This is a genomic window from Mesorhizobium sp. Ca11, assembly GCF_020165275.1.
Taxonomy (GTDB): Bacteria; Pseudomonadota; Alphaproteobacteria; order Rhizobiales; family Rhizobiaceae; genus Mesorhizobium.
Window position 1 is genome coordinate 1 of the sequence record NZ_JAIUHU010000022.1, and the last position, 54,996, is coordinate 54,996.

The following is a 54,996-nucleotide window of genomic DNA, read 5'->3' on the forward strand; positions in this document are numbered from 1 at the left end:
TGCCTACTGCCTACTGCCTACTGCCTACTGCCTACTGCCTACTGCCTACTGCCTACTGCCTACTGCCTACTGCCTACCTCACCACCTTCACCACCGTCCTGTCCGACAGCAACGGAAGCAGCCTCGCCATGGTCCGCGCCGTCACCGCCACGCAGCCTTGCGTCGGCGTGAAGCCCGGCCGGGCCAGATGGAAGAAGATCGCGCTGCCGCGCCCGCGCCGGCGCGGCGCGATGTTCCAGTCGAGCACCAGGCAGACATCGTAGAGCCGGTCGTCGCGCTTCATCCGCTCATGGCTGGCGCCATAGGGGATCTTGACCGGGCGATTGTAGTTGCGGTCGTCCGGCACCTCGCACCAGCCGAGATCCGGACCAATCGGCGCCATCGGCAGCCTCGTCCTGCGCCCGCCCGCGAAATGATCGCCCCGGAAATAGCCTGACAGGATGCGCATCGACGCCAACGGCGTCGCGCCGTCCCCTTCATGCTTGTTGGCGGAGATGCCGCCGCGCCCCAAAGCGCAGGGAAACACCGTTTTGCCGGCTTGCAGGAAGCCTTGCGCGGGGTTGCCGGGGCGCGCGCGCACCACCAAAACGCTCAAGCCCTTCGGCAAAAATGCGCCCGACGCATTGCGCGCACGTTTTTTCTTGTATGATTGGGTCACGGAACAAATCACTGTGATCGGCTGTTGCGCCGGTGAGCTTCCGCATAAATGGGGGGAGGTCAACTGAATATTCTTTTTAAAACAACGGATTGATCCATGACATCACGTACCATTCTGATCGTTGATGACGACGACGACTTGCGCGCCACCCTGGTTGAGCAACTGGCGCTCTACGAAGAATTCGACGTCCAGCAAGAAGCGACCGCCGCAAAAGGCGTTGCCGCGGCGCGCAGCGGCGTCGTCGACCTGCTCATCATGGATGTCGGCCTGCCCGACATGGATGGCCGCGAGGCGGTGAAGATCCTGCGCAAGGGCGGCTACAAGGCGCCGATCATCATGCTGACCGGCCACGACACCGATTCCGACACGATCCTGGGTCTCGAGGCCGGCGCCAACGACTATGTGACCAAGCCCTTCCGCTTTGCCGTGCTGCTCGCGCGCATCCGCGCCCAGCTTCGCCAGCATGAGCAGAGCGAGGATGCCACCTTCTCCGTCGGCCCCTATACGTTCAAGCCCAGTCAGAAGCTGCTGATCGATCCGCGCGGCGCCAAGGTGCGGCTGACCGAGAAGGAAGCCTCGATCATCAAATACCTGTACCGCGCCGACCAGAAGGTGGTGACGCGCGACGTTCTTTTGGAAGAGGTCTGGGGCTACAATTCCGGTGTCACCACGCACACGCTGGAGACCCATGTCTACCGGTTGCGCCAGAAGATCGAGCGCGATCCTTCCAATGCCGAAATTCTTGTGACAGAAAGCGGCGGCTACAAGCTGGTTCCTTAAACATTTCATGATCAAGAGCAATTCCAGGAAAAGTGTGAAACGGTTGGGCTCGGCGGCTTCGCCGAGGACGACCGTCCGGAATTGCGTCGAAACAAACATTTAGGGCGGTCGGGCGGGACCGCTTCGGGTACGATCCTGGTGCTGGAGGGTGATGGGGTCGGCTCGTTGCACGCATCGCATGATGCACGGTGGAGCGTTTCGCGAGCCCAGGAGGGCGCGCCGCTCCAAAGGAGGGACTGGACTGACCGCTCGGGGACACAGCTAGGATGGCGCTGGATGACGACATCCGCATTCTGTCAAGCGTGAAGCTTTTCCAGGGCTTCACGCAGGAACAGCTGCGCCTGCTCGCCTTCGGCGCCGAGACCACCGTGCTGCAGGCCGACCATAAGCTGTACCGCGAGGACGATGTCGCTGATTCTGCTTATATCGTGGTCAGCGGTTTGATCGCGCTCTATCGGGAGCTGGGCGGCGAACGCGTCCCGATCGGTACGGCAGGCCCAGGCACCATGCTGAGCGAACTGGCGCTGATCGCGGATACCAACCGGCTGACCAGCGCCTCGGCCGCGGTCGATTCGGAAGTGATCCGATTGAGCCGCAAGATGTTCCACCGAATCCTGGAAGAATATCCGGAGATCGCGGTGCTGTTGCATGAGCGCATCCTGGAGGAATTCCAGCAGATGATCGCCCGCATCGAGGCACTGGCGCCCAGGTTTACGGAGTAGGATGGCGCCGGCCAGAAAGCGCCTTCGTCATTCTAGGGCGGAGCAAGGAGCGAAGCGACGCGCGCAGACCCTAGAATCCATTCCGTGACGTTGACGCTTCGCCGCGTTGCAGAATGAGGTTTTCTGGGCGAAGCGGCCTGCCCAAGGCTTCTTTGTTCTGCATCGTTGCATCCTTCGGCACCGGTAACGGAATGGATCCTAGGGTCTGCGCGCCGCTACGCGGCGCTCCGCCCTAGGATGACGAACGCGAAGGTTTGCGTCTCTTAGCCGCCGACGTCGAACCTCAATCCAATTCAAACTTCGCAATCACCGGCACATGGTCGGACGGCTTCTCCCAGCCGCGCGCCGCCTGCAGAATCTCGTAGCCGGCGAAAGCCGGCACCAGATTGGCGGATGACCAGACATGATCGAGGCGGCGGCCGCGGTTCGACGCCTGCCAGTCTTTCGCGCGATAGCTCCACCACGTGTAGAGTTTCTGCTCGGCCGGCACATTGAGCCGCATCAGGTCGACCCAGCCGCCGGCCTTGCGCATCGCCTCGAAATTTGTCGTCTCGACCGGCGTGTGGCTGACGACGTTGAGCAATTGCTTGTGCGACCAGACGTCGTGCTCCTGCGGTGCGATGTTCAGGTCTCCGACCAGGATCGAGGCGGACGATTCGTCCCCGCTCGCCGGTACGGAGTTCATCTCGTAGACGAAATCGAGCTTGTGCCTGAATTTGCGGTTGATCTCAGGATCCGGCTCGTCGCCGCCGGCCGGCACGTAGAAATTATGCACCAGCACCGACTTGCCGCCCGCCTGCACCCTGACCGACAGATGCCGGCTGTCGTCGATCTCGCAGAACCGTCGCTTTTCGACCAGCTCGATCGGGCGGCGGGCGACTGTGGCGACGCCGTGATAGCCCTTCTGGCCGTGGAACAGCATGTGCTCGTAGCCCGCCTTGCGGAAGGCTTTTTCCGGGAACAGCTCGTCGGGAACCTTGGTCTCCTGCAGGCAGAGCACATCGGGCGCGTGCTCTTTCAGGAGCCGCTCGACGATCGGCATGCGCAGGCGCACGGAGTTGATGTTCCAGGTGGCGATGGTGAAGGGCATTCAGGCGGGGTCCGGCAAGAGATCGCCGATCTAGTGCCAGCCGCGCGCGGTAAAGACAAGCCGGACTATGCCCTTCGCCAGGTTGTAGGTTCGCTGAGATTCAGGTCAGGACGAGCCGAGAATGGTGGCTTCCGAGAACCGGAGCGGAGCGTACTTGAAGTACGTGAGCACCGGAAGCGCAGGAAGCCGCCATTCGCAGGCCGGCCTCACCTGAATATCGGCGGACCTACCTGGTCTTGGTATTGAGCTCTCTGTTCGCCGTATAGTCGATCGCGAAAGTGTCGGCCGGGAAGTTGCCGCCTTCCTTGACGTTGAAGATCATCACCGTCGTGTCTTTCCCTTGAGCGTCGGTGATCGTCCACTGGCGCAGCTCGTAGGTCTTCGGATCGAACATCATGGTGATCGTCGCATTGCCGAACACCGATTTGTCGGAAAGCTTGATGGTGGTGAGGTCGTCCTCTTCCTTGACCGCCTTGACGCGCCCGCCGGAGAGGTCGATCCGGTCGTCGAGCAGCAATTTCAGCGGCGTCTTCGACAGTGGGTAGAGGTCGGAGGTGTTGAGCTTCTTATTGAGGATCACCACCGACTTGCCGTCGGAGATGACGCGGAAGTTCGAGGATCCGTCATAGTTGAAGCGGATCTTGCCCGGACGTTCGAGGAAGAACTTGCCGCCGGTCTGCTCGCCTTTCGGCCCGAACTGGACGAACTCGCCGCTCATCGACTTCACCGAGGAGAAATGGTCGGCGATCTTCTGCGCCGCCGGCGGCACGGCGGCCTGCGCGGCGGCCATGAGCTGATAGCCCGGCACGAGATTGAGAGCGGCGGCACCGCCAAGCATCAAGCCGAGGCCAAGGACCTGGCGGCGGGTGAGGGCGAATTCGGTCTGGGTCTTCATGCCGGTCACTTTCTGTGATTCGTGTCGCCGCAGTTTCTGGACTCCCACTAGGGCCTAAGTTTGGCGGTGCGAGACAGCCCCAGCGCATGAACGCACAAGATGATTTCAAGTTGCTAGCCGAACCGTTTCGGCGTCTCGCCGCGCCAGGGTTTGTCGAGATTCAGGTCAGGCCAAGTCGAAAATGGTGGTTTCCGAGAACCGGAGCGGAGCGTACTTTTCGTACGTGAGCACCGGAAGCGCAGGAAGCCGCCATTTGCAGGCCGGCCTCACCTGAATATCGATAAGCCCTAGAATTTGTCCTCTTCTGTCGGCACCAGGATCTCACGTTTGCCGGCGTGATTGGCCGGGCCGACAATGCCTTCCTTCTCCATCTTCTCGATGATCGAGGCGGCGCGGTTATAGCCGATGCCGAGTCGGCGCTGGATGTAGCTGGTCGAGGCCTTGCCGTCGCGCAGCACCACCGCCACCGCCTGGTCGTACGGGTCGTCGGAATCCTCGAAATTGCCGCCGCCACCGCCGCCGGAGCCGCCCTTGCCCGACGGACCGTCCTCGTCGTCCTCCTCGTCGTCCTCGGTGATGGCGTCGAGATATTCCGGCACGCCCTGCAGCTTCAGATGCCCGACGACCTTCTCGACCTCGTCGTCCGAGACGAACGGGCCGTGGACGCGCTGGATGCGCCCGCCGCCTGCCATGTAGAGCATGTCGCCCATGCCGAGCAGCTGCTCGGCGCCCTGCTCGCCAAGAATGGTGCGGCTGTCGATCTTCGACGTCACCTGGAAGGAGATGCGGGTCGGGAAATTGGCCTTGATGGTGCCGGTGATGACGTCGACCGACGGGCGCTGCGTCGCCATGATGACATGGATGCCGGCGGCGCGCGCCATCTGCGCCAGGCGCTGCACCGCGCCTTCGATGTCCTTGCCGGCCACCATCATCAGGTCGGCCATCTCGTCGATGATGACCACGATATAAGGCATCGGCTCGAGATCGAGATCCTCGGTCTCGTAGATCGCCTCGCCCGTCTGGCGGTCGAAGCCGGTCTGCACGGTGCGAGAGATCTTTTCGCCCTTCTTCTCGGCCTGCTGGACGCGCGCGTTGAAGCCGTCGATGTTGCGCACGCCGACCTTGGACATCTTGCGATAGCGGTCCTCCATCTCGCGCACTGTCCATTTCAGCGCGACGACCGCCTTCTTCGGATCGGTGACGACCGGCGTCAGAAGGTGCGGGATGCCGTCATAGACCGACAGTTCGAGCATCTTGGGGTCGATCATGATCAGCCGGCATTCCTGCGGCGTCAGCCGGTACAGCAGCGACAGGATCATGGTGTTGATGGCGACCGACTTGCCCGAGCCGGTGGTGCCGGCGACCAGCACGTGCGGCATCTTGGCGATGTCGACGATGACGGCCTCGCCGTTGATCGTCTTGCCGAGCGCCAGCGCCAGCTTGGCCTTGGTCGTCTCGAAATCGCGGCTGGCCATGATCTCTCTGAGATAGACCGTCTCGCGCTTGGCATTGGGCAGCTCGATACCGATGGCGTTGCGTCCCGGAACGACGGCGACGCGGCAGGCGATCGCGCTCATCGAGCGGGCGATATCGTCGGAAAGGCCGATGACGCGCGAGGACTTGATGCCGGGCGCCGGCTCCAACTCGTAGAGTGTGACGACCGGACCGGGTCGCACATGGATGATCTCGCCCTTGACGCCGAAATCTTCCAGCACGCCTTCGAGCAGGCGCGCGTTCTGCTCCAGCGCGTCCTTCGACAGACTTGGATCCTTGGCGATGTTCTTCGGCTCGGACAGGAAGTGCAGCGACGGCATCTCGAACGTGTCGGAGCCGATCAGCGAGGTCTGCGCCTCGCGCTGGACGCGGGCGCCCGGCACGGGTCGCGCCGCCGGCGCCGCGACGCGGGTCGCGGCATCGGAGCGGAAATTCTGTACCCTGGCGCCCGGCGCGGCGCGGCGCGGCGTGGGCGCCTCGTCGTCGAAATCGTCAACGTCGGCGTCTTCGTCCGCCTCGTCGCCGAAAATGTCTTCATCGACCGGATCGACCGAAACGCTGCGGTCATTGACCATGGCGGCGAAGAATTCCGGCTCGACGCGGGCGCGGCCGCCGGGGCTCATGCGGGCCTCGGCGAACTCGGCCGATTCGACCCGCTCGGCCGCGCGCCGCCAGGCGCTTGCCTTGGGTTCCATCGGCGGTTCGAACTCGTCGCGCTCGCGCCTGCGCCGCTCGGCGCGGCGGTGCAGGAAGGCGCGGAACGACAGCCACCAATGGGTGATGGCGCCGAGCGCAAGTATCCCCTCGTCGCCCTCGTCCTCATCCTCGTCGAACAGCATCTCGTCCTGCTCGCGCGGATCGGGCCGGGCAGCGCGCTCCGTGACGGCAAAGCCGTTCTTGCGCGCGATCAGCGCCGAGCCATAGGCGAACAGCCACAACATCGGCGCGGCGAGGATGACCGCTATGATGCTGGCGAACAGGCCTTTCGGATAACCGCCGACCGCGATGCCCGGGATTTTCAGAACCATGTCGCCGAACACGCCGCCGAGGCCGGTGGGCAGCGGCCAGGTGTTTGGCGGCGTCACGCAGCCGGCGATGGCTGCGGCGGTGAGCGCAAAGCCGAACCATGCGAAGCCGCGCTTCGGCAATTTGTCGACGCCGCGCGCGGAAAACAGAAGGAAGCCCCAGATCACCGCCGGCACCAGCCCCGCGACGGCGGCAAGGCCGAAGAACTGCATGGCGAGGTCGGAGAACACCGCGCCTGCATAGCCCATGGCGTTGGTGACGACGTTGCTGGTGGCGTGCGAGAAGCTCGGATCGGCGACATTCCATGTGGCTAGAGCGGCAATGCCGAAGGCGGTGAACAGGAACAGCCCCGCGCCGACCAGCCGCCCGACCTGACGCCGCGCGAATGCCTGGATGCCGTGCCCCGTATCGGTCAGCGCGAGCGGTGCTGAAGCGCCTGAACGCATGCTCTTCCCCGTGATCGTTGCCTGGCCGGGCGCATGGCGCATTCCGGCAGATTCGAACGCCAGACTATCGGGGGGAAGGTTAAGGCCGCATTAACCATGGGCCTTTACCCGCATGGCGCGGAGACCATGGCGCGGAAACAAAGATGGCAGGCCTCGCGGCCCGCCACCTCCCTGTCTTCAAACGCCGATAGGATCAGGCCCTTCCGGGACCTGACCTTCCACGATTACTTGTTGGCGCCGCCATAGGCCATGAGATTGGCGCAGAATTCGGCGTGAGGCTTGCTCATCGCCGCGTTCTGGCATTCCTTCATCATCATGTCCTGCTTGTCCTTCGGCATCGAAGCCCAGGCCGCCTTGAAGTCGGCTTCCGGCTTCATGGTCTTCATGCTGGAGTCGGTGAAGAACGGGGCCATGTTGGACGGCTCATCGAGAGCACCGGCGAGTGCAACGCCGCTGATCATCGAAAGAGCCATTGCTCCCAGGACGATGTTCTTGATGTTCATCAGGTGGTTTCCTTCCCTCTTGTTCTGGGGGACGCCTTGATGACGCCCGCTATCCCAGTACGGAATCTGACGGGCTGATGTTTCATGCCGGCGGATCAAGTGAATGTGATCGAAACGGCTTGGATCATCGCCCGACAAAAAGGAGGCCCGGAAGGGTGTTCCGGGCCTCAAGGCGTGAGCCCCTTTCGAGAGCGTCACGACGGGATCTTGGGAGGAATTCCGGGCCGGCGGGAGGAGGATCCGCCGGCCCTTGGCGAAGTCTGCCTTACGGCACAACTTCGCCGTGCTGGGTGACGTCGAGGCCTTCGACCTCTTCCTGGATCGACGGACGCAGGCCTACCAGAGCCTTGACGATGTAGAGGATCACGAAGGTGGCGATCGCCGTCCACAGGATGGTGAAGGCGATGCCGTAGAGCTGCTTGCCGACCGAGGCGTCCTTGCCGAGGGCGTTGATCGCCGGATCTGCCAGCGCGCCGGTGAGCAGCGCGCCGACGATGCCGCCGACGCCGTGGACGCCGAAAGCATCGAGCGAGTCGTCATAGCCGAACGCGTGCTTGAGCTTGACCGCCGAGAGGTAGCAAACCACGCCGGCGATGATGCCGATGATGAAGGCGCCGGTCGGGTTGACGAAGCCGGAAGCCGGCGTCACCGCGACGAGGCCGGCGACGGCGCCCGAGATGATGCCGAGCACCGAAGGCTTCTTGGCGACGATCCATTCGGCGAACATCCAGGCCAGCGCCGCGGCGGCGGTGGCGACCTGCGTGTTCATCATCGCCGCGCCCGCAAGGCCGTCGGCAGCCAGTTCCGAACCGGCGTTGAAGCCGAACCAGCCGACCCACAGCAGCGATGCGCCGATCACCGAATAGACGAGGTTGTGTGGCGCCATGTTGGTGGTGCCATAGCCCTCGCGCTTGCCGAGCACCAGCGCGCAGACCAGGCCCGCGACACCGGCGTTGATATGGACGACCGTGCCGCCGGCGAAGTCGAGCACGCCGGCCGAACCGAGGAAGCCGCCGCCCCACACCCAGTGCGCGATCGGCGCGTAGACGAAGACCAGCCACAGGCCCATGAAGATCAGCAGCGCCGAGAACTTCATGCGCTCGGCGAAGGCGCCGGCGATCAGCGCCGGCGTGATGATGGCGAAGGTCATCTGGAACATCGAGAAGACGAATTCAGGAATGTTCGCCACGCCCGGCGCCCAAAGCGTCGAGACGGTGATGCCGTGATGGAAGAATTTCGAGAAGCCGCCGAGATAGGCGTTCGTGGCGCCGCCGTCGGAGAAGGCGAGGGAGTAGCCGAACATGAACCACAGCACCGTCACCAGGCAGGTGATGGCGAAGCTCTGCATGATGGTGGCGAGCACGTTCTTCTTGCGCACCATGCCGCCGTAGAACAGCGCCAGGCCGGGAATCGTCATCATCAGCACCAGCGCCGTCGAAGTCAGCATCCAGGCGGTGTTGCCGGTGTCGAGCGCCGGCGCCGGCGCGGCGGGCGCAGCGGCGGTCGCTGCCGGGGCGGCCTCCTGCGCGATGGCGGCGACGGTGCTCATGGCCACGAGCGCGAGCGAAGCGGCCGCGCGTCCCGTCGTCTTCAAGGGGGAAGGAATATTCATTGAACTCTCCGTTGGAATGGATGGTCGCCGCTTAGAGCGCGTCGGTGTCTGTTTCGCCGGTGCGGATGCGTACCGCCTGATCGATGCCGAAGACGAAGATCTTGCCGTCGCCGATCTGGCCGGTCTTGGCGGCCGCGGTGATGGCTTCGACGGCCTTGTCGACCATGTCGGCGCCGACCGCGACCTCGATCTTGATCTTGGGCAGGAAGCTGACCGCGTATTCCGCGCCGCGATAGATTTCGGTATGGCCCTTCTGACGCCCGTAGCCTTTGACCTCGGTGACGGTCAGGCCCTGGATGCCGACGGCGGTTAGCGCTTCGCGCACCTCGTCGAGCTTGAACGGCTTGATGATTGCCATCACGATTTTCATAAGGTTTCACCCTTTGCTGTTGCGGTCCCCCGCGTTTGCACACCTTCACCGATCCCGAGGAGCCGGAGAGTGCCCGATAGGATTCAAGCTCCGTGCCAATTGCCGAAGCAGGGTGTTAACCTGTTGTAAACAAAGAGAATGGGCGATCGGTGCACATCATTCGCGCACGGGCATGGCAGCATGCCTGCTTATAAAATAGGCAAAAAATCGAAAATGCCCGTATTCCAGGCAATTGCCTGAAGCCGGCTCAGCGTTTCAGCCGAATCAGGCCTTCCTGGGCGACCGAGGCGATTAGCGTCCCATCCCGCGCGAACAGCGAGCCGCGGGTGAAGCCGCGCGACCCTTGCGTCGACGGGCTGTCCTGATTGTAGAGGATCCAGTCGTCCAGCGAATGGCTGCGGTGGAACCACATGGCGTGGTCGAGGCTGGCGGCCTGGATGTCGCGGTCGAAAATGGCGCGGCCATGCGCGAAGGTCGAGGTGTCGAGCAGCGTCATGTCCGAAAGATAGGCAAGCACGGCCGCCTGAATGGCGCGGTCTTCCGGCACCGGGCCGGTGGTGCGGATCCAGATGTTCTGCTGCGGCTCCAGTTTCTCGCGGCTCGTGTAGTGCTTCAGCATCACCGGCTTCATCTCGATCGGCCGGTCGCGCTCCCAGTAGCGCCTGATGCCTTCCGGCACCGCCTCGCCGAACTTGCCGAGCAGCTCGCGTTGTGTGAGCAGCGTGTCGGGCGCCGGCACGTCGCGCGGCATCGGCAGCTGATGCTCGAGCCCGACCTCGTCCTGCTGGAAGGACGCCTCCAGCGAAAAGATCGCCTGCCCATGCTGGATCGCCACCACGCGGCGCGTGGTGAAGGAGCCGCCGTCGCGGATGCGGTCGACCTCGTAGACGATCGGCAGCTTGGTGTCGCCCGGCCGCATGAAATAGCCGTGCAGCGAATGCACGTGGCGTTCGGGCTCCACCGTGCGCTGCGCGGCCACCAGCGCCTGCGCGATGGTCTGGCCGCCGAAGACGCGCTGCCAGTCGACCTTGGGGCTGCGACCACGATACAGATTGTGTTCGAGCTGCTCGAGGTCGAGAATGTCGAGAAGCTCGTCCATGGCCGCGGTCATGTTTGAAATCCTTCAAGGATGTGCCATGGCCGGTTTCGGACAGGACGTGCAGGCAGTCAAGGCCGCAAACGGCAGCCGGCTGGAGCCGCGAAAGGATGACGCCATGGTCGACCGCAAGCCGAAGGAAGCGGAAGCGAACGGGAGCCGCGAGGCGCCGCTCGACGTGCTCATCGCCGGCGCCGGCTATGTCGGCCTCACCGCCGCCGTGTCGCTGAAGCAGGCGCGCCCTAGCCTCGCCATTGCCATCGTCGATGCCGCCCCCGCCGGCGTCTGGCAGAAAGATGGCCGCGCCTCGGCCATTGCCGCGGCCGCCAGCCGCATGCTGGAACAGCTCGGCGTCTGGGAAGAGATCGCGCCGGAAACGCAAGCGATCACCGAGATGATCATCACCGATTCGCGCGCCGCCGACCCGGTGCGTCCGGTGTTCTTGACCTTCGACGGCGAGGTGGCGCCTGGCGAGCCATTCGCCCACATGGTCGCCAACCGCGACCTGAACGGCGCGCTGCGCCGGCGCGCCGAAAAGCTTGGCATCGACATCATCGAAGGCATGGCGGTCAGCGCCTTCGACACCAACGGCGCCGGCATCACCGTGCATCTGGCCGACGGCGCGACGCTCAAGGCGCGGCTGCTGGTCGCCGCCGACGGCGTCAATTCGAAGCTGCGCGACATGGCCGGCATCAAGACGGTCAAATGGGAATACGGCCAGTCCGGCATCGTCTGCACGGTTGCGCATGAGCGCCCGCACAACGGTCGCGCCGAGGAGCATTTTCTCCCCGCTGGCCCCTTCGCCACGCTGCCGCTGAAGCCGGACAAGGACGGAACCAACCGCTCGTCGATCGTCTGGGTGGAGCGTTCGCAAGATGCCAAGGCGCTGGTCGAGGGCGACGAGTTCGTCTTCGAGCACGATCTGGAGCAGCGCTTCGGCCTGAAGCTCGGCGAAATAAGAGTTGCCGACAAGCCGCGCGCCTGGCCGCTCGGCCTGACGCTCGCCCGCGCCTTCGTTGCACCGCGCTTCGCGCTGGCCGGCGACGCCGCGCACGGCATCCACCCGATCGCCGGCCAGGGCCTCAATCTGGGCTTCAAGGATGTCGCCGCCCTGGCCGAAGTCGTGGTCGAGGCCGACCGGCTCGGCCAGGATATCGGCGCGCTCGACGTGCTCGAACGCTACCAGCAGTGGCGCCGCTTCGACACGCTGCAGATGGGCATCACCACCGACGTCTTGAACCGGCTCTTCTCCAACGACATCGGCCCGCTGCGCCAGGTCCGCGACATCGGGCTGGGGCTGGTGGAACGCATGCCGAGGCTGAAGGAGTTCTTCATCCGTCAGGCCTCGGGCCTCTCCGGCGACACGCCGAGGCTGCTGAAGGGCGAGGCGATCTGAACGCCTTACTGGCCGAAGCCTAGACGACGGTCGTCATCCACGGGCGAAGCGGACGCGAAGACCGAGGATCCATTCCGTGACTTTAATCGCAGGTGCTGCGGAGCAGAATTCTGCACCGCTGCAACGCTTACAGCTCACGGAATGGATTTCTATGGTCTGCGCCGCGTCGCTTCGCTCCTTGCTCCGCCATAGAATGACGAGACGAGAGGCGTTTCGGCCAATCACGAAGGCAGGCGATCTGATCGCCTTGTGGCGCCGTGGCAAATTCAGGTCAGGCCGAGTCGAAAATGGTGGCTTCCGAGAACCGGAGCGGAGCGTACTTTCCGTACGTGAGCACCGGAAGCGCAGGAAGCCACCATTTGCAGGCCGGCCTCACCTGAATTCTAGTTCACCTCGAATCCCAGCTTCTGCCGCAGCTTCAGCATCCGCTGGTCGGCGATCCTAAGGCTCTGCCCGCCGCCTTGCGCGACGCGGTTCAACATCCTGAGCAGGTCGTCCCGCTCATGCGGATCGAGGCGCTCGCGCAGGAACGGCGCCAGCTTGTCGATGACGATCGTGGTGTCGTCGATCTGCGCGGCGGCCCATTTGGCGTAGACGACCGCCTCGTCGGTCTTCTTCTGGCTGTCCGCGATCTGCGCGATCACCTCGCGAATGACCCCCTCGCGCTGCGGCAGGACCGGACCGTGCTCCGCGACGATCGCGGTGATCAGCGTCGCCGCCGCCACCACCGGATCGTCGATCGCGGTCAGCGGTGAGAGCGCGGCCTGATTGCGCAATTTCTTGCGACGGATGTTGCCCCGGACGCGCCCGACGACATCGGCGACCTCGCGCGCGGCGTCGCTCATATATTTCAGCCGGTACCACCAGATGGCGGCCGCTCCGAGCAGGCCGAGGATGGCGATCAGGAAAGGCATGCCGAATTTCCCCCGAAATCGCGGCGACGATAAAAGAAGCGCGGCATCGCTTCAACACGCAACGGTTGCGTCCGTGAAGAAACCCTGAAGATGTATCCTAAGAGACAACTTCAACCGGCGTCGACCGGCGGCTATGAGCCCGGCACGTCGTAGATCGCCCTGATCTCAACCGTGCCGAGCTCCGCCAACGGGATCTTGGCCGCGATGTCGAGCGCCTCGGCAAGATCCGCCGCCTCGACCATGACGAAGCCGAGCAATTGCTCCTTGGTCTCGGCGAAGGGGCCGTCGGTCACCAGCACCTTGCCCTTGCGCCGCCGGAGCGATTTCGACGTCTTCACCGACTGCAGCGCCTGCGCGATGACCAGCTTGCCTTGCCGGTCGAGCTCCCGGTCATAGCCGAGCGAGTCGGCATCGAGCTTGGCCATGCGCTCGGGGGTCAGCGCGTAGAGATCCTTTTCCTCGCCATAGACCAGCAGCACATATTTCATTTCGAGCTTCCTTTCGTCGATAAATTATAGGAGGCGACGGTGTCGGTCTTGGCTGCCGTCGCCGCATGGTCGAGCAGGCATGTCGCGACGCCGATGATGGCGATGGCGGCCGCCAGCCGGCCGAAGCCAAGCGCCGGCGGATCGAGCCAGAACTCTTCAAGTCGCCTCCCTTTTCGCTCGGGCTTTCCCCAGACCGCAAGAAACAGATTGTCCATCTTAACCTCCATCGGCCGGGAGTGGCCGCCCGCAGGACGGTCGGGCAGACGGGAAGTCGACATTTTTGCATGCGCTTTTTTCGAGAATTTTTCGAAGCGCCTCGCGCAAGCACAATCATGTCGGGCCATGGATGGTCTTCCGCCGCGCCCGCGCTATAGTTTCGGGGAACGTCGGCGCCCGCCGGCGCAAACCCCGACAAGGCAGGAGGATTCCATGGACCGCACCGCAAACGCCGTCTGGAAAGGCAATCTGAAGGAAGGCAACGGCACGCTGGACACCCAGAGCGGCACCTTGAAGGGCACGCCCTATTCGTTCAAGGCGCGTTTCGAGGACGAAAGCGGCAAATCCGGCACCAATCCGGAAGAGCTGATCGCCGCCGCGCATGCCGGCTGCTACGCCATGCAGCTGTCGCACTTCCTGGCCGAAAACGGCACGCCGGCCGCCGAGCTCGACGCCAAGGCGGTGGTGACGCTGGTGCCCGGCACCGGCATCACCGGCAGCGCCATCACCCTGGTCGGCAAGGTGCCGGGCATCGACGCGGCGAAGTTCAAGGAACTGGCCGAGAAGGCCAAGGCCGAATGCCCGGTGTCGAAGGCGCTGGGAGCGATCAATGTGTCGTTGGATGCCAGGCTGGCGTAACGGCGCCTTCTAGCCGCCGGCAGGCATTCCTTCGCCCCCCTCTCTCCCCTGCCGGGCATCTCCCCCTCAAGGTGGGAGATCAGATGTCGCGTCGGCTTTCGCCAATCGCCGACGGTGAAAGAAGGGCGCCGGCGCCGGAACTGCTAATCTCCCCCCTTGAGGGGGAGATGTCCGGCAGGACAGAGGGGGGCGGCTCGCGCCAGCCTTTCCAGTGAGCTAACCGCCCAGTGCCTCGATCTTCGCCCGCAACCCAGCGATCTCTTCCTCCAGCGCCTTGACCCGCGCCTCGAGGTCGGTGTCCGAAGATGTCGCCGCCGGCTGCCAGGGCGCCGCCGCCACCGCTGCCGCTTCCACCGGACCACTCAGCAGATGCACATAGCGCTCCTCGCGCTGGCCGGGCGCGCGTTCGAGCAGCTGGATCAGCGGCGGCCGGCGGCCGATCATCAGGTCGAGATTGCCGCGCAGCTCCTCAATCGAAGCAAAGCGCGCCATGCGCTCCGAACGCGCGAGCAATTCATGCGCCGTCTGCGCGCCGCGCAACAGCAGCAGCCCGATTACCGCGATCTGCGGCGTGGTCAGCGAAAAGCGCTGCGCCATCAGATGCTCGTAGCGCTCGACGCGCGAAGCGAAGGCCTGGCGCACGAGGCCTTTCTGTTCGAGCGTGCTCAAGGCCCGCCGGACCTCCGTCAGCTCCAGCGCCATCACCGGCTCGCGCGCCGTCTTCTGGTTGGCGGCGGCGTGCGCGCCGTTGAGCGTCAGTGGATAGACGTCCGGCGTCAGCTCCTTCTTCTCAATCAGGGAACCGAGGACTCGGGCTTCGGTGGGAGAGAGGACGGGGAGATCGGTCATGGGTTGCCTATCCTTTCTGACGCTGGCTGGACAGCGCCCCCCTCTGTCCTGCCGGACATCTCCCCCACATGGGGGGAGATTAGCAGCTTCGCCGGCGGCGCCTCATCCTTCAACCTTGGAGATTGGCGAAAGCCGCGGTGACAGCCAATCTCCCCACCTGTGGGGGAGATGTCCGGCAGGACAGAGGGGGGCGCGAAGGATCGCCACCTGCGAGTAAGGCCGCGAGAACTATACCCTTCTCTCCACCATCATCTTCTTGATCTCGGCGATCGCCTTGGCGGGATTGAGCCCCTTCGGGCAGGCCTGCGCGCAGTTCATGATGGTGTGGCAGCGATAGAGCCGGAACGGGTCTTCGAGATTGTCGAGCCGCTCGCCCGTCGCCTCGTCGCGGCTGTCGATCAGCCAGCGGTACGCTTGCAGCAGCGTGGCCGGGCCGAGATAACGGTCGCCGTTCCACCAGTAGCTCGGGCAGGAGGTCGAGCAGCAGGCGCACAGGATGCATTCGTAAAGCCCGTCGAGTTTCTCGCGGTCCTCATGGCTCTGCAGCCATTCCTTGGCGGGCGTCGGCGAGACCGTCTTCAGCCACGGCTCGATCGAGGCGTGCTGGGCGTAGAAATTGGTGAGGTCCGGCACCAGGTCCTTGATCACCGGCATGTGCGGCAGCGGATAGATCTTCACCGCGCCGGAAATGTCCTCGACGCCCTTGGTGCAGGCCAGCGTGTTGGAGCCGTCGATGTTCATGGCGCAGGAGCCGCAAATGCCTTCGCGGCAGGAACGGCGCAGCGTCAGCGTCGGATCGATCTTGTTCTTGATCCACAACAGCGCGTCGAGAACCATCGGCCCGCAATCGTCCATGTCGACGAAATAGGTGTCCATGCGCGGATTCGCGTCATCGTCCGGCGACCAGCGGTAGATGCGGTATTCGCGCAGTTTGGTCGCGCCTTCCGGCTTCGGCCAGGTCTTGCCTTGCTGGACCTTCGAGTTCCTGGGAAGCGTGAGTTCGACCATTACCTGCGGTCCTTTCGGATGACGAGCTTCAGCCCGGACCAGATTTCGTTCACAGCGGCGACCTTGACGTCGACTAGGTTGTTCATAAAGATCAGCGAAATCGTCATCAGAAGAGCCCTAGGTGGCGCTTCTTCTTGACGATACTTGGTCTGCCTGCATCCAACACATCGGAAACACCTGCGCTGTCGAGTGCAATAATCAGAGCCTTAACACCCTTATTCAGCTTCAGCGTCATCTCATCTGCGTGTAGCGGGACGACCGCGAAGAAATTAATCTTAGTGCCGTCGACCGCATGGAGGACATCTCTCCCTTCGGGCCAACTCGGTGGACGGAGAAGAATTACGCCGGACATTTTGGTGTTGTCGGCGTAAGGCTCCGGCGGACTGCCTTGTGACGCAACAGTATGCGAACTCCATATCCAGCTTCCATAGTCGTGAGGCATTCGGGCGAGTGACTTCATCAAGCGGATAGGCCAGTATTTATTCGGATCAGCGAGTTGATTTTCGGAGATCATTCCGTTTTCCCCAGCAGCAAACCATGTCGCCGGCAGCGTAAAAACCAGTTCGGCTCGTTCGAAATCCTGGCGGGGGTGGAGATTGTCTGGGGCATTCATCGGGAGGTCGCTCATCCCGCTCGTTTCAAGAGTCCAGTTATTTTTAATATCGTTTGGTGGAAACACAAGTAGATCAAGATGTACTTTATCAGAGATGATTTCGTGGAAAACGCCTGCTTGTTCCCCCAGGAATTCTCCAAGAAATTCTTGGATTTCTTCCAGGTAGACGGCGACATCTGTCGGGCCTCGAAACTCCGTTCTCGCACCAGTGTAGTCGTACACTGAAGTTCCGTCGGGTAATTTCGACCGCTTTATCATTGCCGCGTCAATACACCCGCGCCTTCGGCGCGATCTTGGCCACGCTGATGCCGCCGTCCTTTTCGGCCAGCAGCGGCTCGGTATGCACCGGCCTGTAGGTCAGCGTCACCTTGCCGTCCTCGCTCAGATGGGCCAGCGTATGCTTGCGCCAGTTGGCGTCGTCGCGCGCCGAGAAATCCTCGCGCGCATGCGCGCCGCGGCTCTCCTTGCGCGCCTCGGCGCCGTAGACCGTGGTGATGGCGTTGGCCATCAGGTTTTCCAGCTCCAGCGTCTCGACGAGATCGGAATTCCAGATCATCGAGCGGTCGGTGACCTTGATGTCCTTGAGCTCGCCCCAGAGTTCCGAAATGCGCCTGCAGCCGTTCTCCAGCGATTCCTGCGTGCGGAATACGGCGGCGTCTTCCTGCATGGCGCGCTGCATCTTCTCGCGCAGCACGGCCGTCGGCGTCGAGCCGTTGGCGTGGCGCAGCCTGTCGAAGCGCTCCATGATCTTCTCGACCGAGGCCGCGTTGGGCGACGGGATCGCCGACTTGCGGTCGATCACATGGCCGGCGCGGATCGCCGCCGCGCGGCCGAACACGACGAGGTCGATCAACGAGTTGGAGCCGAGCCGGTTGGCGCCGTGCACCGAGGCGCAGCCGGCCTCGCCGACCGCCATCAGGCCGGGCGACACGCGGTCCGGATTGTCGAAGGTCGGATTGAGCGCCTCGCCCCAGTAATTGGTCGGCACGCCGCCCATATTGTAGTGCACCGTCGGCAGCACCGGGATCGGCTCTTTGGTGAGGTCGACGCCGGCAAAGATCTTGGCCGACTCGGAAATACCCGGCAGCCGCTCGTGCAGCACCGCCGGGTCAAGATGGTCGAGATGCAGGAAGATGTGGTCCTTGTTCTTGCCGACGCCGCGGCCCTCGCGGATCTCCAGCGTCATGCAGCGCGAGACGACGTCGCGTGAGGCAAGGTCCTTTGCCGACGGCGCGTAGCGCTCCATGAAGCGCTCGCCCTCGGAATTGACGAGATAGCCGCCTTCGCCGCGCGCGCCCTCGGTGATCAGGCAGCCGGCGCCGTAGATGCCGGTCGGATGGAACTGCACGAACTCCATGTCCTGCAGCGGCAGCCCGGCCCTGGCTGCCATGCCGCCGCCGTCGCCGGTGCAAGTATGCGCCGAGGTGGCGGAGAAATAGGTCCGCCCATAGCCGCCGGTCGCCAGCACCACCATCTTGGCCGAGAAGCGGTGGATTGTGCCGTCATCGAGGTTCCAGGCCACCACGCCGGTGCAGGTGCCGTCCGGTTCCATGATCAGGTCGAGCGCGAAATATTCGATGAAGAACTGCGCGTTGTTCTTCAGCGATTGGCCGTAGAGCGTGTGCAGGATGGCGTGGCCGGTGCGGTCGGCGGCCGCGCAGGTGCGCTGCACCGGCGGACCGTCGCCATAGTTCATCATATGGCCGCCGAACGGCCGCTGGTAGATCTTGCCCTCTTCGGTGCGCGAGAACGGCACGCCGTAATGCTCGAGCTCGTAGACGGCGGCCGGCGCCTCGCGCACCATGTATTCCATGGCGTCGACATCGCCCAGCCAGTCCGAGCCCTTGACGGTGTCATACATGTGCCACTGCCAGGAGTCCGGCCCCATGTTCGACAGCGAGGCGGCGATGCCGCCCTGCGCGGCGACGGTGTGCGAGCGCGTCGGGAACACTTTGGTGATGCAGGCGGTGCGCAATCCCTGCTCGGCCATGCCGAGCGTAGCGCGCAGGCCGGCGCCGCCGGCACCGACGATCACAACGTCGAATTTATGGTCGACGAAAGTGTGGGCGGAAGCCGCGTTGGCGGTGTTTGCGTTGGCCAAGACGTCAGCCTCCGAATGCGAGTTTGAGCAGGGCAAACAGCGAGGCGACGCCGACTGCCACGCAGAAGAAGGTGTTGAGAGCGATCAGCGCCAGCCTCATGCCTTCGCCATGCACGTAATCCTCGATGATCACCTGCATACCGATGCGCATGTGGTAGAGCGGCGAGATCAGCACCAGCCCGAGCACGACCACCACGAACGGATTCGCAAGCGCAGCCCGCACTTCCGTGTAGCCGTGGCCGTTGACCGCGATCAGGAAGCCGACGAAGAACAGGATAAGCGGTATGTTGGCGATCGCCGTCAGCCGCTGGCGCCAGAAATGCTGCGTGCCCTCGCGCGCCGAGCCCAGGCCCCGCACTCTCGCCAACGGCGTGCGCATGTCCGAATTGTTGGCAGCCATCACAAAGCTCCCCGCGCCATGTAGCCGGCGATCCAGATCAGCAGCGTCAGCACGATCGAGCCGGCGAGCGTCGCCCAGGCGATCCTGGACGCGGTGTGTTTTTCCAGTCCCGCGCCGGTGTCCCAGACGAGGTGGCGCAGCCCGCCCAGCATGTGGTGCATCAGCGCCCAGGTGTAGCCGAAGAGAACAAGTCGGCCGAGCCAGGAGCCGAAGGCCCAGTTGACCCAGTCGAATGCGGCCTGCGAGCTCGAAGCGGCAATCAGCCAGGCCGCCACCAGCAGCGTCCCGAAATAGAGCGCGCCGCCGGTGATGCGATGGATGATCGACATCGTCATCGTGATCGGCGGCCGGTAGATCGTCAGATGCGGCGAGAGCGGCCGTTCACGTCTGGCAACTGCGCGGGTGGCTGGTGATTTGCTCATGGCTCCCCCAGTTCGGCATCCTGAATGCCGAGATGGGAATGCGGCGTTTGCCGCCCCCATTTATGGCATCGGACAGCCGGTTTCTAATGCTCTTTTTGCACCGCGTCAAAGCCGGAAAATCGTTTTGGAAACATCATTTAGTCTGACAAATTGAGGGCCGCGCGCTTCAATCGATTAGCGGCTGTTTCGAAGCCGGCGCAGCGTTCGCTGCAGCGCAGCAATCAGATGACCGACTCGGCGGCCGGCCGCGTCGGGATCCCGCGGGCCGGCCTCACCCGAATATCGTCGCACCTCAGCGCCTGCAAGTCTGCGGGGTGGATCCCCTCTTCATCACCAGCGCCTCGCGTCCGTCGATCACGATTGCGTCATGGGTCGCTGCTTCCTGGTAGCGGCTGCTCTGGTTGGCGGGCGAGGCCGCGAACTCTTCGGCCGTGCCATCGGGCCGCATGACGCGCAATGCGTTGCCCAGATTCTGGATGGTGATCATGCCGCCATTGCCGCATCTGTAGGTGGCCGTGCCGACGCCGGAACGCGGCACGGTAAGGTCGGTGACGATCCTGGTTGCGGGCGCAGGCGTTGCAGGCGCCTTCGCCCTCGCAGGTACTGGCGCCGTTGTGGCTGCCGGGGCCGTTGCAGGTATGGCGGGCGTTGCAGCAGGCGGCGTCGTCGCGGGTGCGGCGGATTGCGGGGGAGGAGCAGGCGAGGCGGCGGGGGCCGCGGTATTCGCCACCTTCGGCGCGCCGTCCTGCGGCACGCAGGCGGCGGCCGCCAGAAGCAGCGGGATGGCGATCGACACTCGAACCGTGCGGCCAAAGCTCATGCGCTGCCCTTTCGTGCGCGGCACGCTACAGCAATTCCAGGAAAAGTGTGAACGGTTGGGTTCGGCGCCTTCGCCACGGCTTTCCGTCCGGAATTGCATCGAAACAACGAGATAGGCGGTTGCCCTTTCCGTGAGACGGTGGACCGCTGTAGCCATGCGGCGCCGCAAGATCAAGTTGACCCTGGGTCAGCCGGCTATCCAGAACCGCGCCCGTCGCCTGATGGAGCTCGATCCTCGAAAATTAACCATGTTCCTTAAGAACCGGCGCCGAAAGCCTCCCGCCTCTTAACAAAGGTTAAGAAAGAGTTAATTTCCGAGGCGCGCGATCTGCGCGCCGACCAGGGAGAGCGACATGCGTTCGAATTCACTGCGGATAAGCCTCGCGGCCGCAACGCTGGCCGCGCTGGCGATCGCCGCGCCGGCCGAGGCTGGCTTGCGCCATCACGACCGCGTCTATGCCGATTCCTTCGGCAATCTCGTCATCGACAGCGCCGCCGGCTACAAGCGCATCATCGTCGGCGAAGGCAAGCTAGCGAAAGAACTTTCCCAATACACCGGCGGCCAGCCGGATGTGATCTATGACGATGCGGACGAGGCTGGCGCGCCCGGCTGCTACCAGCCGCCGGTGCTGGTCAAGGGCCGTTCCTATATGTACGGGCTTTCCGACGGCGAGATGCCCAATCTCAATCCTTGCCGCTGAAGGCCGTCGGCGTTCGGCTCCGCCACAGCCTGACACGCGCACGCAATCGCGGCCGGCAAGGCCCGGCCTGTCGTCATTCTAGGGCGAAGCAAGGAGCGGAGCGACGCGCGCAGACCCTAGAATCCATGCCGTTCCATTAAGGCGTTTCGGCGGTTACGGAATTTGCGCCGCAGCATTCTACGACGGAGGTAACGGCATGGATCCTCGGGTCAAGCCCGAGGATGACGAAATTGCAGGAGCTTCGGGCAATCGCGAACGTTGCGATCGCCTTCTGGACTAGCAGGGGGTTGCGCCGGGCCTGGATGTATCAGCCGACGGCGAGCGGCTCGGCAGCGAAGGCGGTTTCAGGTCTCTCATAGGAAAGCCGCACGCTGTCGCGGCCATTCTTCTTGGCTTTGTAGAGCGCCTCGTCGGCGCGCCGCATCAGCGGCATCAGCCCTTCCCTGCCGGAGCGGGCGGCGACGCCGAAGCTGGCGGTCACCCTGACGCCGGGCGGCAGGCCCTCGATCGCGCCGGCCGAATAGAAGGCGCGGATCGCTTCGGCGAAGAGCCTTGCCGCCCCCAGGTCGCTGAGCGGCAGAAGCACGGCGAACTCTTCGCCGCCGATGCGGCCGGCGGCCCCGCGCGCGCCGGTGGCGGAGCGCAGCTTGGCGGCGAAGTCGGCGATCACCCGGTCGCCTGCCTCATGGCCGTGCCGGTCGTTCAGCGCCTTGAAGTGATCGAGATCGGCAAGCACCAGCGCGACGGGAAATCCGGCCTTGCCGCACTCGTCGAGCAACAGGTTCGCCCGCTCCTCGAAGCCGCGGCGATTGAGGATGCCCGAGAGCGGGTCGGTATGGGTCTCGTCCTTCAGCGCCCTCATCACATCGAGCGCCGCCGCCGTGAACAGGCAAAGCGCGGTCAGCAGCGACAACAGCGCGTGCGAAAGCAGCGCGGTCGTCCAGTAGGACGATCCGTAGAAGCCGTCATAGCTGGGGAACGGCCCGTGCGCGATGACGACAACCAGCGTGCGGGCGATGAAGTTCAGCCCCGAAAGCAGCGACAGCACGAGCAGGATTTTCTCGGTTGGGCCGTTGTGGCGCACCGTTCTCAGCTCGGCGCCGACCAGCAGGCTGAGCGCGCCGAAGCCGAAATTCATCGCAAGCACGCGCCAGGTGAGGTCCGGCTGGACGAACATGAACCAGATGAAGGCGGCGAGCCCGCCGCCGGTCACGATGCCGATCCCGACATAGGGCACGCGCCGCCCGTAGCGCGCGATGATCGCGCTGGCGAGGCAGCAGGCCGCGATCGTGAAGCAGATGTTGGAAACGAGCTTGGTCAGCGCCACGCCGATCGGAAGCGTGAAATATTGCAGCAGGAAACCCGGCGCCGACAGGCAGTAGCTCGCGCCGAGCACAGCCAGATACGGTCGATGGCGCTGATAGGACCACAGCACGAGGAACGCAGCGCCAAGCGCCAGCGCTATCGTCGGATTGAGCAGCGCTATGAGCAGACCGGTGTCCAAAAGACTGCGACTTTTCCCAACTTACCCAACGGGAGATACTAGGACGCAAGCCCAAACAAGCGGTTAAGTCTCGATAGATACATCGCATGCCACGCGGAACCGGCCTGCCGGAGCGGCGTTGTCCGGCCAGACAGGAGACGCCAGACGGGAGACGATCGAGATGGCGGGCACGATCACTTTGACGAACCACGATGAAATCCGCTCCTGGGCGGCGGCGCGCGCCGGCTTCCCGGCCATCGTCGACGTCTCGCCCGAAGCCGGAACGCAGCCCATGCTGCGGCTGGTTTTTGGGCAGCAGGCCTATGAAGACACCGACCGCCCGGAGCGTCCGATCAACAGCGGCGGCTACGAACTCGTGGAGTGGGACGAGTGGTTCAGGATCTTTGACGAGCGGCAGCTGGCCTTGGTCGTCGCCGCCGACGAGCCCGGCCGGCGCGAGGAGTTTCACGAGATCATTCGCAGATAGATCGCTGAAAGCAAAAGGCCCGGACGTCGTGTCCGGGCCCTTGTTGAGAGACGCGGCCGGCTGTTACTTCCAGTCGCGGATGTCGACGAAGTGGCCGGCGATCGCCGCGGCCGCCGCCATGGCCGGCGACACCAGATGAGTGCGGCCCTTGAAGCCCTGCCGGCCCTCGAAATTACGGTTCGAGGTCGAGGCGCAGCGTTCATGCGGCTTCAGCCGGTCGTCGTTCATGGCCAGGCACATCGAGCAGCCCGGCTCGCGCCAGTCGAAGCCGGCGGCGACGAAGATCTTGTCGAGGCCCTCGGCCTCCGCCTGTTCCTTGACCAGGCCCGAACCCGGCACGATCATGGCATTGACGCGCGGATTGACCTTCTTGCCCTCGACCACCTTGGCTGCGGCGCGCAAGTCCTCGATGCGGCCATTGGTGCAGGAACCGATGAAGACGCGGTCGAGCTCGATGTCGGTGATCTTGGTTCCGGGCGTCAGCCCCATATAGTCGAGCGCGCGGATCTTCGAGCTGCGCTTGTTCTCGTCCGCGATCTCTTGCGGATCGGGCACGGTACCCTGCACCGAGACGACGTCCTCGGGCGAAGAACCCCAGGAGACGATCGGCGGCAGTTTCTGCGCGTCGAGCACCACGACCTTGTCGAAATGCGCGCCTTCGTCGGACTGCAGGGTCTTCCAATAGGCGAGCGCCGCATCCCAGGCGGCGCCCTTCGGGGCGCGCGGCTTGTCCTTGACATAGGCGAAGGTCGTCTCGTCCGGCGCGATCAGGCCGGCGCGGGCGCCGCCTTCGATCGACATGTTGCAGATCGTCATGCGGCCTTCCATCGACAGCGAGCGGATCGCTTCGCCGGCATATTCGATGACGTAGCCGGTGCCGCCGGCGGTGCCGATCTCGCCGATGATGGCGAGGATGATGTCCTTGGCGGTGACGCCTTCCGGCAGCTGGCCGTCGACGCGCACCAGCATGTTCTTGGCCTTGCGCTGGATCAGCGTTTGCGTCGCCAGCACATGCTCGACCTCGGACGTGCCGATGCCATGCGCAAGCGCGCCGAACGCGCCATGCGTGGAGGTATGGCTGTCGCCGCAGACGATGGTCATGCCGGGCAGCGTGAAGCCTTGCTCGGGCCCGATGATGTGGACGATGCCTTGGCGGACATCGTTCTCGGAATAATATTCGATGCCGAAATCCTTGGCGTTCTTGGCCAGCGCCTCGACCTGGATGCGGCTTTCCTCGTTCTTGATGCCGAACTTGCGCTCGGGCGAGGTCGGCACGTTATGGTCGACCACGGCCAGCGTCTTTTCCGGATGCCGGACTTTTCTGCCGCTCATGCGCAGGCCTTCGAAGGCCTGCGGGCTGGTGACCTCGTGCACGAGGTGGCGGTCGATATAGAGCAGGCAGGTGCCGTCGTCCTGGCGGTCGACCGTGTGGTCGTCGAAGATCTTGTCGTAGAGGGTGCGCGGTGCGCTCATGTGCGTAAATCCGTCGATATGATAATGGGAAAGGGACGCCGGCAATCCGGCGCGACGACTGCGATCGGTCGGTTCAGCGAAGTCGGCTGGTGAGAGCGCCGCAGACGCGCGCGGAGAAACGCGACGGCAGGCGCTTTCTGTCCTGCAGCACGAAACCCTTATAGGCCGGATCGCTGAAAAGCTTTTCCATGGCGCGGTAGATAGCAATGTTTTGCCTTTTCGGCAATTAGCGGCCGGAACCTGGTTCCTCGCCCCACGAAGTGGGGAGAGGTGGCCCGGCGAAGCCGGGACGGAGAGGGGCCTGCGCGGCGCCTGGAAGGAGTCCCTGTCCGAGGACCCTCTCCCGAGTTTAAATCTCATAACGGTTTTGACGTCGCGGAGGTCGTCCCCCGCTCCGTCCCGGCTTCGCCGGGCCACCTCTCCCCCGCTTTTCGCGGGGGCGAGGAACTCGCGCCAAGCTTACTCACACCACCTCGAACACAAACGTCTTCACCAGCGCGTCCGGATCGCCGATGGCATAGCAGCGGAACCACGGGCTCTCCTCGACCAGCCGCCATTTCCCCGCCTCTGCCAACTCGTCGAACACTGCCTGGAAGCCTCCGCTCTCGAAAACCTGGTCGCGCACGGTGAAGATGGCGTGGCCGCCGCTTTTGGTGATGCGCACCAGTTCATGCAATCCCGAAGCCGGCGCGTGGCCGATGGTGAAGACGCCGGTCGAGAAGAAGGCGCGGAAATGCCGGTCGGGCCAGGGCAGCGGGCCGCCGAGCATCGCCTTCTTCAGCTCGCTATAGGCCGGCCTGCCATTGGCCTGACGGCTGCCGGCGATCTTCAGCATGTCGTCGGAGAGGTCGAGCCCGGCGATGTCGCCATAGCCCAAAGCCTTCAGCGACGGCCCCGACAGGCCCGTGCCGCAGCCGGCGTCGAGCAGCGGACCTTCGCCCGCCGGCACGTGCCGCGCCACCCAGGCGGCGATGAGGAAAGGCAGAAGGTAGCCCAGCGAGGCGGTCTCGCTGTCGTAAGTCGCCGCCCAGTCGGCATAGGCCTTTGCGAGCCCTTCCGGCGAATCGGCCGAATAGACGGAATCCAGCGCCGCATTGGCTTTGTCGAAATTCATGGGCGTCTCCTCCGCCGGATGCACATGACCCAAGCTAGAGCAATTCCAGGAAAAGTGGGAACCGGTTTTCCGTCCGGAATTGCGTCAAAAACAATGAGGGAGCGCGGACTTTGCTTCCGGCTATTCCTGATGCTGGCGGCGCAGCCGCTGTTCCAGCGCCCGCAGTGCCAGCGACAGGCCGACGGTGAGGATCAGGTAGATATAGGCGACGATCGAATAGGTCTCGAAGAAGCGGAAGGAGCCCGCGGCATAGACCTTGCCCATCTGGGTGATGTCGGCGACGCCGAGCACCGAGACCAGCGAGGAATCCTTGACCATGGCGACGAAGTCGTTGCCGAGCGGCGGCAGGATGGTGCGGATCGCCTGCGGGAAGACGATCAGCCGGAAGCGCTGGACTCGGCTGAGCCCGAGCGCCTTGGCCGCCTCGATCTGGCCCTTCTCGACCGACTGGATGCCGGCGCGGAACACTTCCGAGATGAAGGCCGAGTAGCCGATGGTCAAAGCCATGATGGCGCGCCAGAGCAGCGAGACGTCGCGCACCAGCAGCTCGCCGATCAGGCCGGCGCCCTGCAGCGGCGCGGTCAGCGCATTCCAGGCGGCGACGAAGGCCGGCGCGCCAGCAAAGGCGATCCAGAACAACAGCACCAGGATCGGCACGCCGCGGATGATCTCGACATAGAAGCGCGCGGTCTGGCGCAGCCACTGCGATCCCGACAGCGCCATCAGCGCGATGCCAAGCCCGAGCGCGGAGGCAAGCGCGAACGCGACTGCCGTGACGAAGATGGTGATGCCGATGCCCTTGGTGACGGTGGCGAAGACCTGCGCATAGAGGTCGCTGGAAGCGATGGCGACAGCGGCGGCCAAAGCCAGAACGAGGGCGGCCGTCAGCCACCAGGGGAATTCGGGTTTGGAGGTGGATGCGAGCGCTGCCATCAGGCGATGCCGATGGAGCGGACGTCTCGAGAAGGTAGCGCCCAGGCCCCCCTCTCTGGCCTGCCGGCCATCTCCCCCTCAAGGGGGGAGATCGAACTTCGCGTGGGCTTTCGCCAATCACCAACGTTGAATGAGGAGCACCGTCGGCGGAGCTGCCAATCTCCCCCCTTGAGGGGGAGATGGCCGGCAGGCCAGAGAGGGGGGACTTGGCGCAATGTCAGCGCAATTTCCTGCAAACTCACTGCGCGCAACAAGACGGGCTCACTGCCCCATCTTGTAATCGAGGAACCACTTCTTGTTGAGCTTGTCGAACGTGCCGTCGGCCTTGAGCGCGGCGATGGCGGCGTTGACCGGCTTCACCAGGTCCGAGCCCTTCGGGAAGATGAACCCAAAATCCTCGGTGCCGAGCGGTCCGCCGATCAGCTTGAGCTTGCCTTCGGAGGCATCGACATAGCCCTGGCCGGCGGTGCCGTCGGTGAGCACAACGTCGACGTCGCCCGATTTCAGCGCCTGCACGGTCGCGCCGAACGTCTCGAACAGCTTTATGCGCGGGTTCTGCTCATTGCCGTCGAGCACGCTGTAGACGGCGGTGTAGAAGGGCGTGGTACCGGGCTGGGCGCCGATCAGCCCGTCCTTGAAGGCGGCGAAGCTCTTCGCGTCGGTGAAGCGGCTTTCATCGCCGCGCACCAGCATGAACTGCTCCGAGCGCATATAGGGATCGGAGAAGTCGACCTTCTCCTTGCGGTCGTCCTTGATGGTGATGCCGGTCATGCCGATGTTGTACTGGTTGTCGGAAACCGCCTGGATCATCGCGTCCCAGGAGGTGTTCTGGTACTCGACCTTGAAGTTCAGCCGCTTGGCGATCTCGTCCATCGCGTCATATTCCCAGCCGATCTGCTTGCCGGTCTTTTTGTCGATGAACTGCAGCGGCGGATAGGCGTTTTCCGTCACCACCACGACCTTCCTGCCGCCGAGGTCCGGCAAATTGTCGGCGAGCGCCGCGACAGGCGCGAGAAGCCAGGCCACCATGGCGGCCAGCAGCAGTTTCGACTTGGTCATGACAAACTCCCCGAAGATGATTGGCGGCGCGATGTTCACGCGCCAAGAGAAAATCCGGCGCCGACTTTAGCTTGCCGCAAGCGCCTTGCAAGCCGCTCCGCACTGCCGCGGCGCGTGAATGCGCAATCCAGTGCTCTTCAAGGATGGTTTCGAAACGCGAAGGCTTCGATCAAATTCCGCACGCTTGCGACAGCTGCACAACAAAAAAGGCGGCCGAAGCCGCCTTTCCGAAACCTGTCTCGCAAAAACCTTATTCGGCCGAAGCGGCCTCGGCGGCAGCCTTCTTCTCGGCGGCTTCCTTGGCAGCCGTCTCGGCGGCCAGCGCCTGGGCCGCGGCGACCTTCTCGGCCTCGATGCGGGCGCGTTCGGCGTTCAGCGCATCGCGCTCCTCATCGTTCAGCTTGCGGGCGCGCACGCCGGTGTTTTCCGAAATGCGGGCCGACTTGCCGCGACGGTCGCGCAGGTAATAGAGCTTGGCGCGGCGAACCTTACCGCGGCGCACGATCTCGACACCCTCGACCATCGGCGAGTAGACCGGGAAAACGCGCTCGACGCCTTCGCCGTAGGAAATCTTGCGTACGGTGAAATTCTCCTGAAAGCCCGAGCCGGCGCGGGCGATGACGACGCCCTCATAGGCCTGGACGCGGGTGCGGGTGCCTTCGGTGACGCGCACCTGGACGCGCACGGTGTCGCCCGGCTGGAATTCGGGCAGCTTGCGCTTGGCTTCGATCTTGGCGGCCTGTTCGGCCTCGAGCTGACGGATGAGATCCATCTCAAATATCCACTTCTTGTTCTTCCGACAGTCAGAGCGTCCTGCGCTCGCCTTGCAGTTCCAATGACCGCTCGGTTATGCCCTTTGTCGAAACATCGGGCAGGGACGGCTACACCGCACTTGTTGACGGGTCCAGAAGATCGTTCTTCCGGTTCGGGCGGGCACATACAGCCATTTTGCCGCTTTGTCACGCCCTAATGCATGTCGCCCGGACGTGTGCGCGGTTCCGGGACGACGACGTGCACCGAAACTCGGGCTTTGGGGCTATTTTGCGTCCATGGCCCCATGTTTGCTGCGGTCGTGCCGGGTTGCGCGCGGCTTGCAAGCTTCCTAAGCGGGGAAATGACTTTTTTCGATGCCGCCTTGCTCTTTCTCTCGGGTTTTGTCTCCGGCGCGGTCAATGCCGTCGCCGGCGGCGGCACCTTCGTCACCTTCGGCGCCATGAGCTTGGTCGGCCTGCCGCCGATCGTCGCCAATGCCACCTCCTCGGTGACGCAGTTTCCCGGCTACATCACCTCGACGCTCGCCTATCTCGACGACATCAGGCATTTCTGGCGCCAGGCGCTGCTGCTCTGCGTCATCTCCGCCCTCGGCGCGCTGGCCGGCTCGCTGATCCTGCTTGCGCTCTCCAATCCGTCTTTTCGCGCGCTGGTGCCCTGGCTGCTGATCGCCGCCACCGCGCTGTTCGCCGCCGGGCCGTGGCTGAAACCGGCGCCCAAGCCTGGGGCCGAAGCCAAGGTCGGCTCATTCGCCGGATCGCTCGCCCAGTTCGCGACCTCCGTCTATGGCGGCTTTTTCGGCGCCGGCATGGGCGTGATGATGTTGGCGACGCTCGGCCTGACGCAGGCCGGCGACTACCACCGGCTCAACGCGCTGAAGAACATGCTGGCCGTGGTGATCGCAGCCATCGCCATCCTGGTCTTCGTTTCGGGCGGCGTTGTCGCCTGGCCGCAGGCGATCGTCATGATCCCGGGCGGCGCGCTCGGCGGCTATGCCGGCGTCTGGATCGCCAAGCGCGTGCCGCAGGGCGTCGTGCGCGGCTTCGTCGTCGCCGTTGGCCTGTTCCTGGCCTTTTATTATTTCACCAAGGGCTGAGCGCGCAGCAAGTCAGGCCGCCGTTCCCGCGTCAGCTTCTCGGCCTCCGCGCGACGCCATTCTGCAATCTTCTTGTGGTTGCCGGAAATCAGCACGTCGGGTATCGGCCTGCCTTCGAATTCCTGCGGCCGCGTGTAATGCGGATGCTCGAGCAGCCCGTTCTCGAAACTTTCTTCCTCGCCCGAGACGGCATTGCCCATGACGCCCGGCAGCAGCCGCACCACGGCATCGAGCAGCACAAGTGCTGCCGGCTCGCCGCCCGACAGGATGAAATCGCCGACCGAGACCTCCTCCAGTCCCCGCGCCTCAATCAGCCGCTGGTCGACGCCTTCGAAGCGGCCGCACAGGATGACCGCGCCCGGGCCGGCGGCGAGCTCGCGCACGCGCGCTTGCGTCAGCGGTTTGCCGCGCGGACTCATCAGCAGCCTTGGGCGCTTATCACCCGGAGGCGCGGCGTGGTCGATGGCCTTGGCCAGCACATCGGCGCGCATCACCATGCCGGCGCCGCCGCCGGCCGGCGTGTCGTCGACGGTGCGATGCCTGTCGGTGGCGAAATCGCGGATCTGGATCGCTTCGAGCGACCAAGTTCCGGCCTCCAGCGCGCGGCCGGCCAGCGACAGGCCGAGCGCGCCCGGAAACATCTCCGGATAGAGCGTCAGCACCGAGGCGGCAAAGCTCACCGATTGCCCCCGGCATCCTTCGGTCCGCGCGGCCGACCCTTCGGGTCGAAGCCGGCATCCCTGGGCGCTTCGTCGCCTTCTTCGTCTTCGACCAGCCCCGCCGCCTGAGGGTTGACCTCAACGAATCCGTCGGCGATCGAGACATGCGGCACCGCGGCCTGCGTGAACGGGATCAGCACGCCCTTGCGACCGGCAAGCGTGACGTCGAGTATGTCGCCGCCACCGAAATTATGCACGGCGACGACCCTGCCGATGACGCCCGTATCGTCCCTTACATCGAGGCCGATGAGATCGGCGTGATAGAACTCGTCCTCCTCGCCGTCGTCGGGCAACACCGAGCGGTCGACGAAAAGCTCGGTGCCGGCCAGCGCCTCGGCGGCGTTGCGGTCACCGACGCCTTTGAAACGCACGACCACCACAGTCCCGGCCGGTCTGATATCGGTGATCTGGAAGGCGCGGCCGTCCCTGGCATAAAGCGGGCCGTAATCGGCCAGCGCCAGCGGGTCTCCGGTGAAAGTTTTCACCCGCAATTCGCCCTTGATGCCGTGCGCGGCACCGATCACGGCCATCTGTACGGGGTTTTCGAGCTTCGGCATCGGCGGCGCTTCCTTTGCCCTGCTCTAATCCCCTCAAGCCGTCATTTCAATGACGCCTCTTCACCGCTTCCTAACCCGCATGCCCGAAACTGCCACCATGCAGGAATTCCTCGTCCCGGCAAAACCCGACCTTCAGGCGGCCCGCGAGACCTGGCTGAAAACGCTGGCGCATGAGCGCCGCCTGTCGCCGGAGACGGTCGAGGCCTATGAGCGCGACACCCGCCAGTTCCTGCACTTCTTGACCGGCCATTGCGGCGGCGCGCCGGGTATCTCCGACATCGCGGACCTGCGGCCGGCCGATCTGCGCGGCTTCCTCGCTGCGCGGCGCAATGAAGGCGCTGGCGCCCGCACGCTGGGGCGCGGCCTTGCCGGCATCCGCTCGCTGCTGCGCTTTCTCGAAAAACGCGGGATGGTCAACGCGGCAGGCGCCGCAGCCCTGCGCGCGCCGCGCCAGCCGAAATCGCTGCCCAAGCCGCTGACGGCAAGCGACGCCAGGCAGGTCGTGGCGATGGAGGGCCAACTGGCGGAAGAGCCGTGGATCGCCGCACGCAACGCCGCCGTGCTGACGCTGCTCTACGGCTCCGGCCTGCGCATCTCCGAGGCGCTGGGCCTGACCGGCGCTGACCTCGCAACGGAAGCCGACAGTGTGCTGCGCGTCACCGGCAAGGGCGGCAAGACGCGGCTGGTGCCGGTGCTGCCGGTGGCCCGCAAGGCGGTTGCCGAATACCGCCGGCTCTGCCCTTTCCATATTGGTCCCGACGGCCCGCTGTTCCGCGGTGCCCGTGGCGGCCCGCTCAACCCGGCCATCGTCCAGCGCGAGATGGCGAAGCTGCGCTCGGCGCTCAACCTGCCCGACACCGCGACGCCGCATGCCCTGCGGCATTCCTTCGCCACCCACCTGCTCGGCCGCGGCGGCGATCTCCGCACCATCCAGGAGCTGCTCGGCCACGCCAGCCTGTCGACCACCCAGATCTACACCGGCGTCGACACCGCGAGGCTGCTCGACATCTACGAGAAGGCGCATCCAAGGGCGTGAACGCTTCTGAGGCCATTCGGAGCCCTCCGAACTCGTCATTCTAGGGCGAAGCAAGGAGCGGAGCGACGCGCGCAGACCCTGGAATCCCATGCCGTGCACTAGGCCGTGGGGTGCAACGGTGCAGAATTCTGGGCCGCAGCGGCGCTTTGAAGGCACGGCATGGATCCTCGGGTCTGCGCGCGTCGCTTCGCTCCTTGCTCCGCCCGTGGATGACGACGTGATGGGCGTTTCCGCTAACCACCAAGGCGCGCCATGTCCATACGCGTCGCCAACCCGCAGAACGTCTACGCCGCAAACCAGAACCGACCGAAGACAATTTCCCCGATCCGATTAACCGTTTTGCCGCTTTTCGGCGCTAAGATGCTTCTTCATGAAACGCGTCATCGCCATCGCCGACCGCGCGGCCCTGGTCTCGTTGAAGCTGCTTGCAGCGCTCAACCTGCTGTTCTTCCTGTCTTTCCTGGCCGTCCTGTTGCTTGCCGGCCGGGCGCTTGCCGCAGCGCCCAATTGCGCCGGCGCCGATCTGTTGACGGCACTGGAGAAGAACGATCCCGCCGCCTTCAAGAAGGTCGAGACCGAGGCCGCGGCCGTACCCAACGGCAAGGGCCTGCTGTGGAAGCTGGAGAAGCCCGGCGAAAAACCGTCCTATCTGTTCGGCACCATGCACATGACCGATACCCGCGTCACGACGCTGCCGGCCGCGGCGCAGAAAGCCTATGACGGCGCCGGCACAATCGTCATTGAAACCACCGACGCAATGGACAAGGCCAAGATGATGGCCGCGATGGCCAGCGAACCCGGCCTGATGATGTTCACCGACGACACCACCCTGTCGTCGCTGTTGTCGCCGGACGATGCGGCCGCACTGGACAAGGGGCTCGACGCGCGTGGCATCCCGCCGGCGACGGTCGCCAAGATGAAGCCGTGGATCCTCTCGGCGATGATGGCGTTGCCGGCCTGCGAGGTGGCGCGCCAGAGCGCCGGCGAACCCGTGCTGGACGTCAAGCTTGCCTCGGACGCCAAGGCTTCGGGAAAGGACGTCGAAGGGCTCGAAACCGCCGTCGATCAATTGCGCGCCATGGCTTCGCTGCCGATCGAATTCCACATGAAGAGCCTGGTCGAGACGATGAAGCTCGGCGACAAAGTGAACGACGTCAACGAGACGATGATCGTGCTCTACCAGCGTGGCGAGGTCGGCATGTTCTGGCCGCTGTTCCGCGCCGTGCTGCCGGAGACGGCGGACGACGAGGCCGGCTATGCCGCCTTCGAGCAGACCATTATCACCAGCCGCAACAAGGTGATGGCGGCGCATGCCGGGCCGATTCTGGCCAAGGGCAACGTCTTCATGGCCGTCGGCGCCATGCATCTGCCCGGTCCGGAAGGACTGGTCGAGGATTTTCGCAAGGCAGGGTATAGTGTTACCGCCGTCAACTGAGTCGTCTGGCGGCTGGCGGACCTGAAAACGCCGGTTTTTCAGCGCTTTCCGTCCGTTCGCGTGAAACCCGATGCGGGCTCAGCGCGTTGATGGCTGTTATTTTGATGACTTTCATCCAAGGAGGACACGTTTCATGGCGAACCCTAACGATCCCTACACCCCTTCGAGCACGCCTCCCCCAACGCGTGGCGGTGGTGGCGGCAGCGGGTGGCTGATCGCCCTTGTTGTCATTATCCTGGCCATTGTTGCGTATTATGTCTTTGGCAGAAGCGGCGGCGAGCATGCCCCCGCCCCGTCTGAGCCGCCGGCGGCCAGCACGCCTGCCCCGGCGCCTGCAACGCCCGCTCCGGCGCCTGAGCCAACTCCAGCGCCCACCCCGGCTCCCACGCCAGCTCCGGCGCCTACGCCTACGCCTACGCCGACCCCGGCTCCGGCTCCGGCACCTGCGCCGGCCCAGTAATCCGGCTACAGCTTGACGACAAACGGCCCGCCGATGGGCGGGCCGTTTTGGTTGGGGGCGACTACGGCGGCCTTCGTCATACCCGGGCTTGACCCGGGTATCCATGCCGCGACCGTTGCCGTAGAGCGCAACAGCGCAAAATTCTGCAACCGTTGCAATGCCTTAGCGTCACGGCATGATCCTGGGGTCTACGCGCGTCGCTTCGCTCCTTGCTTCGCCCTAGGGCCGAAGCGATGGCGCTGGTGCGCAGCTAAATATGAATCGGCTTGAAGAACGTCGCCAGCGCCGCTTCCTTGACCGCTTCCGACATCGTCGGATGCGCGTGGCAGGTCCGCGCCAGGTCTTCCGAGGAGCCGCCGAATTCCATCAGCACCGCCGCCTCGTGGATCATCTCACCGGCGCCGAAGCCGACGATATGGACGCCGAGCACGCGGTCGCTCGCCTTATCGGCCAGGATCTTCACGAAGCCGTCGGTGTGCAGCATGGCTCGCGCGCGGCCATTGGCGCTGAACGGGAATTTGCCGGCCTTGTAGTCGATGCCGGCCTTCTTCAGCTCTTCTTCGGTCTTGCCGACCGAAGCGATTTCCGGGCTGGTGTAGACGACGCTCGGGATGACGTCGTAGTTCACGTGACCGGCCTGGCCGGCGATCGTTTCCGCCACCGCGACGCCCTCATCCTCGGCCTTGTGCGCGAGCATCGGCCCGGCAATGACGTCGCCGATGGCATAAATGCCGGACACATTGGTCCTCAAATGCCCATCCGTCTTGACACGGCCGCGCTCGTCGACCTCGACGCCGGCTTCCTTCAGCCCCAGGCTGTCGGCATAGGGGCGCCGCCCGGTGGCGACCAGCACGACATCCGCCTCGATGGTTTCGGCCGCGCCGCCCTTGACCGGCTCGAAGGTGACGCTGGCGCCCTTCTTGACCTTGGCGACGCCGGTGACCTTGGCGCCGAGCTTGAACTCGAAACCCTGCTTGGAAAGCAGCCGCTGGAACTGCTTCGACACCTCGCCGTCCATGCCGCCCAGAATAGTGTCCAGGAACTCGACGACCGTGACCTTGGAGCCGAGCCTGGCCCACACCGAGCCGAGCTCCAGCCCGATGACGCCGCCGCCGACGACGACGAGGCTGGCGGGCACCTTGGCCAGCGACAACGCGCCGGTGGAGGAGACGATCGCCTTCTCGTCGAAATCGACCTTGACGCCCGGAATGCCGGCGACATCCGAGCCGGTGGCGATGACGATGTTCTTGGTCTCGATCTCCTCGACCTTGCCGTCCTCGCCGGTCACCGAAACCTTGCCGGCTCCGACCACCTTGCCGGTGCCGCGAAAGGAATCGATCTTGTTCTTCTTGAACAGGAAGGCGACGCCGTTGACGTTGGACGCCACCGTCGTGTCCTTATGCGCCATCATCTTCTTCAGATTGAGCTTCGGCGCCGGGATCTCGACGCCCAGCGTATCGAAGGCATGGCCGGCTTCCGCGAACATCTCGGAGGCGTGGAGCAGCGCCTTCGACGGGATGCAGCCGATGTTGAGGCAGGTGCCGCCGAAGGTGGCGTTCTTCTCGACCACTGCCGTCTTCAGCCCGAGTTGCGCCGCCTTGATGGCGCAGACATAGCCGCCCGGTCCCGATCCGATGATTACGACGTCATAAGCCATAGTCTTGTCCTTTGTTTTGGCGCCTATCGGCCGCCGCTCACATTCAGGATCGCGCCCGTTATATAGGAGGCCGCGTCCGACAGAAGATAGAGAACCGCGCTGGCGACTTCGTCCGCCGTGCCCGCGCGTTTCATCGGCAGCATGTCCCGCATCCGCGCCACCCGGTCGGGCTGGCCGCCCGACGCGTGGATCTCAGTTTCGGTGATGCCGGGGCTGACCGCGTTGACGCGAATGCCTTCGAGCACCACCTCACGCGCCAGACCGATGGTCATGGTGTCGATCGCGCCCTTGGAGGCGGCATAGTCGACATATTCGCCGGGCGAGCCCAGCCTAGCCGCCGCCGAGGACAAGTTGACGATGGCGCCGCCGTGGCCGCCATGTCGCGTCGACATGCGCTTGACCGCTTCGCGGGCGCAGAGAAAGGAGCCGACGATATTGATGTGCATCATGCGCTCCAGCCGCGCCGCGCTCATCTCGTCGACCCGCGCCTTGACGTCGACGATGCCGGCATTGTTGACGAAGGCGTCGAGCCGGCCGAAGGCCCGGTCGACGGCTTCGAACATCGCCAGGACATCGGCTTCGTTGCCGACATCGCCCTTGACGGCGAAAGCCTCGCCGCCAACGGCTTTCAGCTCGGCGACCAGCTTGTCCGCCGCGTTCTGGTCGGAAACATAGTTGACCGCCACACGGTAGCCGGCCTGGTTCGCCTGCCGGCAGATGGCGGCGCCGATGCCGCGGCTGCCGCCGGTGACCAGCAGCGTCTTCTTGTCGGTGCTCATTCCTGGCAGCCTTTCAGGATAAAGACGTCCCACGGCACCTTGGAGAAGCCGGCGGGACCGTAAGCGGCCGACATCTCCAGCGACGCTCCGAGATCGGGAAAGATCAGGCTTTTCGGTGCGTCGGCGCCTTCGGCCGGCAGCAGGCCGATCGTGCCCTTGTCGTCGGCGCTGTAGACGACGCCTTCCCAGACCGTGCAGGCGGCAAGCTCCTCGCCGGTGACATCGCCCGTCGGGCATTTGTACATCAGCGAGCCGTGCGGCCGCGCGGCGCTGCCTTCGGTCCACATCGCGATGCCGTCGAGCACGACATTGTTGTCGAGGATCATGCGGAAGGCGTTGGTGATCGTCGCCGAACTGCCGGCCGGCGTGAAGTCGATCTCGGCACCGCTCTGCGCCTCACCATAGACGGCAAGCTGGATCGGGCAGGCAGCCTGGGCGGCGGAAGCCGACAACAAAACCGCCGATCTAGTCATCCACCGGGTTATGGGTGAGGCAAGTATCCTCATCGATCGGCCTCGTTACGGCCATCGGCGTTTTCGAGCACTTCGAAGTCGGTCATCAGGAGCAGTGGTTCGCCGGATGCGTCCAACCCCCAGAAAGACCGATACGCGCCGTCGCCATACCCAGTGTCGAACATGGCGACGTTGACCGGGTTGCCTTCGACCGGACTATCGATACAAAACCTGTCGATAGTACAGGCGACGTCAGCGAGATAGTCATCAAGTTCCTGCTGGTCGGACATTAGCGTCAGAACAGACTTGTCCATGAATGACGCAACCGCGTCATCGACGATAAATTCAAGAAATTCTGACTTATAGACCGGCGGGCGATCGGGAACGAAGGTCGCCAATTCCCAGCGTATTGGCAAGCCGGGGCCGAACCGCAAGACCGCTGCCGCAATGCAGCCCTGCGCCTGAAGCAGTATGACCGGATAGCGTCCCGGCTTCACCTTGCGGCTGAAGGCAGGCCGGCTTAGTCCGGTGATGAGCGGATCGCAGGCAACGATTTCGCCGGTGGGCAATTCAAGCTCACCGATCGTGGTGACGGTGATCTTCCGTTCCGCCATCTCGGCAGAGCTGAGAGCGAAGACGCCGAGGTTGCTGCTGATCTCGGAGGCCTCCCAATCGGCGGGCGAAGCGACCACGGGCAAGTCGGAGAAAAGCCAGACGCGTCCACGCCGAAGGAATCGGCGTAAGGCATCTGACCAGCCGCTCATTGCGGATCAGCTCCGATCACAGATCGAGCACCAGCCGCTCGGGATCCTCCAGGCTTTCCTTGACCCGCACCAGGAAGGTCACCGCTTCCTTGCCGTCGACAATGCGGTGATCGTAGCTGAGCGCCAGATACATCATCGGCCGGATGACGATCTGGCCGCCGACTACCATCGGCCGCTCCTGGATCTTGTGCATGCCGAGAATGCCCGACTGCGGCGCATTCAGGATCGGCGTCGACATCAGCGACCCGTAAACACCACCGTTGGAAATCGTAAACGTCCCGCCTTGCATATCCGCCACCGACAGCTTGCCGTCGCGCGCTGCGAGGCCCAGGCGGCCGATCTCCTTCTCGATCTCGGCGATGGACATCTGGTCGGCATCGCGCACCACCGGCACCACCAGCCCCTTGTCGGTGCCGACGGCGACGCCGACATGGGCGAAGTTCTTGTAGATGATGTCGGTGCCGTCGATCTCGGCATTGACCGCCGGGATCTCCTTCAGCGCATGCGTCACAGCCTTGGTGAAGAAGCCCATGAAGCCGAGCTTCACGCCATGCTTCTTCTCGAACACGTCCTTGTATTTGGCCCTCAGCGCCATCACCGCGCTCATATCCACCTCGTTGAAGGTGGTGAGCATGGCGGCGGTCGACTGCGCCTCCTTCAGGCGGCGCGCGATGGTCTGGCGCAGCTTGGTCATGCGCACGCGCTCCTCGCGCGGCGCATCCTCGGCGGTGGACGGCGCGCGGGCCGCGGCGGGCGCCGGAGCGGCCTTCGGCATCTCGGCCGGCTGGGAAGGGGCGCCCTTGGCGATGGCGTCGAGCACATCGCCCTTCAGCACCTGGCCGCGCTTGCCGGAACCGGACAGCTGGTCGACCGAGAGATTGTGTTCCGCGATCAGTTTGGCCGCGGCCGGCGCCGGCGGCATGGTGCGCGGCTCGACCGGACCGGCGTCGCCGGCCATCTTGGCGGTTTCGGCCGCCGCCTGCTTGGTGGTGGACGCGGCGTCCGGGCTGGACGCCTGCGCCACCGCCTGCGGCTTGGTGGCGGGCGCTGCAGCCGCGCCGCCGGCCGAAATCGAGCCGAGCAGCGCCCCGACATTGACCGTCTCGCCTTCCTTGACGGCGATCTCGGCCAGCGTTCCGGCGCCCGCGGCGGGCACTTCCACCGTCACCTTGTCGGTTTCGAGCTCGACCAGGGGCTCGTCGGCGGCGATCGCGTCGCCGACCTTCTTGAACCACTTGCCGACAGTCGCCTCGGTGACGGATTCGCCGAGAGTGGGGACGCGGATTTCGGTAGCCATTGTGCCTGTCCGTTGTCTTCTTGAGGTCTGTTTCGTCCGGCCTGTTTGCGCGCCCGGCGCCCTATTCGCCGAGAGCGTCGTCGAGCAGCGCGGCCAGCTGGCTGAGATGCTTCGACATCAACCCTGTCGCCGGCGAGGCCGAGGCCGGCCGTCCGGTGTAGCGCACCCGCTGATGCTTGGCATCGATATGCGCCAGCACCCATTCGAGATAGGGATCGATGAACGACCAGGCGCCCATGTTCTTGGGCTCCTCCTGGCACCACACCATCTCGGCATTGCGGAAACGCGACAGCTCGGTGATCAGCGCCTTGGCCGGGAACGGATAGAGCTGTTCGACGCGCAGCAGGTAGATGTCGTTGATGCCGCGCTTCTCACGCTCCTCATAGAGGTCGTAATAGACCTTGCCCGAGCACAGCACGACGCGGCGTATCTTGGAGTCCTTCACCAGCTTGATAGGCTGGTCGGCCAAGAGCTGCGCATCGTCCCAAAGCAGTCGGTGGAACGAGCTTTCGCCCGCCATCTCCGACAGCGTCGACACCGCGCGCTTGTGGCGCAGCAGCGATTTAGGCGTCATCAGGATCAGCGGCTTGCGGAAGTCGCGCTTCAGCTGTCGGCGCAAGATATGGAAATAGTTAGCCGGCGTGGTGACGTTGGCGACCTGCATATTGTCTTCCGCGCAGAGCTGCAGGAAGCGCTCCAGCCGCGCCGACGAGTGCTCCGGCCCCTGGCCCTCATAGCCATGCGGCAGCAGGCAGACGAGACCCGACATGCGGAGCCACTTGCGCTCGCCCGACGAGATGAACTGGTCGAACACCACCTGGGCGCCATTGGCGAAGTCGCCGAACTGCGCTTCCCAGAGCGTCAGCGCCTTGGGCTCGGCCAGGCTGTAGCCGTATTCGAAGCCGAGCACCGCCTCTTCAGAGAGCATCGAGTTGATGACCTCGTAGCCGGCCTGCGCCGCCGAGAGATTGTTGAGCGGAATGTAGCGGGTCTCGTCGCGCTGGTCGTAAAGCACCGAATGGCGCTGCGAGAAGGTGCCGCGTTCCGAATCCTGGCCGGAAAGCCGGATCGGATTGCCGTCGAGCAGGATAGCGCCGAAGGCCAGCGCCTCGGCCGTCGACCAATCGATGCCTTCGCCCGACTCGATTGCCTGGCGGCGGTTTTCAAGGAAGCGCAGGATGGTCTTGTGCGCCTCGAAGTCCTTCGGCACCTCGGTCAGCTTCTTGCCGATCTCCTTCAGCGTGCGCACCGGCACGGCGGTCTTGCCGCGCCGCTGTTCGTCCTGGTTGTCGGCGGTGCGCAGGCCCGACCACGCGCCGTCCAGCCAGTCGGCCTTGTTGGGCTTGTAGTGCTGGCCGACTTCCCATTCGGCTTCCAGATGCGCGCGCCAGTCGGCCCGCATCTTGTCGACCTCGGCCTGGGTGACGTGGCCTTCGGCGATCAGCCGGTCGGCATAGATCTGCACCACCGTCTTATGGCTGCGGATGTTGCGGTACATGATCGGCTGGGTGAAGGACGGTTCATCGCCCTCATTGTGACCGAAGCGGCGGTAGCAGAACATGTCCACCACCACCGGCTTGTGGAACTTCATGCGGAATTCGGTCGCAACCTTCGCGGCATGCACCACCGCTTCCGGATCGTCGCCATTGACGTGGAAGATCGGCGCCTCGATCATCTTGGCCACATCCGACGGATAGGGTGAGGAACGCGAGAAGCGCGGATTGGTGGTGAAACCGATCTGGTTGTTGATGATGAAATGCAACGTGCCGGCGACGCGATGCCCGCGCAGGCCCGACAGGCCGAGGATTTCCGCGATCACGCCCTGGCCGGCAAAGGCGGCGTCGCCGTGCAGCAGCAGCGGCATGACCTTGGCGCGCTCAGACAGCGGCACGATCTCGCCGCGCTCACGGCCGGACAACTGATCCTGCTTGGCGCGCGCCTTGCCCATCACGACAGGGTCGACGATTTCCAGATGCGAGGGGTTGGCCGTCAGCGACAGGTGCACCTTGTTGCCGTCGAACTCGCGGTCTGACGAGGCGCCGAGGTGATACTTGACGTCGCCCGAGCCTTCGACTTCGTCGGGAGCCGCCGAGCCGCCCTTGAATTCGTGGAAGATGGCGCGGTGCGGCTTGGCCATCACCTGGGAGAGCACGTTGAGGCGGCCGCGATGCGCCATGCCGAGCACGATTTCCTTCAAGCCGAGCTGGCCGCCGCGCTTGACGATCTGTTCCAGCGCCGGGATCAGCGACTCGCTGCCATCGAGGCCGAAACGCTTGGTGCCCTTGTACTTGACGTCGATATATTGCTCGAAGCCCTCGGCCTCGACCAGCTTCGACAGGATCGCCTTCTTGCCGGTGGCGGTGAAGGTGATCTCCTTGTCGGCGCCTTCGATGCGCGCCTGAATCCAAGCCTTCTCTTCCGGATCGGAGATGTGCATGAACTCGACGCCGAGCGTCGAGCAATAGGTGCGGGTCAGGATATCCAGCATCTGCCGGATGGTGCCGAATTCGAGGCCTAGCACATTGTCGAGGAAGATCGGCCGGTCATAATCGGCTTCGGTGAACCCGTAATTCTCCGGCGACAGCTCGTTATAATCCTCGAGCGGCTTGGCGATGCCGAGCGGGTCGAGATTGGCGTGCAGGTGGCCGCGCATGCGGTAGGCGCGGATCATCATGATGGCGCGCACGGAATCGCGCGTCGCCTGGTGCACGTCGGCGTCGGAAAGCATGGCGCCGTTGATGACGGCCTTTTCCTTGACCTTCTTTTCGATCGCCTTTTCGACCAGACCCCAATTGCCGTCGAGCGCCGAGACCAGCTCGCCATTGGCCTGCAGCGGCCAGGAAGGCTTCGCCCAGGACGCGCCCTTGGCGTTCTTGCGGACATCGCCCGCGTCATCCTTCAGCGCCGCGAAGAAATCCTGCCACTCCGGATCGACGGAGGCGGGATTGTCCTCATAGGCCGCGTAGAGCGCGTCGATGTAATCGGCATTGCCGCCATAGAGGAATGAGGTGAGCGAGAATTGGTCGTTGGCCTGATCTTGTCTTGCCATTTTCGTCTGCGGAGCCTGGCTCCGTCTCCTTTTTGGAGCGAATAGTGAGTAGCGAATAGCGAGTAGGGACTGCCCGGATCGCGCTGCTACTCTGTTTTTCCTATTCGCTATTCGCTACTCACTATTCGCTACTCACTTAACCCTTGATCGCCTCGACCAGCGTCGTGCCGAGCCGCGCCGGCGACGGCGACACCTTGATGCCGGCCGATTCCATCGCCGCGATCTTATCTTCCGCGCCGCCCTTGCCGCCGGAGATCACCGCGCCCGCGTGGCCCATGGTGCGGCCGGCCGGCGCCGTGCGCCCGGCGATGAAGCCCGCCATCGGTTTCTTGCGGCCGCGCTTGGCTTCGTCCTTGAGGAACTGCGCGGCGTCTTCCTCGGCCGAGCCGCCGATCTCGCCGATCATGATGATCGACTTGGTCTCGTCGTCGGCGAGGAACATCTCCAGCACGTCGATGAATTCGGTGCCCTTGACCGGGTCGCCGCCGATGCCCACCGCTGTGGTCTGGCCGAGGCCGACATTGGTGGTCTGGAAGACTGCCTCATAGGTAAGCGTTCCCGAGCGCGAAACAACGCCGACCGAGCCCTTGCGGAAGATGTTGCCGGGCATGATGCCGATCTTGCATTCGTCGGGCGTCAGCACGCCCGGGCAGTTCGGGCCGATCAGCCGCGAGGTGGAGCGGTCGAGCCGCGCCTTGACCTTGACCATGTCCATCACAGGGATGCCTTCGGTGATGCAGACGATGAGCGGGATCTCGGCCTCGATCGCCTCGATGATGGCCTCGCCGGCTCCCGCCGGCGGCACGTAGATGACGGAGGCGTTGGCGCCGGTCTTTGCCTTGCCCTCGGCGACGGTGGCGAAGATCGGCAGGTTTTCGCCTTTCGAACCGGTCCAGGTCTCGCCGCCCTTCTTGGGATGGATGCCGCCCACCATCTTGGTGCCGTGATAGGCCAGCGCCTGCTCGGTGTGGAACGTGCCGGTCTTGCCGGTCAGACCCTGAACCAAGACCTTGGTGTTCTTGTCGACGAGAATGGACATGGGTGGGAACGCCTCTGAATTCAGCGATTACAAGAAAGGATTGACGGCCCGGACCGAGCCATAGACCTGGTTGTGGTTGAGATCTTCGGTGTAGAAAATCGGCGCGCCGAGCCGTTCCGCGGCTGCAAGCAACGCCGCGTCGTAATATTTGAGCTGATAGCGACGCGCGAGACGAAGCCCCGCGATGACATAGGCCTGATCGACCGGGACAAAAGGAAGCGTGCCGAGAAAGACCAGCCATTGGTCGACCACAGCATCGGCCGAGACCGACTTCCGCCTTGCCACGTTGGCGAACTCTGCCAAGGTCTGGCCAGAGACGCCGAACACGGTCCCGAGGACAAGGCCTTGCGCGATATCGTGGCGGCGAGGATCACTCGTCCTCTCCGAAGCCGCGTACAGGAGGACGTTCGAGTCGAGAAAGCATTCTATCCTCTCGTTCGGCATAGATCTCGTCCCGGTTCCATTTGTATGCAGGGCCTAGATCGAGCGGCGATTCTTTCATCAACCTGCGCATGCCTTCCCGCGCCCAGGCGATCCGGTCTTCCTGCTCGACCTCATGCGCGAGCAGCGTGCGAATAAGGGCATTGAGCGTCGTCTGGCGACGCCCAGCGAGGCCACGCGCCTTTTCAAGGAGGGCCTCGTCAATGGCCAAGGTGACGTTCTTCATTGTCCGTCTCCACATAAATACACAGGTACAATATGTGTGATTATGTGTGGCCCTTCAACCGTCCTGATCTCCATCGCTCAGCCTTCCTTCATCTCGGAAGGCGAAACGCGCCGGTAGAGGCCGCTCACCATGTCTTGCCACGCATCGCTGCCGGCGGGCTTGAACTGAAGTTTCATGCGGTAGGCGTCAGTGCCGTCAAAGCTGTACGCCATGCGTGCGGCGCCGCGTGGCGACGAGCGTTCCAGCATCAGCTCGCTGCCGTTCCACGTGCCGGTAGCCGGCGACATCGGCACGAACCCCATCGAGTCGAACTGATGCATGGTGACGAGGCCGCTCTGCTGGTCGAAGCCGAACACATTATGCGCGCCGAACGAGACGGTGCCGTCCCGGCGCTGGCGATAGCGCTGCACCACGAACAGGCCGCCGAACTCAGCCTCCGCCAGCACTTCCGAAGTCGCCGCACCGGCGTCGGTCCATTGCGTGGCCGCGACCTCTTCCTCGCCGCGCCACGCGCCGACCAGCGCCTGCAGGCGTTGGTGACCGTCAGAGAGGGAAGAGAAGGGTGACGCGTTCATGGCTCAGAGCCGCTTCAGGTCGGTGACGGTGAGGTCACTCCGGGCGTTGCCGGTGTTCAAGGTCGTCGCCGGCTCGAACATCAGCACCACCGGCTCCTTCGTCAGCGAGCGCGGCCGATGCTCGACGCCGCGCGGCACGACGATGAAGTCGCCCTCGCCGAGCTCTACCGGCCCGTCGCGGAAATCGATGGCGATCCTGCCGCGCAGCACCAGGAAGGCCTCGTCCTCATTGTCATGCGCATGCCAGTCGAAAACCTCGCCGAACTTGGCGACCTTGGCCTGGGCATCGTTGACGTCGCCGGCGATATGCGGATCGAAGACCTTGGCGATCTTCGCGTCCGCCGCCTCGACCAGGTTTATCTTGCGCGGAGGCATCCGCTCAGCCCTTCACCGCCGCCACGATCTTCTTGGCCGCGTCGTCGAGATCGTCGGCCGACACGACATTGAGGCCGCTGTCGTTGATGATCTTCTTGCCGAGCTCGGCATTGGTGCCTTCGAGGCGCACGACCAGCGGCACCTTGAGGCCCACCTCCTTGACCGCGGCGATCACGCCCTCGGCGATGACGTCGCACTTCATGATGCCGCCGAAGATGTTGATCAGGATGCCTTCGACGGCCGGATCCTTGGTGATGATCTTGAACGCCGCCGTGACCTTTTCCTTGGAAGCGCCGCCGCCGACGTCGAGGAAGTTAGCCGGCTCAGCACCATAGAGCTTGATGATGTCCATCGTCGCCATGGCAAGGCCGGCGCCGTTGACCATGCAGCCGATATTGCCGTCGAGCGCGACATAGGCGAGGTCGTATTTCGACGCCTCGATCTCCTTCTCGTCCTCCTCGGAAGTGTCGCGCAATTCCATCACGTCCGGGTGGCGGAACAGCGCATTGTTGTCGAACGACACTTTGGCGTCCAAGACGCGCAGATGGCCGTCCTTCATGACGATCAGCGGATTGACCTCGAGCAGGCTCATGTCCTTCTCGACGAAGGCTTTGTAGAGGATCGGGAACAGCGTGCCGCCATCCTTCGCCGCATCGCCGTCGAGCTTCAGCGCGGCGTTGAGCTTCTTCACGTCGTCGGCGCTCACGCCCTTTTCCGGATCGATGGCAACGGTGACGATCTTTTCCGGCGTGTCGTGCGCGACCGTCTCGATGTCCATGCCGCCCTCGGTCGAGACGACGAAGGCGATGCGGCCGACCGAGCGGTCGACCAGGATCGACAGATAGAGCTCGCGCTCGATGTCGGCGCCGTCCTCGATATAGAGACGGTTGACCTGCTTGCCGGCAGGTCCCGTCTGCTTGGTGACCAGCGTGTGGCCGAGCATCTCGTTGGCATTGGCGACGACTTCCGCCGCCGACTTCGCCAGGCGCACGCCGCCCTTGGCATCGGGGCCGAGCTCCTTGAACTTGCCCTTGCCGCGGCCGCCGGCGTGGATCTGGCTCTTCACGACATAGAGCGGGCCGGGCAGCGCTTCTGCCGCGGCTTCCGCCTCGCTGGCTTTGAACACCGGAACGCCGCTTGCGACCGGCGCGCCGAACGTCTTCAGCAGCGCCTTGGCCTGATACTCATGGATGTTCATGCGCGTGGTCTCCGGGGGAAGGACGTTTTATTTGCCGGCGAGGTGCGGGGCGATCTTGGTGCAGGCCTCGGTGAGGCCCTGCACGGCCGCCACCGAATTGTCGAACATCTTCTGCTCGGCCTTGGACAGATCGATCTCGATGACGCGCTCGACGCCGCCGGCGCCGATCACTACCGGAACGCCGACATAGGTGTTCTTCACGCCATACTGGCCCGAGAGATGCGCAGCGCAGGGCAGCACGCGCTTCTTGTCCTTGAGATAGGATTCGGCCATCGCGATCGCCGAGGCGGCCGGCGCGTAATAGGCCGAGCCGGTCTTCAACAGGCCGACGATCTCGGCGCCGCCATCGCGGGTGCGCTGCACGATCTGGTCGAGCTTCTCCTTTGAGGTCCAGCCCATCTTGACGAGGTCGGGCAGCGGGATGCCGGCCACAGTCGAATAGCGGATCATCGGCACCATGGAATCGCCGTGGCCGCCGAGCACGAAGGCGGTGACGTCCTCGACCGAGACCTTGAACTCCTCGGCCAGGAAGTAGCGGAAGCGGGCGCTGTCGAGCACGCCGGCCATGCCGACGACATGGCTGGTCGGCAGCCCGGAGAACTTCTGCAGTGCCCAGACCATGGCGTCGAGCGGGTTGGTGATGCAGATGACGAAGGCCTTCGGCGCATATTTCTTGAGGCCGGCGCCAACCTGTTCCATCACCTTCAGGTTGATGCCAAGAAGGTCGTCGCGGCTCATGCCGGGCTTGCGCGGCACGCCGGCGGTGACGATGCACACATCCGCGCCCTCGATGCCGGCATAGTCGTTGACGCCGGTCAGCCGGGAATCGAAGCCGTCGACCGGCGAAGACTGCGCGATGTCGAGACCCTTGCCCTGCGGAATGCCCTCGGCGATATCGAACAGCACCACGTCGCCGAGATCCTTGAGGCCGATCATATGGGCGAGCGTGCCGCCGATCATGCCCGAGCCGATGAGCGCTATCTTGTTGCGTGCCATGTGAGGATGTTTTCCTTTGTCTGTGACGAAGTCGTGACGGGCCGGAGGGGCCGAAAGGATGCGGGAAACCGCGAGATTTGGCCGCACCGAATAACTCCGGCGCGCAAGAAATTCAAACGATTATTTTGAGCCTAACGTTTTCAATCGGTTAGATGCACTGGGAATTACGTAAACGTCAAAGTTTATGAGCCGACTGAGGAGAATTTACACATTGAACGTCGAAATCAGAAGGCTTCATCCGGGCGATGACGCGGTTGTGACTTAAGCAGGGCACCGCTGAACGAAATTCAGGCTTGCGCCTGCCTCACCTCTGCAGCCGCCACCTCCTTTTTTCGCCGTTCCGCCCAGCCGTCCAGCCAGTCGCGGCTCTGCATCTCGACCAGGCGCGAGGCTGTACGCTCGAATTCGAACACTTCCGTGCCGCGCTTGGCCGTATAAAGCCGTTCGGGCGGCGCCGCCGCGCTCATCACCAGCCGCATGCGGTGGTCGTAGAGCGTGTCGATCAAAAGGATGAAGCGCTTGGCCTCGTTGCGCTTGCCTTCGCCCAGCACCGGCACATGGTCGATGAAAACGGTCGAGAAGCGGCCGGCGATCGCCAGATAGTCGCGCGCGCCGAGCGGCTTTTCGCAGAGGTCGGCAAAGGAAAAGCGCGCCGCGTCGCCGGCGGCGCGCGGCACGACGAGCTGGCGGCCTTTCAGCGTCAGCGTCACCTCGCCGATCTGCTGGCCATGCGTCATCGCCTTCCAGGCCTCGTCGAGCGCGCGCTCGGCCGCGGCGTCGTCCGGCGTGACATAAACCGGCTGGCGGTTGAGCTTTTCCTGGCGGTAGTCCTTCTCGGCATCCAGCGTCATCACATGTGCATTGCGCTCGAGCAGCGAGATGAACGGCAGGAAGAGCTGGCGGTTCAACCCGTCGCGATAAAGGTTCTCCGGCGCCACATTGGAGGTGGCGACCAGCACCACGCCGTTGGCGAACAGCGCCGAGAACAGGCGCGACAGGATCATCGCGTCGGCGATGTCGGTGACGGAGAACTCGTCGAAGCACAGCACCCAGGCTTCATCGGCCAGCGCCCGCGCCACCGGCGGGATCGGGTCGTCTTCCTTGACCGCGCCTTCCTTACGCGCCTGCCGGTGCTTCTGGATGCGGTCCTGCACATCGGCCATGAAGTCGTTGAAATGCACGCGGCGCTTGCGCCGGACCGGCAACAGCTCGAAGAACATGTCCATCAGCATGGTCTTGCCGCGACCGACGCCGCCATGGATGTAGAGGCCTTTGACCGGCTCGCGCGGCTGACGCTTGGCCGCGAACAGCCAGCCCAGCGCGCTCGATTTATGCGCCAGCCTTTTGGCCGAGATCTCGTCTATCAACCGGTCGAGCGCAGCGACGATCCGCTCCTGCGCCGGGTCGCGCTCGGCCGCGCCGCTTTGGACGAGATGCTCGTAGCGCTGCCTGACGGTCGCGTGGGTCTGGATACCGTCGCGCAGGTGCATGGGTCCGGTCTTTTGCATTCTTTTGCGCGGAACGCCTGAGGAAAGGCCAGGGTGTGTTGAGCTTCAGGTCAGGCCGAGTCGAAAATGGCGGGTTCCGAGAACCGGAGCGGAGCGTACTTGAAGTACGTGAGCACCGGTCTACGCCGGCCATAGCCTTAATTCAACTACCACGCCACTCCTAAGTGCTTCGGCCGGCGAAGGCCGGAAGCGCAGGAAACCGGCATTTGCAGGCCGGCCTCACCTGAATATCAGCACACCCTCGCGTTATCTTGTAAGCGAGATAGGTTGCCCGTTGGAAGTCTGGCCATCGAACTTTTCGCCGCCGGAGGAATAGAGCCTGGCCAGCGTGCCGCCGTTCTCGTCGTAAAGCGTCAGCTGCTTGCCGGCGACATTCCACGACTTGATGCCGTCGATCGGCGCCGGGCAGTGCAGCGGACCGGCGCGGTAGCCGGCGCCGAACTTGGTCTGCGGCGTCGCCACCTTGCAGCTCTGCCCGGAGACATTGACGTTCCAGACGCCGGCGACGCTGGCCGCGGTGAGATCGGTGGCGCCGGCGGGCGCGGTGCCGTCCGGCGGCAGCGACGCGACCTGGGTGTTCTTCGGAGCGGTCGGGAATTGCGACGGATCGGCGGCGCCGGGGGAAGCCGGCGGCGGCAGCTGATTCTGCGTCACCGTGCCGGAGGGCGCCGGGGTCAGCGGTGCCGGCTGCTGGTCGTCCATCGACGAGAAGCGCGAGGTCGAGCAGCCGCTCGCAACGAGCGCGGCCAGCGATACGGCCACAAGGCCAGTCCTTGAAAAATGCATTTACCACCTCCGTCGGATCTGGCCGGGGGGAGCCATCCGCGTAATCTCCGCTTCACCAAGACGGCGAAGGTGGCAGAATTTCAACCCGATATGGTTAAAATAGGGTTTTCGAAACGGCTGTTGCAAATTTATCGCAGCGGAGGGCCACAGTCGGGAAGCTGTCGCTGAAAACCTTATAGTCTATTGAAATGTCAATATTAAATCCTGGCGCTCGGCACGAAGACATAACCATCCGGGCCGACGATGTAGCATTCGCGCAAGCCATGCGGCTTGTCGATCGAGCCGGCCAGCACGATGTGGCCGAGCGCGGCCGCCTTTTTCTCGACCGAGTCCGGATCGGCGCCGTAAAGGCGCAGTTCGATACCGGCCCCGCGAGTCTCGGCGCCTGCGGTGACGCCGGTCATCGGATTGTCCAGATAGGAATGGTCGGCGTGCAGCATGAAGATCGAGCCTAGCAGCTCGATCGCCGCGAAATCCTCGTCGCCATAGATGATCTGGGCACCAAGCACGTCGCGGCAGAAAGCCTCCATCGCCGTCATGTCGGTAACCAGCAGGTTGACGCCGACCCCAAGCGGCAGCGAGCGGCCGAAATCCTCGGCCTTCATCCACGGTGTCTTGGTTCGCTTCATCGCCATGACGGTTCCCCCTCTCTGCCCGATCCTAATTGAACGGGGCTTCGCCCGTTGGCATTCGCCAGCAAAATGCTTGCGCCAGGCGCGCGCGTCCTTATCTCAGGAAGGACCGAGCCGGCGGGAGAGTGAATGGCCGCGAGAAGAACCGCCAACCGCTATTACAACGGCCCGCCCAGCGATCATTTCGACGGCGCCTTGTTCTTTAATCCCGGCGGCAAGCCGCCCGGGCGCTTCAGCGATCTTCTCAGATGGCAGTTCGGCAGCAATCGGGCGAAATGGCCGGCCGCCTGGCCAAGCCCGCATCCGTCGGCAAAGCCGGACGATCGGGTGGAAGGCAGCGCGCTGAGACTCACCATGGTCGGCCATGCTTCGCTCCTCATCCAGACGGCGGGGTTGAATATCCTGACCGACCCGGTCTGGTCGGAGCGCGCCTCGCCTTTCGCCTTCGCCGGGCCGAAGAGGGTCAATGCGCCGGGGATTGCCTTTGCCGATCTGCCGCCGATCGACCTGGTCCTGATCAGCCACAATCACTACGACCATCTCGACCTCGCCACGCTGAAGCGGCTGAGGGAGAAACACGATCCGCTGGTGATCGCGCCGCTCGGCAATGACGCCATCATCGGCCGCGCGGTGCCCGGCATGCGGCTCAGCGTGCATGATTGGGGCGACAGGCTCGATGCCGGCACGGCCGCCATCCATGTCGAACCGGCGCATCACTGGTCGGCGCGCGGCGGGCGCGACCGCCGCATGGCGCTGTGGGCGGGCTTCGTCATCGAGACGATGGCCGGCAATATCTATTTCGCCGGCGACACCGGCTTCCATGACGGCATCAACTACCGGCTGATGGGAGAAAAGCATGGCGGCTTCCGCCTCGCCATCCTGCCGATCGGAGCCTATGAGCCGCGCTGGTTCATGGCGCCGCAGCACCAGAATCCGCAGGAGGCCGTTCAGGGCATGAAGCTGTGCAACGCCGCCTTCGCCGCCGGCTGCCACTGGGGCACCTTCCACCTCACCGACGAGCCGGTCGATGAGCCGGCCCGGAAACTGGCCGAGGCTTTGGCCGCCGAAGACCTGCCGTCAGAGCGTTTCCGTGCCATGCGACCGGGAGAGCTGTGGGACGTGCCGGCCATCTACAAAGGAACCCAAACCGGCCAACCGCGTTGATCGGACGACGCAAACCGCTGGAGCTTCCCCATGATCAGGTGGATCATCATCCTTCTCATCATCGCCGCCGCCGCGAGCCTGCTCGGCATGCCGGCTTTGGCAGGCGCGGCCGCTACCGGCGCGCGCATCCTCATCGGCATCGTGCTGATCATCTTCCTGCTGATCGTGCTCGGCGTCTTCGCGGTAACATAAGCGCGACCACTTGGTCGTCGCTGGCGCGACCGCCAGGTCGTCGCTGGCGCGACCACTTGGTCGTCGCTGCACGACCGGTCGCTGCGCGGCCTCTTCTTCGTCGTCGCCAGAGCCACGCCGGACTGGTAATTCCCGCCCGTTTCCGCCATATAGCGCCCAAACGGATTGGCCAACGGATTGGAACGACCGGTTAGATGGCAGGCAGCGCCCCCTTCGCCAAGATGAACGGCATCGGCAACGAGATCATCGTTGCCGATATGCGCGGCCGCGCCGACAAGGTGACGGCGGCGGCCGCGATCGCCCTCAATGGCGACGCGGCGACGAAGTTCGACCAGATCATGGCGATCCACGACGCGAAGACGCCGGGCACGGCCTATTATATCGACATCTTGAACTCCGACGGCACCAGCGCGCAGGCCTGCGGCAACGGCATGCGCTGCGTCGTGCAGGCTTTGGCCGCCGAGACGGGCAACAAGAGCTTCACCTTCGAGACCCGCGCCGGCGTCTTGAACGCGCAGGAGCATGCGGACGGTCTTATTTCGGTCGACATGGGCAAGCCGCGTTTCGGCTGGCAGGAGATCCCGCTGGCGGAAGAGTTCCGCGACACCCGCATGATCGAGCTGCAGATCGGCCCGATCGATGCCCCGGTGCTGCATTCGCCCTCGGCGGTGTCGATGGGCAACCCGCACGCGATCTTCTGGGTCGACAACCACGTCTGGTCTTATGAGCTGGACCGCTTCGGCCCGCTGCTCGAAAACCATCCGATCTTCCCCGAGCGCGCCAATATCACCATTGCCCAGGTGACTTCGCCCGAAACCATGATCATCCGTACCTGGGAGCGCGGCGCCGGCCTCACCAAGGCCTGCGGCTCGGCGGCTTGCGCCGCCGCGGTCGCGGCGGCCCGTACCAGGCGCACCGGCCGCAGCGTCTCGCTGCTCGCGCCCGGCGGCGGCGAGCTCAATGTCGAATGGCGCGACGACGATCACGTCATCCTGACAGGTGCCGCCGAATGGGAATTTTCCGGCAGCTTCGATCCCTCGACCGGCGCCTGGGCCCGCGACACCGAAAGCGCCGCCTGATGTCCGCCCTTCAAAAAGGCGTGGTATCCGAAGCCTCCACCATGACAGGTATCGACGTCGTCACCTTCGGCTGCCGGCTGAACACCTATGAATCCGAAGTGATGCGCCGCGAGGCCGAAAGCGCCGGCCTGGGCGAGCTCAATGGCGGCGCCTTCATCTTCAACACCTGCGCCGTCACGGCGGAAGCGGTGCGCCAGGCCAAGCAGGCGATCCGCAAGGCCCGCCGCGAGAACCCTTCGGCCCGCATCATCGTCACCGGCTGCGCGGCGCAGACCGAGCCGCAGAATTTCGCCGCAATGGACGAGGTCGACCTGGTGCTCGGCAATGAGGAGAAGCTCAAGGCCAACTCCTACCGCGCGCTGCCCGATTTCGGCGTCAACGACACCGAGAAGGCGCGCGTCAACGATATTTTTTCGGTGCGCGAGACGGCAAGCCACATGGTCGACGCCATCGAGGGCCGCGCGCGCGCCTTCGTGCAGGTGCAGAATGGCTGCGACCATCGCTGCACCTTCTGCATCATCCCTTACGGCCGCGGCAACTCGCGCTCCGTGCCGATGGGCGCGGTGGTCGAGCAGGTCAAGCGCCTCGCCGGCAACGGCTATGCCGAGATCGTGCTGACCGGCGTCGACATGACTAGCTTCGGCGCCGACTTGCCGGGCGCGCCAAAGCTGGGAAAGCTGGTGAAGACCATCCTGCGCCAGGTGCCTGACGTGAAGCGGCTGAGATTGTCCTCCATCGATTCCATCGAGGCCGACGACGACCTGCTCGACGCCATCGCTGCTGAACCGAGGCTGATGCCGCATCTGCATCTGTCGCTGCAATCGGGCGACGACATGATCCTGAAGCGCATGAAGCGCCGGCATTTGCGCGACCAGTCGATCCGCTTCTGCGAGGACGTGCGCAAGCTGCGTCCCGGCATCGTCTTCGGCGCCGACATCATCGCCGGCTTCCCGACCGAGACCGAGGCGATGTTCGAGAATTCGGAGAAAATCGTTGAGGAATGCGGCCTGACGCATCTCCACGTCTTTCCGTTCTCGCCACGCGAAGGCACGCCGGCCGCGCGCATGCCGCAGGTCCGCCGTGAGGTGGTGAAGGCGCGCGCCGCCAGGCTGCGCGCCGCCGGCGAGACCGCCTATCGCCATCATTTGGCGTCGCTCTCCGGTACACGGCAATCGATCCTGGTCGAGCGCGACGGGCTCGGCCGTACCGAAGGTTTTACGCTGGCCGCGATCGCCGCCGGCGCGCCCGGCGAGATCGTCGAGGCCATGGTCGCCGGCCATGACGGCGCCCGGCTGATTGCGGCTCCGCTTGCCGCGCAAGCCGCCTGAGAACTGCGAGACGTATGGCTGGTTTCTTCAAGAAGATATTTTCGTTCGGCAGGAAAGAGGTCGTCGAGGAGCGCGTCGACGAAGCGCTGCCGCCGATCAAGTGGGACGCGCTGGACGCGCTGAAGCCGGAGACTGAGCCTCAACCGGTTCCCGAAGAGCCGAAGCCCGAGCCTGCTCCATCCATCCCGCCGGTGCCAGAGCCCACCATTCCCGCCGAGCCGGAACCGCTGCCGCAGCCTGAGCCGGAAGAAGAGCCGCAGCCGGCGCCCGAGAAGCCGGAGCCGCCGGCCCCCGAGGAAGTGCCGCCGGCACAACCCGAGCCTCTACCTGCGCCGACGCCCGAACCTACTCCGCAGGAAGTGCCCGCACCTGCGCCGACGCAACCTGACATCGAGCCTTCGCGTCCGGAACCGCTGCCTGAGCAGCCACCGGTCGAAGTGCCGACGCCGCCTGCCGAAGTCCCGGTCGAAACGCCAGTGCCCATCGAGGTGCCACCAGCGGCGCCGCCCTCTGTGGAACCATCCGCCGAAGCCGTAGCGGAAATCGCGCCTCCTATTCGACAGCCCGCGCCCGTCGAGCTGCAGCCGATCCATGCCGAGATCGCACCGGAGCCGGAGGCTTTGCCGTCGCCGCCGACACCCGCGCCCTCTGCCGGCAAGGTAACGGTCTCAAAAAAGGTCGAGCAGAAGGCCGAGCCGGTGAAGGCGCCGGAGCTGGCGCCGCGGCGCTCCTGGTTCCAGCGCATGCGCGAAGGGCTTGCCCGCTCATCGCGCGAGCTTACCGGCAACATCGCCGGCGTCTTCACCAAGCGCAAATTGGACGAGGACACGCTGCAGGACCTGGAGGACGTGCTGATCCGCGCCGATCTTGGCTTGGAAACCGCGCTGCGCGTCACCGATTCGCTTGCCTCCAGCCGCTACGGCCGCGACGTCTCCGACGTCGAAGTCCGCGCCGTGATGGCGGCGGAGGTGGAGAAGGTGCTGGCGCCGGTCGCCAGGCCGCTCGAGCTCGACCTCAGCCACAAGCCGCATGTCGTCCTGGTCGTCGGCGTCAACGGCACCGGCAAGACCACCACCATCGGCAAGCTGGCCGCCAAGCTCACCGATGGCGGCCTCAAGGTGATGCTGGCCGCCGGCGACACGTTCCGCGCCGCCGCGATCGAGCAGCTCAAGATCTGGGGCGAGCGCACGAAATCGCCGGTCGTCGCCTCCAAGCTCGGCGCCGATGCGGCGGGCCTCGCCTATGACGCCTTCGAGAAGGCGAAGGAGGCCGGCTCCGACGTGCTGATCATCGACACGGCCGGGCGCTTGCAGAACAAGACCGAGCTGATGGCCGAGCTGGAGAAGATCGTGCGCGTGCTGGGTAAGCTCGATCCCGAAGCGCCGCACACGGTGCTGCAGACGGTCGATGCCACCACCGGCCAGAACGCGCTGAACCAGGTTGAGATCTTCCGCAACGTCGCCGGCGTCAACGGTCTGGTGATGACCAAGCTGGACGGCACGGCGCGCGGCGGTATTCTGGTGGCGATCGCCGCCAAGCACCGGCTGCCGGTCTATTTCATCGGCGTCGGCGAGCAGG

General features: G+C 64.4%; 56 protein-coding genes and 1 pseudogene (1 of these 57 only partly in view). 14 read left to right on the plus strand and 43 right to left on the minus strand.

Features of this window, described 5'->3' with window-relative positions; genetic code table 11:
- Nucleotides 1-73: 73 nt before the first annotated feature.
- Nucleotides 74-670 (minus strand): L,D-transpeptidase, encoded by a 597-nt coding sequence (locus LB538_RS27015; protein WP_140545467.1) that lies wholly within the window; start codon nucleotides 668-670, stop codon nucleotides 74-76.
- Nucleotides 671-754: 84 nt separating this feature from the next.
- Between LB538_RS27015 and LB538_RS27020 the strand changes: the two genes are divergently transcribed.
- Both LB538_RS27020 and LB538_RS27025 read left to right on the plus strand, forming a co-directional pair.
- The gene (locus LB538_RS27020; RefSeq protein ID WP_095769573.1) at nucleotides 755-1,438 is read left to right on the plus strand and encodes a response regulator transcription factor; all 684 of its coding nucleotides are present in this window, start codon (nucleotides 755-757) and stop codon (nucleotides 1,436-1,438) included.
- Between the two features lie 266 nt (nucleotides 1,439-1,704).
- Nucleotides 1,705-2,160, plus strand: a complete 456-nt coding sequence (locus LB538_RS27025; protein WP_095769572.1) for a Crp/Fnr family transcriptional regulator — start codon at nucleotides 1,705-1,707, stop codon at nucleotides 2,158-2,160.
- Nucleotides 2,161-2,443: 283 nt separating this feature from the next.
- Here LB538_RS27025 and xth read toward each other — a convergent pair whose 3' ends face one another.
- The 7 genes from xth to tesB all read right to left on the minus strand — a co-directional run bounded on the left by xth (nucleotide 2,444) and on the right by tesB (nucleotide 10,707).
- Nucleotides 2,444-3,250 carry an exodeoxyribonuclease III gene (gene xth / locus LB538_RS27030; protein ID WP_224532153.1) on the minus strand — a complete coding sequence of 269 codons (807 nt, stop codon included), beginning with the start codon at nucleotides 3,248-3,250 and terminating at the stop codon, nucleotides 2,444-2,446.
- A gap of 226 nt (nucleotides 3,251-3,476) precedes the next feature.
- Complete coding sequence (locus LB538_RS27035; RefSeq protein ID WP_140846382.1) at nucleotides 3,477-4,145, minus strand: outer-membrane lipoprotein carrier protein LolA; 669 nt, start codon at nucleotides 4,143-4,145, stop codon at nucleotides 3,477-3,479.
- 287 nt (nucleotides 4,146-4,432) lie between these two features.
- Nucleotides 4,433-7,111 carry a DNA translocase FtsK gene (locus tag LB538_RS27040; protein ID WP_140846381.1) on the minus strand — a complete coding sequence of 893 codons (2,679 nt, stop codon included), beginning with the start codon at nucleotides 7,109-7,111 and terminating at the stop codon, nucleotides 4,433-4,435.
- A gap of 224 nt (nucleotides 7,112-7,335) precedes the next feature.
- Nucleotides 7,336-7,614 (minus strand): hypothetical protein, encoded by a 279-nt coding sequence (locus LB538_RS27045; protein ID WP_224532152.1) that lies wholly within the window; start codon nucleotides 7,612-7,614, stop codon nucleotides 7,336-7,338.
- Nucleotides 7,615-7,879: 265 nt separating this feature from the next.
- Entirely contained in the window at nucleotides 7,880-9,163 is a 1,284-nt protein-coding gene (locus tag LB538_RS27050; protein ID WP_318011910.1) for an ammonium transporter, read from the minus strand.
- A gap of 94 nt (nucleotides 9,164-9,257) precedes the next feature.
- Nucleotides 9,258-9,596: a P-II family nitrogen regulator gene (locus LB538_RS27055; protein ID WP_006327120.1), complete on the minus strand. Its 339-nt coding sequence runs from the start codon at nucleotides 9,594-9,596 to the stop codon at nucleotides 9,258-9,260.
- 247 nt (nucleotides 9,597-9,843) lie between these two features.
- Nucleotides 9,844-10,707, minus strand: coding sequence for an acyl-CoA thioesterase II (gene tesB, locus LB538_RS27060; RefSeq protein ID WP_095769566.1), 864 nt, complete (start codon nucleotides 10,705-10,707; stop codon nucleotides 9,844-9,846).
- Between the two features lie 103 nt (nucleotides 10,708-10,810).
- Between tesB and LB538_RS27065 the strand changes: the two genes are divergently transcribed.
- The gene (locus tag LB538_RS27065) at nucleotides 10,811-12,088 is read left to right on the plus strand and encodes a ubiquinone biosynthesis hydroxylase (protein ID WP_224532155.1); all 1,278 of its coding nucleotides are present in this window, start codon (nucleotides 10,811-10,813) and stop codon (nucleotides 12,086-12,088) included.
- A gap of 383 nt (nucleotides 12,089-12,471) precedes the next feature.
- On the opposite strand, the gene LB538_RS27070 is transcribed toward LB538_RS27065, so the two are convergent.
- The 3 genes from LB538_RS27070 to LB538_RS27080 form a co-directional block, all read right to left on the minus strand.
- The gene (locus LB538_RS27070; protein WP_224532151.1) at nucleotides 12,472-13,002 is read right to left on the minus strand and encodes a hypothetical protein; all 531 of its coding nucleotides are present in this window, start codon (nucleotides 13,000-13,002) and stop codon (nucleotides 12,472-12,474) included.
- Nucleotides 13,003-13,133: 131 nt separating this feature from the next.
- Nucleotides 13,134-13,490: a YciI family protein gene (locus LB538_RS27075; RefSeq protein ID WP_224532150.1), complete on the minus strand. Its 357-nt coding sequence runs from the start codon at nucleotides 13,488-13,490 to the stop codon at nucleotides 13,134-13,136.
- The gene (locus LB538_RS27080) at nucleotides 13,487-13,705 is read right to left on the minus strand and encodes a hypothetical protein (protein ID WP_224532149.1); all 219 of its coding nucleotides are present in this window, start codon (nucleotides 13,703-13,705) and stop codon (nucleotides 13,487-13,489) included. Before LB538_RS27080 ends, LB538_RS27075 begins: the two co-directional genes overlap by 4 nt.
- Nucleotides 13,706-13,919: 214 nt before the next feature.
- On the opposite strand from LB538_RS27080, the gene LB538_RS27085 reads away from it, so the two are divergent.
- Nucleotides 13,920-14,345, plus strand: a complete 426-nt coding sequence (locus LB538_RS27085) for an OsmC family protein (protein WP_224532148.1) — start codon at nucleotides 13,920-13,922, stop codon at nucleotides 14,343-14,345.
- Nucleotides 14,346-14,561: 216 nt separating this feature from the next.
- Here LB538_RS27085 and LB538_RS27090 read toward each other — a convergent pair whose 3' ends face one another.
- From LB538_RS27090 to LB538_RS27125, 8 genes and pseudogenes are all read right to left on the minus strand, one after another.
- The gene (locus LB538_RS27090) at nucleotides 14,562-15,194 is read right to left on the minus strand and encodes a YceH family protein (protein ID WP_224532147.1); all 633 of its coding nucleotides are present in this window, start codon (nucleotides 15,192-15,194) and stop codon (nucleotides 14,562-14,564) included.
- A 228-nt stretch (nucleotides 15,195-15,422) separates the two neighbouring features.
- Nucleotides 15,423-16,202, minus strand: coding sequence for a succinate dehydrogenase iron-sulfur subunit (locus LB538_RS27095; protein WP_224532146.1), 780 nt, complete (start codon nucleotides 16,200-16,202; stop codon nucleotides 15,423-15,425).
- Nucleotides 16,202-16,282 (minus strand): annotated as a pseudogene (locus LB538_RS27100) (DUF3052 domain-containing protein); the annotation flags it as partial. The gene LB538_RS27095 and the pseudogene LB538_RS27100, both read right to left, overlap by 1 nt.
- 26 nt (nucleotides 16,283-16,308) lie before the next feature.
- A complete protein-coding gene (locus LB538_RS27105; RefSeq protein ID WP_224532145.1) occupies nucleotides 16,309-17,037 on the minus strand; it encodes a suppressor of fused domain protein in 729 nt (242 codons plus the stop codon).
- A gap of 43 nt (nucleotides 17,038-17,080) precedes the next feature.
- Entirely contained in the window at nucleotides 17,081-18,916 is a 1,836-nt protein-coding gene (sdhA, locus tag LB538_RS27110) for a succinate dehydrogenase flavoprotein subunit (RefSeq protein ID WP_224532144.1), read from the minus strand.
- A gap of 4 nt (nucleotides 18,917-18,920) precedes the next feature.
- Nucleotides 18,921-19,316 carry a succinate dehydrogenase, hydrophobic membrane anchor protein gene (gene sdhD, locus LB538_RS27115; RefSeq protein ID WP_224532143.1) on the minus strand — a complete coding sequence of 132 codons (396 nt, stop codon included), beginning with the start codon at nucleotides 19,314-19,316 and terminating at the stop codon, nucleotides 18,921-18,923.
- Nucleotides 19,316-19,738, minus strand: a complete 423-nt coding sequence (sdhC, locus tag LB538_RS27120; protein ID WP_140545485.1) for a succinate dehydrogenase, cytochrome b556 subunit — start codon at nucleotides 19,736-19,738, stop codon at nucleotides 19,316-19,318. Before sdhC ends, sdhD begins: the two co-directional genes overlap by 1 nt.
- Before the next feature lie 292 nt (nucleotides 19,739-20,030).
- On the minus strand, nucleotides 20,031-20,582 hold the full coding sequence (locus LB538_RS27125) for a hypothetical protein (RefSeq protein ID WP_224532142.1): 552 nt from the start codon (nucleotides 20,580-20,582) through the stop codon (nucleotides 20,031-20,033).
- A 328-nt stretch (nucleotides 20,583-20,910) separates the two neighbouring features.
- Here LB538_RS27125 and LB538_RS27130 point away from each other — a divergent pair, with 328 nt between their 5' ends.
- Nucleotides 20,911-21,258: a hypothetical protein gene (locus tag LB538_RS27130; RefSeq protein WP_224532141.1), complete on the plus strand. Its 348-nt coding sequence runs from the start codon at nucleotides 20,911-20,913 to the stop codon at nucleotides 21,256-21,258.
- A 307-nt stretch (nucleotides 21,259-21,565) separates the two neighbouring features.
- On the opposite strand, the gene LB538_RS27135 is transcribed toward LB538_RS27130, so the two are convergent.
- Nucleotides 21,566-22,762, minus strand: coding sequence for a sensor domain-containing diguanylate cyclase (locus LB538_RS27135; protein WP_224532140.1), 1,197 nt, complete (start codon nucleotides 22,760-22,762; stop codon nucleotides 21,566-21,568).
- A gap of 160 nt (nucleotides 22,763-22,922) precedes the next feature.
- Here LB538_RS27135 and LB538_RS27140 point away from each other — a divergent pair, with 160 nt between their 5' ends.
- Nucleotides 22,923-23,228, plus strand: a complete 306-nt coding sequence (locus tag LB538_RS27140; protein WP_095769553.1) for a hypothetical protein — start codon at nucleotides 22,923-22,925, stop codon at nucleotides 23,226-23,228.
- Nucleotides 23,229-23,291: 63 nt separating this feature from the next.
- On the opposite strand, the gene leuC is transcribed toward LB538_RS27140, so the two are convergent.
- The 5 genes from leuC to rplS all read right to left on the minus strand — a co-directional run bounded on the left by leuC (nucleotide 23,292) and on the right by rplS (nucleotide 28,579).
- Nucleotides 23,292-24,701 (minus strand): 3-isopropylmalate dehydratase large subunit, encoded by a 1,410-nt coding sequence (leuC, locus tag LB538_RS27145; RefSeq protein ID WP_224532139.1) that lies wholly within the window; start codon nucleotides 24,699-24,701, stop codon nucleotides 23,292-23,294.
- Nucleotides 24,702-25,164: 463 nt separating this feature from the next.
- The gene (locus LB538_RS27150; RefSeq protein WP_224532138.1) at nucleotides 25,165-25,815 is read right to left on the minus strand and encodes a class I SAM-dependent DNA methyltransferase; all 651 of its coding nucleotides are present in this window, start codon (nucleotides 25,813-25,815) and stop codon (nucleotides 25,165-25,167) included.
- Between the two features lie 120 nt (nucleotides 25,816-25,935).
- On the minus strand, nucleotides 25,936-26,748 hold the full coding sequence (locus tag LB538_RS27155; RefSeq protein WP_224532137.1) for an amino acid ABC transporter permease: 813 nt from the start codon (nucleotides 26,746-26,748) through the stop codon (nucleotides 25,936-25,938).
- 261 nt (nucleotides 26,749-27,009) lie between these two features.
- Complete coding sequence (locus tag LB538_RS27160; RefSeq protein WP_224532136.1) at nucleotides 27,010-27,807, minus strand: basic amino acid ABC transporter substrate-binding protein; 798 nt, start codon at nucleotides 27,805-27,807, stop codon at nucleotides 27,010-27,012.
- 250 nt (nucleotides 27,808-28,057) lie between these two features.
- A complete protein-coding gene (gene rplS, locus LB538_RS27165) occupies nucleotides 28,058-28,579 on the minus strand; it encodes a 50S ribosomal protein L19 (RefSeq protein WP_095769549.1) in 522 nt (173 codons plus the stop codon).
- Nucleotides 28,580-28,921: 342 nt separating this feature from the next.
- On the opposite strand from rplS, the gene LB538_RS27170 reads away from it, so the two are divergent.
- Complete coding sequence (locus LB538_RS27170) at nucleotides 28,922-29,674, plus strand: sulfite exporter TauE/SafE family protein (protein WP_224532135.1); 753 nt, start codon at nucleotides 28,922-28,924, stop codon at nucleotides 29,672-29,674.
- On the opposite strand, the gene trmD is transcribed toward LB538_RS27170, so the two are convergent.
- Together trmD and rimM are read right to left on the minus strand one after the other, a co-directional pair.
- Nucleotides 29,656-30,354, minus strand: coding sequence for a tRNA (guanosine(37)-N1)-methyltransferase TrmD (gene trmD / locus LB538_RS27175; RefSeq protein ID WP_224532134.1), 699 nt, complete (start codon nucleotides 30,352-30,354; stop codon nucleotides 29,656-29,658). The two genes, LB538_RS27170 and trmD, sit on opposite strands and share 19 nt — an antisense overlap.
- The gene (gene rimM / locus LB538_RS27180; protein WP_224532133.1) at nucleotides 30,351-30,950 is read right to left on the minus strand and encodes a ribosome maturation factor RimM; all 600 of its coding nucleotides are present in this window, start codon (nucleotides 30,948-30,950) and stop codon (nucleotides 30,351-30,353) included. The genes trmD and rimM overlap by 4 nt, the downstream gene beginning before the upstream one ends.
- A gap of 97 nt (nucleotides 30,951-31,047) precedes the next feature.
- Here rimM and LB538_RS27185 point away from each other — a divergent pair, with 97 nt between their 5' ends.
- Nucleotides 31,048-31,986, plus strand: coding sequence for a tyrosine recombinase XerC (locus LB538_RS27185; RefSeq protein ID WP_224532154.1), 939 nt, complete (start codon nucleotides 31,048-31,050; stop codon nucleotides 31,984-31,986).
- Between the two features lie 370 nt (nucleotides 31,987-32,356).
- Nucleotides 32,357-33,421: a TraB/GumN family protein gene (locus LB538_RS27190; RefSeq protein ID WP_224532132.1), complete on the plus strand. Its 1,065-nt coding sequence runs from the start codon at nucleotides 32,357-32,359 to the stop codon at nucleotides 33,419-33,421.
- Nucleotides 33,422-34,131: 710 nt separating this feature from the next.
- On the opposite strand, the gene lpdA is transcribed toward LB538_RS27190, so the two are convergent.
- From lpdA to LB538_RS27270, 16 genes are all read right to left on the minus strand, one after another.
- Nucleotides 34,132-35,538 (minus strand): dihydrolipoyl dehydrogenase, encoded by a 1,407-nt coding sequence (lpdA, locus tag LB538_RS27195; RefSeq protein WP_224532131.1) that lies wholly within the window; start codon nucleotides 35,536-35,538, stop codon nucleotides 34,132-34,134.
- 23 nt (nucleotides 35,539-35,561) lie between these two features.
- Entirely contained in the window at nucleotides 35,562-36,317 is a 756-nt protein-coding gene (locus LB538_RS27200; protein ID WP_224532130.1) for an SDR family oxidoreductase, read from the minus strand.
- Nucleotides 36,314-36,790 (minus strand): hypothetical protein, encoded by a 477-nt coding sequence (locus tag LB538_RS27205; protein ID WP_318011909.1) that lies wholly within the window; start codon nucleotides 36,788-36,790, stop codon nucleotides 36,314-36,316. Before LB538_RS27205 ends, LB538_RS27200 begins: the two co-directional genes overlap by 4 nt.
- 29 nt (nucleotides 36,791-36,819) lie before the next feature.
- A complete protein-coding gene (locus LB538_RS27210; protein WP_224532128.1) occupies nucleotides 36,820-37,533 on the minus strand; it encodes a DUF4241 domain-containing protein in 714 nt (237 codons plus the stop codon).
- Nucleotides 37,534-37,549: 16 nt separating this feature from the next.
- On the minus strand, nucleotides 37,550-38,830 hold the full coding sequence (gene odhB, locus LB538_RS27215) for a 2-oxoglutarate dehydrogenase complex dihydrolipoyllysine-residue succinyltransferase (protein WP_224532127.1): 1,281 nt from the start codon (nucleotides 38,828-38,830) through the stop codon (nucleotides 37,550-37,552).
- Nucleotides 38,831-38,891: 61 nt separating this feature from the next.
- The gene (locus LB538_RS27220; RefSeq protein ID WP_140846352.1) at nucleotides 38,892-41,879 is read right to left on the minus strand and encodes a 2-oxoglutarate dehydrogenase E1 component; all 2,988 of its coding nucleotides are present in this window, start codon (nucleotides 41,877-41,879) and stop codon (nucleotides 38,892-38,894) included.
- Nucleotides 41,880-42,015: 136 nt separating this feature from the next.
- A complete protein-coding gene (sucD, locus tag LB538_RS27225) occupies nucleotides 42,016-42,918 on the minus strand; it encodes a succinate--CoA ligase subunit alpha (RefSeq protein ID WP_224532126.1) in 903 nt (300 codons plus the stop codon).
- A 27-nt stretch (nucleotides 42,919-42,945) separates the two neighbouring features.
- Nucleotides 42,946-43,362, minus strand: coding sequence for a PIN domain-containing protein (locus tag LB538_RS27230; protein WP_095769536.1), 417 nt, complete (start codon nucleotides 43,360-43,362; stop codon nucleotides 42,946-42,948).
- On the minus strand, nucleotides 43,289-43,585 hold the full coding sequence (locus LB538_RS27235; protein ID WP_140846351.1) for a hypothetical protein: 297 nt from the start codon (nucleotides 43,583-43,585) through the stop codon (nucleotides 43,289-43,291). Before LB538_RS27235 ends, LB538_RS27230 begins: the two co-directional genes overlap by 74 nt.
- A gap of 77 nt (nucleotides 43,586-43,662) precedes the next feature.
- Nucleotides 43,663-44,160, minus strand: a complete 498-nt coding sequence (locus LB538_RS27240; protein WP_224532125.1) for a DUF1579 family protein — start codon at nucleotides 44,158-44,160, stop codon at nucleotides 43,663-43,665.
- Nucleotides 44,161-44,163: 3 nt separating this feature from the next.
- Nucleotides 44,164-44,535, minus strand: a complete 372-nt coding sequence (locus tag LB538_RS27245) for a cupin domain-containing protein (protein WP_224532124.1) — start codon at nucleotides 44,533-44,535, stop codon at nucleotides 44,164-44,166.
- A 4-nt stretch (nucleotides 44,536-44,539) separates the two neighbouring features.
- Entirely contained in the window at nucleotides 44,540-45,733 is a 1,194-nt protein-coding gene (gene sucC / locus LB538_RS27250; protein WP_140846348.1) for an ADP-forming succinate--CoA ligase subunit beta, read from the minus strand.
- Between the two features lie 27 nt (nucleotides 45,734-45,760).
- Entirely contained in the window at nucleotides 45,761-46,729 is a 969-nt protein-coding gene (gene mdh, locus LB538_RS27255) for a malate dehydrogenase (RefSeq protein ID WP_224518094.1), read from the minus strand.
- Between the two features lie 287 nt (nucleotides 46,730-47,016).
- The gene (gene zapE / locus LB538_RS27260) at nucleotides 47,017-48,219 is read right to left on the minus strand and encodes a cell division protein ZapE (protein ID WP_224532123.1); all 1,203 of its coding nucleotides are present in this window, start codon (nucleotides 48,217-48,219) and stop codon (nucleotides 47,017-47,019) included.
- Nucleotides 48,220-48,483: 264 nt separating this feature from the next.
- Nucleotides 48,484-49,023 carry a protease inhibitor Inh/omp19 family protein gene (locus tag LB538_RS27265; RefSeq protein WP_095769531.1) on the minus strand — a complete coding sequence of 180 codons (540 nt, stop codon included), beginning with the start codon at nucleotides 49,021-49,023 and terminating at the stop codon, nucleotides 48,484-48,486.
- A 197-nt stretch (nucleotides 49,024-49,220) separates the two neighbouring features.
- Nucleotides 49,221-49,658 carry a VOC family protein gene (locus tag LB538_RS27270; protein WP_224532122.1) on the minus strand — a complete coding sequence of 146 codons (438 nt, stop codon included), beginning with the start codon at nucleotides 49,656-49,658 and terminating at the stop codon, nucleotides 49,221-49,223.
- 126 nt (nucleotides 49,659-49,784) lie between these two features.
- Between LB538_RS27270 and LB538_RS27275 the strand changes: the two genes are divergently transcribed.
- From LB538_RS27275 to ftsY, 5 genes are all read left to right on the plus strand, one after another.
- Nucleotides 49,785-50,819, plus strand: coding sequence for an MBL fold metallo-hydrolase (locus tag LB538_RS27275; RefSeq protein ID WP_224532121.1), 1,035 nt, complete (start codon nucleotides 49,785-49,787; stop codon nucleotides 50,817-50,819).
- A gap of 30 nt (nucleotides 50,820-50,849) precedes the next feature.
- Nucleotides 50,850-51,011 (plus strand): DUF1328 family protein, encoded by a 162-nt coding sequence (locus tag LB538_RS27280; RefSeq protein WP_031195454.1) that lies wholly within the window; start codon nucleotides 50,850-50,852, stop codon nucleotides 51,009-51,011.
- Between the two features lie 194 nt (nucleotides 51,012-51,205).
- Nucleotides 51,206-52,090 carry a diaminopimelate epimerase gene (dapF, locus tag LB538_RS27285; protein ID WP_224532120.1) on the plus strand — a complete coding sequence of 295 codons (885 nt, stop codon included), beginning with the start codon at nucleotides 51,206-51,208 and terminating at the stop codon, nucleotides 52,088-52,090.
- Nucleotides 52,090-53,418, plus strand: coding sequence for a tRNA (N(6)-L-threonylcarbamoyladenosine(37)-C(2))-methylthiotransferase MtaB (mtaB, locus tag LB538_RS27290; RefSeq protein WP_411909064.1), 1,329 nt, complete (start codon nucleotides 52,090-52,092; stop codon nucleotides 53,416-53,418). Before dapF ends, mtaB begins: the two co-directional genes overlap by 1 nt.
- 14 nt (nucleotides 53,419-53,432) lie before the next feature.
- On the plus strand, nucleotides 53,433-54,996 hold the 5' portion of the coding sequence (ftsY, locus tag LB538_RS27295; protein WP_224532118.1) for a signal recognition particle-docking protein FtsY. 62 nt of this gene lie beyond the right edge of the window; only the first 1,564 of its 1,626 coding nucleotides appear in the window; its start codon is at nucleotides 53,433-53,435; the stop codon falls past the right edge of the window.

Coding starts and splice junctions, on each gene's coding strand:
- LB538_RS27020 (WP_095769573.1), top strand. CDS start 755: ATGACATCACGTACCATTCTGATCGTTGATGACGACGACGACTTGCGC.
- LB538_RS27025 (WP_095769572.1), top strand. CDS start 1,705: ATGGCGCTGGATGACGACATCCGCATTCTGTCAAGCGTGAAGCTTTTC.
- xth (WP_224532153.1), bottom strand. CDS start 3,250: ATGCCCTTCACCATCGCCACCTGGAACATCAACTCCGTGCGCCTGCGC.
- LB538_RS27035 (WP_140846382.1), bottom strand. CDS start 4,145: ATGAAGACCCAGACCGAATTCGCCCTCACCCGCCGCCAGGTCCTTGGC.
- LB538_RS27040 (WP_140846381.1), bottom strand. CDS start 7,111: ATGCGTTCAGGCGCTTCAGCACCGCTCGCGCTGACCGATACGGGGCAC.
- LB538_RS27045 (WP_224532152.1), bottom strand. CDS start 7,614: ATGAACATCAAGAACATCGTCCTGGGAGCAATGGCTCTTTCGATGATC.
- LB538_RS27050 (WP_318011910.1), bottom strand. CDS start 9,163: ATGAGCACCGTCGCCGCCATCGCGCAGGAGGCCGCCCCGGCAGCGACC.
- LB538_RS27055 (WP_006327120.1), bottom strand. CDS start 9,596: ATGAAAATCGTGATGGCAATCATCAAGCCGTTCAAGCTCGACGAGGTG.
- tesB (WP_095769566.1), bottom strand. CDS start 10,707: ATGACCGCGGCCATGGACGAGCTTCTCGACATTCTCGACCTCGAGCAG.
- LB538_RS27065 (WP_224532155.1), top strand. CDS start 10,811: ATGGTCGACCGCAAGCCGAAGGAAGCGGAAGCGAACGGGAGCCGCGAG.
- LB538_RS27070 (WP_224532151.1), bottom strand. CDS start 13,002: ATGCCTTTCCTGATCGCCATCCTCGGCCTGCTCGGAGCGGCCGCCATC.
- LB538_RS27075 (WP_224532150.1), bottom strand. CDS start 13,490: ATGAAATATGTGCTGCTGGTCTATGGCGAGGAAAAGGATCTCTACGCG.
- LB538_RS27080 (WP_224532149.1), bottom strand. CDS start 13,705: ATGGACAATCTGTTTCTTGCGGTCTGGGGAAAGCCCGAGCGAAAAGGG.
- LB538_RS27085 (WP_224532148.1), top strand. CDS start 13,920: ATGGACCGCACCGCAAACGCCGTCTGGAAAGGCAATCTGAAGGAAGGC.
- LB538_RS27090 (WP_224532147.1), bottom strand. CDS start 15,194: ATGACCGATCTCCCCGTCCTCTCTCCCACCGAAGCCCGAGTCCTCGGT.
- LB538_RS27095 (WP_224532146.1), bottom strand. CDS start 16,202: ATGGTCGAACTCACGCTTCCCAGGAACTCGAAGGTCCAGCAAGGCAAG.
- sdhD (WP_224532143.1), bottom strand. CDS start 19,316: ATGGCTGCCAACAATTCGGACATGCGCACGCCGTTGGCGAGAGTGCGG.
- sdhC (WP_140545485.1), bottom strand. CDS start 19,738: ATGAGCAAATCACCAGCCACCCGCGCAGTTGCCAGACGTGAACGGCCG.
- LB538_RS27130 (WP_224532141.1), top strand. CDS start 20,911: ATGCGTTCGAATTCACTGCGGATAAGCCTCGCGGCCGCAACGCTGGCC.
- LB538_RS27140 (WP_095769553.1), top strand. CDS start 22,923: ATGGCGGGCACGATCACTTTGACGAACCACGATGAAATCCGCTCCTGG.
- leuC (WP_224532139.1), bottom strand. CDS start 24,701: ATGAGCGCACCGCGCACCCTCTACGACAAGATCTTCGACGACCACACG.
- LB538_RS27150 (WP_224532138.1), bottom strand. CDS start 25,815: ATGAATTTCGACAAAGCCAATGCGGCGCTGGATTCCGTCTATTCGGCC.
- LB538_RS27155 (WP_224532137.1), bottom strand. CDS start 26,748: ATGGCAGCGCTCGCATCCACCTCCAAACCCGAATTCCCCTGGTGGCTG.
- LB538_RS27160 (WP_224532136.1), bottom strand. CDS start 27,807: ATGACCAAGTCGAAACTGCTGCTGGCCGCCATGGTGGCCTGGCTTCTC.
- rplS (WP_095769549.1), bottom strand. CDS start 28,579: ATGGATCTCATCCGTCAGCTCGAGGCCGAACAGGCCGCCAAGATCGAA.
- LB538_RS27170 (WP_224532135.1), top strand. CDS start 28,922: ATGACTTTTTTCGATGCCGCCTTGCTCTTTCTCTCGGGTTTTGTCTCC.
- rimM (WP_224532133.1), bottom strand. CDS start 30,950: ATGCCGAAGCTCGAAAACCCCGTACAGATGGCCGTGATCGGTGCCGCG.
- LB538_RS27185 (WP_224532154.1), top strand. CDS start 31,048: ATGCAGGAATTCCTCGTCCCGGCAAAACCCGACCTTCAGGCGGCCCGC.
- LB538_RS27190 (WP_224532132.1), top strand. CDS start 32,357: ATGAAACGCGTCATCGCCATCGCCGACCGCGCGGCCCTGGTCTCGTTG.
- lpdA (WP_224532131.1), bottom strand. CDS start 35,538: ATGGCTTATGACGTCGTAATCATCGGATCGGGACCGGGCGGCTATGTC.
- LB538_RS27200 (WP_224532130.1), bottom strand. CDS start 36,317: ATGAGCACCGACAAGAAGACGCTGCTGGTCACCGGCGGCAGCCGCGGC.
- LB538_RS27205 (WP_318011909.1), bottom strand. CDS start 36,790: ATGACTAGATCGGCGGTTTTGTTGTCGGCTTCCGCCGCCCAGGCTGCC.
- LB538_RS27210 (WP_224532128.1), bottom strand. CDS start 37,533: ATGAGCGGCTGGTCAGATGCCTTACGCCGATTCCTTCGGCGTGGACGC.
- odhB (WP_224532127.1), bottom strand. CDS start 38,830: ATGGCTACCGAAATCCGCGTCCCCACTCTCGGCGAATCCGTCACCGAG.
- LB538_RS27220 (WP_140846352.1), bottom strand. CDS start 41,879: ATGGCAAGACAAGATCAGGCCAACGACCAATTCTCGCTCACCTCATTC.
- sucD (WP_224532126.1), bottom strand. CDS start 42,918: ATGTCCATTCTCGTCGACAAGAACACCAAGGTCTTGGTTCAGGGTCTG.
- LB538_RS27230 (WP_095769536.1), bottom strand. CDS start 43,362: ATGCCGAACGAGAGGATAGAATGCTTTCTCGACTCGAACGTCCTCCTG.
- LB538_RS27235 (WP_140846351.1), bottom strand. CDS start 43,585: ATGAAGAACGTCACCTTGGCCATTGACGAGGCCCTCCTTGAAAAGGCG.
- LB538_RS27240 (WP_224532125.1), bottom strand. CDS start 44,160: ATGAACGCGTCACCCTTCTCTTCCCTCTCTGACGGTCACCAACGCCTG.
- LB538_RS27245 (WP_224532124.1), bottom strand. CDS start 44,535: ATGCCTCCGCGCAAGATAAACCTGGTCGAGGCGGCGGACGCGAAGATC.
- sucC (WP_140846348.1), bottom strand. CDS start 45,733: ATGAACATCCATGAGTATCAGGCCAAGGCGCTGCTGAAGACGTTCGGC.
- mdh (WP_224518094.1), bottom strand. CDS start 46,729: ATGGCACGCAACAAGATAGCGCTCATCGGCTCGGGCATGATCGGCGGC.
- zapE (WP_224532123.1), bottom strand. CDS start 48,219: ATGCACCTGCGCGACGGTATCCAGACCCACGCGACCGTCAGGCAGCGC.
- LB538_RS27265 (WP_095769531.1), bottom strand. CDS start 49,023: ATGCATTTTTCAAGGACTGGCCTTGTGGCCGTATCGCTGGCCGCGCTC.
- LB538_RS27270 (WP_224532122.1), bottom strand. CDS start 49,658: ATGGCGATGAAGCGAACCAAGACACCGTGGATGAAGGCCGAGGATTTC.
- LB538_RS27275 (WP_224532121.1), top strand. CDS start 49,785: ATGGCCGCGAGAAGAACCGCCAACCGCTATTACAACGGCCCGCCCAGC.
- LB538_RS27280 (WP_031195454.1), top strand. CDS start 50,850: ATGATCAGGTGGATCATCATCCTTCTCATCATCGCCGCCGCCGCGAGC.
- dapF (WP_224532120.1), top strand. CDS start 51,206: ATGGCAGGCAGCGCCCCCTTCGCCAAGATGAACGGCATCGGCAACGAG.
- mtaB (WP_411909064.1), top strand. CDS start 52,090: ATGTCCGCCCTTCAAAAAGGCGTGGTATCCGAAGCCTCCACCATGACA.